Origin of the sequence: Microbacterium sp. CFH 31415 (assembly GCF_022538185.1) — a bacterium.
Lineage (GTDB): Bacteria > Actinomycetota > Actinomycetes > Actinomycetales > Microbacteriaceae > Microbacterium.
The window spans coordinates 401,133-457,875 of sequence record NZ_JAKYXC010000002.1 but is presented as its reverse complement, the minus strand read 5'-3'; the positions used below and the strand labels follow the sequence as shown (position 1 = coordinate 457,875).

The following is a 56,743-nucleotide window of genomic DNA, read 5'->3' as shown; positions in this document are numbered from 1 at the left end:
GTTCACGGCATGCGATCCATGCGACGGGAAGTCCACGCCACGGTACTTCTCCTTGGTCGACGTCTGTGCGACCGCCGGTGTCCAGTTCGCCATCTCGGCTTTCGCGAACCGCACGGGCAGAAAGGTACCCTCGGAGCGCCTGAGATCGGATTCCCGGGCAAACGCATCGGTCACTGTACGGCGTGCGTCGGTGTTGCCGGTGCAGTCAAAGTCGTAGATATCAATCTCCGCTCGAACGAAGACCATCATTGTCTGGATCCGCTCACTGAACCGAATGCGACTCCAGAATGGCGATTCTCCCCACTCGCCGATCTCGGGGTCTATCCCGACACGAGGGTTGTAAGTCACGCCCTCCGCGGCGGCCTTGTCGGGAAAGGTGACTCGTGCGAAGTCACATCGTCCATCGACGAACACGCGCCGCCCGAACTCGAGAATCGGCTGGACTCCACTCGGGATCGCGAGTACCGGGTTTGCCTCAGCGACGCGCGCCGTGAACGTCGTGAGCCGCCGATGTCTATCGATTCTCGCCAAGCGGTTGATCCATCCGAGATAGTTGGCGTCAGCATCCGAGCGGAAGGGCTGCATGGTCTCGAGCATCGCGAGATGGTGCGGAGCGAGTGGCTTCAGCCGCCAGCGATTCCGCTCCCATGCTGGCTCGTCGTCGTAGATCGGATACTGCAGCCCGCCCTCATTTGGTGGAGGCACCGACCCCGAGGCGTGAGCTGCCGCCGCCCAAACTGTGTAATCCAGCGCGGAGCGCAGGTTGTACAGCCACTCGCCGAACAGCGCAGACAGAAGTCCCGGGAGTGGCGTGTGCTGCTCGCATCTCAGCAGGTAAGCGGTGTCGGACTCGCGTACCAAGTCGAAGCCGAACGGATGCGGCTCGAGGAACTCATTCCATGCTGCGGTCATCTCAGACGCATGAATACTGGCTCGCTCAACGCGCAACCGAGCTGACTCGAAAAGATCCATAGCGCGACCCTATTCGCGAACTCCGAATCGCGTCCGCGCGGCGCTCGTATAGACATCGACCGCGCAACCTGGAGGTCGACGCGGGGGATGGAGTGCCGATAATCCATGGCGGTAGCCTGCGAGTGATGGAAGCAGCCCTGATCGCCTTCGCGACTACTGCCGCGACCCTTAGTGTCACCGTCGTCCTGGCGCTCCTGGAGTTCCGGCGCCGCCGCCGCGAAGCTGTCCAGGCTCGCCGCGAGCAGATTGTTGGACGAGTGCTGGACACGCTCGAGCGAGCGACGCGAGCAGCTTCGCGAGCACCGATCGTAGGCTGGTGGGCGCCGAACGAGCTGGAGTACGCGCTGCTTCTTCCTCGGCTCCTTGCCGAGCTGCCCGAGCAGGACAATGCTGTCGCGACTTGGGTGGCGCGCCGGATTCAGCACCTTCAAGCCGCGACGAGCCGCAGGGAGCAAGTCGCAATCGGGGCGGACGTGGCGGCGAAAGTCGTCCAGTGGGGACGGTAGGACATCGACGCTGCCTGGTTCACCGAGCAACTGCGGGGCGACCCTTGGGTGCGAGGTCAACGACCCCCGCTCGCGGCGAGATGGCTCCGCAGCTTGCGCGACGGTCTCCACCTCATTCCAGCCGCGCTACTCCTCGCGCTTGGCGCGGTCGCCTTTCAGGCACTGGTGAGCGCATGCGCTCCATCAGTCGCCGCTGAGGCACACCGCACTACCTGCACGAAACGGCGCGCCGTTCGTTGCTGCCCACATGGGGATGCGAATCCACCGCCCTCGGGGGTTCCCGATAGGAGCGGTGCCCGCTTAGGGATCGCGTACCAAGACCGAATCAGCGGAGCCAGGGGGACGGCGAGATCGAGATGGTGCAGTCAGCGGGAGCGACGTCGGCGACGCCGCGGCGCGAGCTGCAGGTAGAGGCCGCCGACAACGATGAATCCGAACACCAGAAACAGCCATGGGTGCGCGACCATTGCCCGCCACAGGCTTTCCGCCATCAGCACGAAGCCTTGCCAGAAGCTTGGCCAGAATGCATCCCAGGTGTCCCCCATGCCTGAACAGTAGCGTTGCGCGCTGACATCAGCGGCCGACCGTGCCGGCCCTTGCGTGTGATGCTCCTCCTCACGGATGGCTCTTGTGCGCTCGCGCGTGCGGATGGGTTAATTCACGGATCGCGGGTTTGCTGAGCCGGGGGGTCGCGTGGATAAGCCTTCGAGCAAATACGACTCCGTCGGCGAGGTAGTGCCAGGTGCGCCGGCTGGCGACGATGTGTCCGCGGCGGCCGCTCTCCCAGCCCCGAGGTTGATACTCTCGCTATCGGGCGGAGGGTACCGCGCGATGCTGTTCGCCGCTGGTGCGCTGCTCGCCGTGGCGGACTCGGACATGAGAACGCGCGTCGCTTCGATCAGCTCAGTTTCTGGCGGCAGCATCGCCTCCGCGGGCACCCTGGGAGGTTTTGCTGATCCAACATCGGATGACTCTGACCCGATGGGTGACCGGGTAGCGAGGCTTGCCTCGCTCGGCATGAGTCACACCATCGCCACAGAGACGGTGCTGCGGCGCGGCCTGTTCGCACTCGCCACGCTTGCGCTGCCTTTCCTGCTCTTGATGATCAATCCACTGGGAACTGCACCGGTTGCGGCGCAGAATAGCCCCAATCCGCCTCGAGCTGCCGAGGACTTTCTCGAGTGGCTGCGAAATTCCGAGGCCCTCCTCGCGCAACTTAACTATCTGGCAATTGCCGTTCCACTCCTCTTAGCAATCGCAGTGCCTGTCATTGCGATCGTCTATTTCTTCACCGCGCTTGTGCAAAGTTGGTATTCGGTTCAGGCGGCCGTGGAGCAACTATCAGCAGCGAGTCTTGCGCGAGACGACCGGCCGGAGGGCGAAACACTTTCGACCGGGCAGGGGCCCGCGCCGGAGCCGACGCGTATCTACTGCGCAACCGACCTGCGCACCGGATCACACGTCTACCTGTCCGCCAGTCGCGTGCTAGCGCCAGGCGTCGTGGGGACGTCTCCCAATGTCTATCTAGCCGACGCCGTCGCTGCATCTGCGTGCTTTCCCGGCTTTCGCCCGCTGGCCTTCGATGCTCGCGAGCTTGGACTGGCCGGCACCGCAGATGCTGGCCCCACGCGCACACGCCGCCATCTCGGCAGGCTCGGAGTGGGTCTGCTTGGCGCCTCCGGCGCTGCGATAGCTGTGGCTGCCGTCGCTATGCGCATCTCGGGCATCCTGTCCGGTCGAGATGGCCTGGTTCTAGCTTTGGCCGGGATCGCCACAGGAGCGATCGTGGCCTGGGGGTGCGCACGGCTACTTCGCAGCACCGACACACTGACTCTCGTGGATGGCGGGGTTTGCGACAACCTAGGAGCGGCATTCTCGCTGCTGGCAAGAGACGATCGGTACGCGGGGCTCCCGGCGCTCGCCGGTTCTGATGAACCCGGGCTGATGCTTGTAGTCGACGCGTCGAAGCCGTTCTCCACCGGCAAGGGCTCCGACTTGGAGGAGTTGGTTCCGCTGCGCTTGAGGGGAGCGCAGCGCTCGATGCTGGCACTCCTGAATAGCGCCAACGCATCCGCTCGTCGACACGTCATCCAGACGTCCCTTGCCGCGAATGGACCACTGCGGGGAGCGTTCGTGTCAATCGGTCAGGCTCCCACCGTCGCACCTGATGATTTCGCTCAGGCGGGCTCTCTCGCGCAGGAGAACTCGGCCGTACCGACGACCTTGAGCGCCCGCACGCCCGATGTTGTTTTCCGATTGATCGTGCAGGGTTACCGTTTGACGCAAGCTGAGCTCGTGCGCGCCGGGCGGCGGCTTGAACGCACTCGGTCGGATGCGGATATCGCCCAGGACTTGTTCTTGCGAGAACGAGCGACCGAGAAGCAATCGAGGTCGTGGCAGAAGTGGTTGGCGGAGCCGGGCGCGCCGATCCCACTGATCCCCCGCCGAATGAGGGTGCATGGATCTGGCCCTTACGCGCGAAGAGCGCGATTACTGCGCGTTCTTGGCTGGCTCGCTCAACTGGCGTCCTTCGCGCTGGCGATCTGGGCCGTCGTGCTCACCTATCAGCTGTTCGTGGGGTGAGTGGCGCCGACCGCCACGCCCACCAGCTCGTTGGCAACCGGCGCTCGCAGCGGGTATGTGCGACGAAAGCACCGCCTTCGGGCGCCGCGACTGACAATCGAGCGTCGAGCCCTTGGCTTCCGGTGATAATCAATCGAGCGGTGTTGAACCACGCCTGTGTCGAGTGCGCGAAGGCGGTCCCGTACGGTGCCCATGCGCGCTGGAGGATCCTCGCTGTGTCAGTTGTCAAGCGATTGGGTCCGTGGCCAGATCCGACTGTTGGACTGGAAATTCGAACCCGTACCGGCGGGTGACGTTGTCTACGACGCTCATGATCCATTCGGGTGCGTCGGGCGCGACGTAGACGCGCTCGACAAGTCCGACCAGGTCGACCTCCACCGGGATGACTGGCGGCTCGGGACCGAGGCTGATTGTGGTGTTCTCTTCGGTCGGATGCGGGGCGGATAGTTCGGTCATCATCGCGAGTTTTACCTCGCGCTCGTGACTGAAGCTCTCCCGCTTATGCATGAACGCATCAAACATGTTGCGCTCAGAAATAAAGGATGACCGGTAGTCGACATAGTTGACCTCCGCGCCGTTGATCCAGCGCTCGGGCTTGATGCTCCGCTTCAACCGCCCCCAAGTTGACCGAATGGCCACGCCACGCCCCTGGTAGATATCCCACATTGCTGCCGATTCGAACTCGGACAGGTGCCAGCAATTGAGACGAATGCCTTGGAGGGAGAACTGCCGCCGCTGGTCGGCATGTGCGAACATCTGCTCGAAGTGCTCACCGTAGAGTTCGGGTCGCAGCTGGCGGTTCAGCTCGCCGTACGATCCCTCCCACCTGTCGCTCATCTGGTCGGCGCGCGCGAGGTGCAGGGCTGAGGTCTGTAGCAGGGATAGGAACCGTGCGAGATCCATGTAGCGCCAAACCGACTCCTGGTCGGCGGGCCGATTCTGGAAGCTCTCGTGATCGTCGTCTGCAAACACACTTCGACGGTACTTGTTGTCTCCGACGAGTGACCGCGAAGGCTCCGGCAGTCAAGCCCGAGGAGGCGCAACAGAGCTGAAGTGAGTGCAGGGATCGATGCGAGCGAACGCCAAGGCGCCGCTAGTGTGCTTGGCGCAGTTGGGGGATGCGGCGGAGGATTCCGTCTCCGGCGGCAATCGGCGCTCGTCGAGGGTCAGGATCCGGCGGAATGCGCGTTGGCGGCACCGCTATCGCCCCTCGCCCGCATGGGGATCCTCCTCGTGACGGCGCTGCGGCCACGGTTCGCCCTCCACCGTTCCCCACTCAGTGCGTGGGGTGCTTTGGCGCCTTGGGCTTCATGACGTTCATCATCGCGAGTACGATCCCAACGACTCCTGACTCAGCAACCGGGATTCCGCCCATGCCGTGGTCTGGAGATCCAGTGCACCGGGCCGCTGCAGGTCAACACACCGCCTGCGCCATTCGCCCCGAGCGCCACACATGACGGGTTCTCGATGTACGAGCGCTCAGCTCTGCGCTGCAGCGTGCTCTCTCGTCGGGCTCTTCTCCACGGGGCGCGGCTTCATCGAGATCTTCCGCAAGTAGGTCAGACCGGGCCGCGCAGCGGCGAGAAACCCAGCGAGACGTACTCAGCCGCATCGTCTTCATCAACTGTGTCAATGCCGGTGCCGTCGCAATCGGGGCAATCCAACGTAGTGCCGTCGCCACGATCCACCGTGCCAGTACCACGGCACGGGATGCACGCGAATTCGTACTCCCCAGGTTCGAGTCCCATGACTCCGACCCTAGCGCCACATGCGTGGTGCGCCGCGGGAGGGATGACGGCACCGCTGGACTCGGGCTGAGTCGCCATGGGTTGCGCGACACAACGTCCAGAATCACCCACGGCCCGCCCCGGCGCTAACCATGACGCGGACGTCGCCATCTCCGAGATGCTCATTGACAGTGCGTTCGCGGCTCAGTAATCCTGGCGTCGGAAAGGGGCGTCAGATGGGTTTCAGGGTGGTCTGGGAAGACGGCGACGAGGAAGATGAGGTCTTCGACACCTACCAAGAGGCGGAGGCAGCAGCGCAGGAGGGCCAGAGCAACTATGCCGCGGGTGGCGAGGTTCTGCACCTGTCGAACCCCGGCGACTATCCCGCACCCGATGACGACGATGAGTACGAGTACGAAATCGTTGAAGTGGATGACTGAATAGCCGGTCTCTCCAGGGCAGGCACATGCTCCGCCCCATCTTTGTGGCGTACATAGGACGGACCGGCTTGCGCGCGGTCAAGCGCGCGCAAGCCATTACGCCGAGTGCACTGCCATCGTCGATGCCCAGAAGACGCGGGTCTGGTGCTACTACGACGGACAGTGGACTCACGGCATCGGCGACGTGGGCACGTGACCTCGCCCGCCTCCTCCCGCCACGCAGTAACAACTCGACGGAGTCGCGAAATGCGCGCAGACGTTCCTTCACCGAGTACCACCCGCATGGGGATCGCGCGAGTCATGCTCCCGACTTGTCGAGGAGCTGCTGTCTGAGCCACTCGTGCTTGAGCTCGATGCTCTCCCTGTGCAGATCGTGAACTCGCGTCGCTCGCTCTATGAGTTCTGGGTCGCCGGTGCGGTGTGCCTTCATCAGCGCCTTGAACGACGAGAGAAGAAGTTCAGTATCGGTGAGACGCCGCTTCTTCGTATGCGTCTTCTTCTTCGACATGACGGTCAGACTAATCCTGTCCTGTTGTGGCCCTCCCATCCATAACATTGGCTGGGGCACGGCGGACGGCCAAATGCCCGCGAGGGTTCCTCGTCCGCGCACGGCTCGTTTGGGGATCGTTGCGACCGGAAGCCCTTGTTATCGCGTGGCGGTCGTTCCGTAGCGGTGAGCGAGGGTTGCGAAGGCTTCGCGCAGCGCAGGCGGGCCGAGTACTTCCATGGGGGCTTCGAATCGGCCGAAGGAAGCGGCGAGTGATCCCCATGACCAGGATCCGGATTCCAGGATTGTGCTGTTCGGCCCAGCCTCGCGTGCGGTGCCGTCACCGACGAACGGCATCACGGCTTCGATGGGCAGGTCGATGATCACCGAACCGCGGCAGGCCCACTCGTTGACCTCGGAGCCTTTGAATCGGGCGGACACGAACTCCTCGACATCACCACCGGGAACGTCACGTTGCTGGAAGCGTGGCCCGTGGGGGATGCGAGGGCTGATCCGCTCGACGCTGAAGAGCCGCCAATCATCGCGTTCGAGGTCCCACGCGAGGAGGTACCAGCGGCCCTGCGCGTTGACGAGGCGGTGCGGCTCGACGCGTCGCGGAGGCAGGGGTGCGTCAGCGGCGGGCTGGCCCCTTGGTGCGTAGTCGAACCGCAGCACCGCATGGTCGCGGACCGCGCCGGCGAGCTCGACGAGCAGGTCGACGGGCACGACGGTCGGTGCGGCGCCTCCGGGCCGTTGCGCGACGGAGACGATCTCGAGGGCATCGAGGCGATGGCGCAGTCGCGACGGCATGACCTGACGGATGGTCGCCAGCGCACGAGCGGCTGGCTCGTCCAGGTCGGCCCCGACGACTGTCGCGGTCTGCAGCGCGATGGCGATGGCCACCACCTGCATGTCGTCGAACAGAAGAGGCGGCAACTCTGTGCCCGCGGCCAGCCGGTACCCACCGTCGGGGCCCATCGTGGCCTCGATCCGATAGCCCATCTGCCGCAGGCGCTCGATGTCGCGTCGCACCGTCCGGTCGCTGATCTCGAGCCTCTTCGCGAGCAATGAGCCCGGCCAGTCGCGGCGGGTCTGCAGCAGAGACAGCAGATTCAGCAGCCGGGCGGAGGTGGACATGCTCGAAAGGCTAACGAAGGTCTAGGACGAAACCAGACCTACTCATGGTGGATCGTCGACGCCACGGCGCCGGAAGGCCCGCATCCACGAAGAGGAGCACTCATGACCATCCAGACGACCACCCACCTGAACTTCCAGGGCGATGCCCGGGCTGCGCTCGAGTTCTACCAGTCGGTATTCGGCGGCCACCTCGTCATCACAACGTACGCCGAGTTCGGCATGCCAGCCGAGCTGCCCGGCGCCGAGAACGTTGTGTTCGGTCTCGTCGCCGGCGAGAACGGGTTCCGGGTCATGGGCTACGACGTCCCCGGCACCACGTGTGGCGGCCTGGTCGGCGGCGGTGCTACCCGCCGTGAGAACCACACCACCATCACCGAACAGGCACTGCTCGTCTCGGTCAGCTCCGACAGCCTCGCGGAACTGCAGAGATACTGGGACGCCCTCGCGCTCGGCGCCGTGGTCATCGAGCCGCTCGCCGCTTCCGCCTGGAGCGCCGGCTTCGGCATGCTCACCGACCGTTTCGGCGTCACCTGGAGCGTCACCGCCACGTCCTGACGAATCACCCGCGGCGCGAGCACCGCGCTCGCGCCGCGGCTGGGCGTGGTCGCGTATCCACCGAGAACGCGCAACGGTCCCTGATCCGCGCATCGGCCGGCGTCGGCCACCAATGGCGCGGCGGTCCGCGTCGACGGCGGTGTGCTCACCGCGATGCTGTGACCGACCGCGAACGCCCGGCCGCGGCGTCCGCCCGGAACGACCACGACGCCCGCGGCTCGACGATCGCCGCCAACGCCGCCACGACGGCCGTGCGATGGTGGGCGACGCGCTCCGGATCGTCGGGATCGGCGCCGTCGGCACCCAGGAGTCCGCGCGGGATGACGGTCCAGGCTTGCGCGATCGCGTTAACGATCACGAGCGCGGCCTTGGCGGTGTCAGAAGATGTGTGTTTCGCAGGTTGCTAGGAATGCCACGCGCCGGCGCTGGAGTCGCGGTAGACGGTGGCGCGCGAGGGCATCGCCTTCCCGGACAGCGGCGAGGGCCTCTCGACGTGCGGGCCTCGCGCGGTGGGCGTGGCTTCCTTGCGCCACCGGCTCCTCCACGGCAGGCCGGGGCGACGACGTCTCCCCAGCTGCCACTCGGGTGAGGCCCCGCTGATCGGTGCGCTCCTAGCGTGGGCGGGTGACCGCCTCTGACGACTCGTCCTCGGCTTCGCCGAGACGGCGACTCGGGCTGGGCGCGGCCGTCGTACTGGTCATCGCGGCTCTCGCGGTGACGGTGGCGATCGGCATCCTGCGGGGCGCGTCGGCGCCCGTCGAGCACGTCGTCATCGATGAGGGCGGATCGGATGCCGCGACCCCGGCCTCGCAGTATGTGCACGTGTCGGGGGCGGTCACGGCTCCCGGGCTCTACGTGCTCGCGGCGGGCGCGCGCGTCGTCGATGCGGTGGCAGCTGCCGGCGGGTTCGCGGCCGACGCCGACCAGAGCGCGGTGAACCTCGCCCGGCCAGTGGCCGACGGGGAGCAGCTGCATGTCCCCGCGCAAGGTGAGACTCCGGATGCCGGCGGCCCCGCGGCGCCGGCGGGCGACGGTCGGGTGAACCTCAACACGGCCGACGTCGCGGCGCTCGACACGCTTCCGCGGATCGGTGAGGCGATGGCGAAGCGCATCATCGACTGGCGGGAGCAGAACGGGCGCTTCACGTCCGTCGAAGACCTGCTCGCCGTGCCCGGCATCGGCGACAAGATGCTCGAGGCGCTGCGCGACCTCGTGGTGGTCTGACGTGCCGCTTCGGCTGACGCTCCGGCTCCTCCCTGTAGCCGCGGCGGCCTGGATAACGGCATCCGTCTGCGTGTTCCTTCCTATGGTCGCCGGAGTTCTGGCCATCGCGTGCTGGGCAGCTGCGCTCGGCGCGATCGCGTGGGGCGTGGTCCGGCGACCTGCCGACGCGCGGCTCCGACAGGCGATCGCGGTCGCCGCTTGCGCGCTCGCGCTCGCGGCGGCCACCGCGTCGCACGTGGCGCTCGCGCAACCCGCGCGGGCGGGTGCGACCGAGCTCGCCGTAGACGGCGGGCGTGCGATCGAGGTCCGCGCGACCGTCGTGGGCAAGGTCGAGCGCCGGGTCGACGGCAGCCTCGCCTTCGACGCGCTTGCGACGCGGATCGCCGTCGGCGATGTCCGTCACGCCGCACGGGTCGATGTCGTCGTACGAGTCAGCCCGGGCGACGTGCATCCGCGCTCCCAGCTCGACGTCGGCTCCGAAGTCGAGGTGCGGGGCACCGCGCGCGGCGGCAGACCGGGCGATCGTGCGGTGCTGGAACTGCGCGCTTCGCGCGGTGTCGACGTGATCCGCCCACCGCAGCAGACGGCGGCTGTGACGGCCGGGCTCCGTCGAGGGCTGGTGGCGGCGGTCGACGACCTGCCAGGCGACGGGGCGGGGCTCGTCCCCGGTCTGGCGGTCGGCGATACGTCGATGGTCTCGGCCGAGCTCGACACGGCCATGAAGGAGTCCTCCCTGTCGCACCTCACCGCGGTCTCAGGTGCGAACTGCGCACTCGTCGTCGGGCTCGCGTTCTTCGGCGCAGCGGCCGCCGGTGCGGCCCGCGCGCTGCGGGTGGTCGCCGGACTCGCCGCGCTGGCCGGCTTCGTCGTGCTCGTGACGCCTGAGCCGAGCGTCGTGCGCGCGGGCGTGATGGCGGCGATCGCCATGTCGGCGGTGCTGCTGGGGCGGCCGGGTGCGGGCATGTCGATCCTGTCGCTCGCGGTGGCTGTGCTGCTCGTGGCCGACCCGTGGCTGGCCGGCTCCCTCGGGTTCGCGCTCTCCGCCGCGGCCACCGGCTCGCTGCTGCTGTCCGCGCGGCCTCTCGCGCGGGGTCTGGAGCGGGTGCTGCCGCGGGCACTGGCTCTGGCGCTCGCCGTGCCGCTGGCGGCCCAGCTCGCGTGCGGTCCGCTGCTCGTGCTGATCGCGCCGCAGGTTCCCCTCTATGGCGTCCTCGCGAACCTCCTCGCCGCACCGGCCGCGCCCGTCGCCACCGTCGTCGGACTCGCCGCCTGCCTGACGGCGCCGGTGCCGTGGCTGCAGGACGGTCTCGCCGCACTCGCCTGGGTGCCGGCTGCGTGGATCGCCGGTACGGCGACGACGTTCAGCGACCTGCCGGGCGACCTGCTCCCGTGGATCGAGGGGGTGCCCGGTGCGGTCGCCCTGGCACTCGTGGGGCTCGCCGCAGGAGTCGTGATCGCGGTGCGGCGCTCCAGCCGCCGCGCGCGAGTCGCCGTCGCTCTGTCGGCCGTCGTCCTGTCGACCGTGACCGGCGTCGTCGCCGGCTCCGGACTGCTCACATCGGTGGGTGGCCGATGGACGCTCCCGCAGGACTGGACGGTCCTCGCGTGTGACGTCGGGCAGGGCGACGCGATCCTGCTGCGCTCGGGTGACGCGGTGGCGCTGGTCGACACCGGCCCCGCACCCGATTCGCTCACCGCCTGCCTCGACCGCGCGGGGCTGGGGCGCATCGACCTCCTGGCGCTGACGCACTTCGACCTCGATCACGCCGGAGGTGTCGACGCGGTGGTCGGACGCGTCGACACGGTGCTCCACGGCCCCACAGCGTCCGGCGATGACGGGCGCGTGCTGGAGGAGTTCGCGCGAGGCGGTGCGCAGCTGATCGCGTCACGCTCCGGGCTGAGCGGCGCCTTCGGGGATGCGCGGTGGCGCGTTCTCTGGCCGACCGCCCGGAGTCGCGCCTTCCCATCGGGCAACGACGCCAGCATCGTTCTCGACGTGCGTGGGGGAGGGATCCCGCCGACGCTGCTGCTGGGCGACCTTTCCGCGTCGCCGCAGCGCGCGCTCGAGGCATCCGGAGCACTGCAACCGCCCTATGCCGTCGTCAAGGTCGCCCACCACGGCAGCGCGGATCAGGATGCCGCACTCTACGCAGCGGCGCAGCCAGGCCTCGCCCTTGTCACGGTCGGCGCGGACAACGACTACGGTCATCCGCGCGCCGAGATCCTCGATGCGCTCACGGGGCTCGGCGCGCTGATCGCACGCACGGACGTCGACGGCATCGTCGCGATCTGGGGGAGTGGCGACGCCGTCTCGATCTGGCGCGAACGCGGCGGCTGAGTCGGGGGTGCTCGGTAGGCTGAAGACATGGCATCGACTGCGCGACGCGCCCCCTCGAAGGCAGCGCGCAGCGCGATCCCGCAGCTCTCATGGCGGGCACCCCAGCCAGCACCCATCGTGCTCGTCTCCGGCCCCGAAGACGTCTGCGCCGAGCGGGCGATCGCCGGGGTCCGGGACTACCTCCGCGCCGAAGATCCGAGTCTCGAGGTCTCCGACCTGCGCGCCGACGACTACGCCGCGGGCTCGCTCCTCGGTGTCACCTCGCCGTCGTTGTTCGGCGAGCCGCGCCTGGTCCGCGTCACCGGCGTCGAGAAGTGCTCCGACACGTTCCTGGCCGAGGCGATCTCGTACCTCGCGGCGCCGCAGGACGGTGCGACGGTGGTGCTGCGTCACACCGGCGCGAGCGTGCGCGGGAAGAAGCTGCTCGACGCCATCCGCGCCGGCCAGGGCGGCGGAGTCGAGGTCGCCTGCCCGGCCATCAAGCGCGACTCCGATCGCTTCGACTTCGCGGCGGGCGAGTTCCAGGCGGCGAAGAAGCGCATCGCGCCTCCCGCACTCCGAGCGCTCGTGTCGGCGTTCGCCGACGACGTCACCGAGCTCGCCGCCGCGTGCCAGCAGCTCATCGCCGACGTGCCCGGTGACATCACCGAGCAGGTCGTCGAGCGCTACTACGGCGGCCGCGTCGAGACCTCGGCGTTCACCGTCGCCGACACCGCGATCGCCGGCCGCTACGGCGACGCGTTGATCGCCCTGCGCCACGCTCTCGCCTCCGGGGCCGACCCCGTGCCGCTCGTCGCGGCCATCGCGCTGAAGCTGCGCACCATGGCCAGGGTCGCCGGCAGTCGTGAGCCCGCCGCCGCCCTCGCCGGCCGGCTCGGGCTCAAGGACTGGCAGGTCGACCGCGCCCGTCGCGACCTGTCGGGCTGGAACGAGGCGTCGCTCGGCGGCGCCATCCAGGCGGCCGCGCGCGCTGACGCCGAGGTGAAGGGCGGCTCTCGCGACGCGGTCTTCGCGCTGGAGCGCCTCATCACGGTCATCGCGACGCGCGCCCCGTACGGCGCGTAAGCCGCATCAGGCCGCGGCCGCAACGCCGCGCGTAAGCCGCCACGCCGCGCCCGTAACGCCGCGCGTAAGCCGCACCAGGCTGCGCGACGGCACCGCACGACCGCGGCCCCGCCGGCGCCACCCCGACAACGCCGAAGGCCCGCCCCCAGAGGGACGGGCCTTCGATCGAATCCGGTGCGGATCAGAGCGCGGCGACCTGCTTCGCGATGGCCGACTTGCGGTTCGCGGCCTGGTTCTCGTGGATGACGCCCTTGCTCACGGCCTTGTCGAGCTTCTTGGTCGCCTTCTGCAGTGCCTTCTCGGCAGCGGCCTTGTCGCCGGCGGCGACAGCCTCGCGGGTGCGACGCACCTCGGTCTTCAGCTCGCTCTTGACGGCCTTGTTGCGCTCGCGCGCCTTCTCGTTGGTCTTGTTGCGCTTGATCTGCGACTTGATGTTCGCCACGGTGAAGTGTCTTTCGTGTCTGATGGATGGGATGTGCCGCGTTACGGGTAGAGGGGCCGCTCGCGGCGTCGTGCGGAGGTGGGACCCCGCACGCAAGCCAATCACCGAGTTTATCAGGTCTGCTCGAGCGTCGTGATCGCCACGTTCAGGAGCGCGTTGAAGACCTGCGGGCGCATCACCGTGACGTGGTGGGTCGTGCGCGGCACGACGATCAGCTCGGCATGGGGCGCGAGCTCGAGGAACAGCCGCTCGTTGACCCGCAGCTGGTCGTACTGTCCATTGACGAACCAGAGCGGCACCTCGATGCGCCGCACCGCGGCGAGCAGGTCGAGCACCGACAGGCTGCGCAGCGCGACGTCCTGGGCGTCCAGCGCGTAGCCGCCTGCGCCGAAGTCGTGGCGCGTCTCGGGCGGCAGGATGCGGTCGAGCATGCGGTTGGTGAGCCACATTCCGCGGCCGGGGAGGGAGTCGAACCCGCGTGCGAGCATGCGGTAGGCAGCGAGGCCTACTCCGCGGGGGATCGCGGTGCACGACGCGGCGATGAAGCCCGCGACGGGCGGCGTGTCCTCCTGGCCGACGTACTCGATCGAGATGAGGCCTCCCATCGAGTGGCCTGCCAGCAGCACCGGCCCGCGGGCCGCGGCATCCCGCACCGCATCGTCTATCGTCGCGAGCGCACTGTCGAGAGTGAACTCCTCCGACATCCGCGACCCGTGGCCGGGCAGATCGACCGGGGTCACGGGGTTGCCGCGCTCCGCGAGGTACTCGACCTGCGAGCGCCACATGGTCGCGGACGTGCGGATGCCGTGCACCAGCACCACCTGCACGACCATCGCCCCAGGCTAGCGATCGCGCCGGCGCGTCGCCGCGCGAATCCTCGGCCGGCTGTCCGCCCGCACGGATCCAGCGACTGCGCAGAGTGGAGGCATCCCTCACCCGTAGAATCGACGGGATATGTCACCGCGCGCCCTGAAGCCTCTCGAGCCGTCCGCGACCCCGCCCGAGCTGATCCGCAACTTCTGCATCATCGCCCACATCGACCACGGAAAGTCGACGCTGGCCGATCGGATGCTGCAGATCACCGGCGTCGTCGCCGACCGCGACATGCGCGCGCAGTACCTCGACCGCATGGACATCGAGCGCGAGCGCGGCATCACGATCAAGTCGCAGGCGGTGCGGATGCCCTGGCAGACGGCCGAGGGCACGTTCGCGCTCAACATGATCGACACGCCAGGCCACGTCGACTTCACGTACGAGGTGAGCCGTTCGCTCGCGGCCTGCGAGGGCGCGATCCTGCTCGTCGACGCCGCTCAGGGCATCGAGGCCCAGACGCTCGCCAACCTCTACCTGGCGCTCGACAACGACCTGCACATCATCCCCGTCCTCAACAAGATCGACCTCCCCGCAGCCGATCCCGACCGCTTCGCCAAGGAGCTCGCGAACCTCATCGGCGGCTCGCCCGACGACGTGCTGCGCGTGAGTGGCAAGACCGGTCAGGGCGTCGAGGAGCTGCTGGATCGCCTGGTCGGCGAGATCCCGGCCCCGAAGGGCGACGCGGATGCCCCGGCCCGGGCCATGATCTTCGACTCGGTGTACGACTCCTACCGCGGCGTCGTGACCTACGTCCGCATGGTCGACGGCAGTCTCTCCCCGCGCGAGCGCATCCAGATGATGTCGACGACGGCGACCCACGACCTGCTCGAGATCGGCGTCTCGAGCCCCGAGCCCGTGCCCACCAAGGGCCTCGGCGTGGGCGAGGTGGGCTACCTCATCACCGGTGTGAAGGATGTGCGCCAATCGAAGGTCGGCGACACGATCACGACCCACCGCAAGCCGGCGACCGACGCGCTGCCGGGCTACACCGACCCGAAGCCGATGGTCTTCTCGGGCATCTACCCGATCGACGGCAGCGACTACGGCGACCTTCGTGAGGCACTTGACAAGCTGAAGCTCTCGGATGCCTCACTCCAGTACGAGCCCGAGACCTCGGTGGCGCTCGGCTTCGGCTTCCGCTGCGGGTTCCTGGGCCTGCTGCACCTCGAGATCATCACCGAGCGCCTCTCGCGCGAGTTCGGCCTCGACCTCATCACGACGGCGCCCAGCGTCGTCTACGAGGTGCTCACCGACACCGGCGAGACCGTGGTGGTCACCAACCCCAGCGAGTACCCCGACGGCCGCGTCGCCTCGGTGAGCGAGCCGATGGTGAAGGCGGCCATCCTGCTGCCCAAGGACTTCGTCGGCACGGTGATGGAGCTCTGCCAGGGCCGGCGCGGCCAGCTGCTGGGCATGGAGTACTTCTCGGAGGAGCGCGTCGAGCTGCGCTACAACATGCCGCTCGGCGAGATCGTCTTCGACTTCTTCGACCAGCTGAAGAGCCGTACCCAGGGCTACGCGAGCCTCGACTACGAGCCTGCGGGCAGCCAGGAGGCCGACCTCGTCAAGGTCGACATCCTGCTGCAGGGAGACAAGGTCGACGCATTCAGCTCGATCGTGCACCGCGAGAAGGCGTACGCCTACGGCACGATGATGACCGAGCGGCTGCGCAAGCTCATTCCGCGGCAGCAGTTCGAGGTGCCCATCCAGGCCGCCATCGGCGCCCGCATCATCGCCCGTGAGAACATCCGGGCCATGCGCAAGGACGTGCTCGCCAAATGCTACGGCGGCGACATCACGCGCAAGCGCAAGCTTCTCGAGAAGCAGAAAGAGGGCAAGAAGCGCATGAAGATGGTCGGTCGCGTCGAGGTCCCCCAGGAGGCGTTCATCGCCGCGCTCTCGGGCGACGTCGAGGGGAAGTCGGCGAAGTAGGCTGGTCGTCATGCGTCGAGGGAACTTCCGGGACGACACCGTCGACTACGCCGCCGTCGGGGCGACGCAGGCGCCCGACCTCATGCACTTCCCACCGGAGCGAAGCATTCCGGCAGAGGAGTCATGGCGCATCGGCAGCGGCGAGGCGCGGTTCCAGGGCGCCGGCGAGGCGCTGATGTCGTGGACCGCGCAGCGCGGTGCCGGCCTCACCGTGAAGGACGTGCGGCCGGCCTCCGGGCCGATGTACTCAGGCGTGAGCTTCGACGGCGAGGGCAACCCCATCGCACCCAGTCGCTCCGAGTCCGACCTCCGCTACGACGCCGACGGCACGCCGTACGTCGGCGCGGGCACGACGATCCGCGTCGAGGGTCGCGTGCGCGGGTTGCGCGCCGATGCCGAGCTGCGCGTGATCTTCGCCATCGAAGAGCCGCGGCGCATCGGCTTCGCCCTCGGCACGGTGAGCGACTCTGTCGTGAGCGGCGAGGAGTCGTTCATGCTCGAGTGGCACGACAACGACGAGGTGTGGTTCACCGTGCGCGCCTTCGATGCGCCGTCGTCGTTCGTCTACCGTCTGCTTCCCGGTCTGATCCGCCGTCGGCGGCGCGAGCTCTTCACGCGGTACCTGCGGGCGATCTCGCCGCTGTACACGACGCCCGCGTGAGCTGCTGATGGGCTCCGCGCTTCCCCTGGGTGAGCCGGTCCCCGCCGACGGCTCGTTCCCTCCGGGCACGACCATCGACGCGGCGACGCCGTTCGGTGTGTACCTGCACGTGCCGTTCTGCCGCGTGCGCTGCGGCTACTGCGATTTCAACACCTACACGTCCGATGAGCTGCGCGGCGCGCGTCAGGACCAGTACGCCGACACCCTGCTGCGCGAGGTCGCGCTCGCGCGCGGCGTGCTGGAGCGCACCGCACCGCTGCGGCCCGCCTCGACGGTCTTCTTCGGCGGCGGCACCCCGACGCTGCTCCCGCCCGGCGACCTCGGCCGCATGCTCGAGGGCGTGCGCGAGGCGTTCGGCATCGCGGAGGGCGCCGAGGTGACGGTCGAGGCCAACCCCGACACCGTCACCGACGCGGTCGCGGCCGAGCTCGCGGCATCCGGGGTCACCCGTCTGTCCATCGGCATGCAGTCGGCCGTTCCCCACGTGCTCGCGGCGCTCGACCGCACGCATGATCCGGCGAACGTGCGCACCGCGGTCGCCGCAGCGCGCGCGGCCGGCCTCGATGTGAGCGTCGACCTCATCTACGGCGCGCCGGGGGAATCGCTCGACGACTGGCGTGCGTCGCTCGACACCGCGATCAGCCTCGCGCCCGACCACGTGTCGGCGTACGCGCTGATCATCGAGGACGGCACGAAGCTCGCCCGGCAGATCCGCCGTGGCGAAGTGCCTGCGCCCGACGACGACCTGCAGGCGGACATGTACGAGCTCGCCGACGAGCTGCTCGCGGCGGCCGGCTTCGACTGGTACGAGGTGTCGAACTGGTCGCGCGGCCTCGATCAGCGCTCGCAGCACAACCTGGCGTACTGGCAGGGCACCGACTGGTGGGGTTTCGGCCCCGGCGCACACAGTCACATCGCCGGCGTCCGGTTCTGGAACGTCAAGCACCCCGCCGCATACGCGCAGCGCCTCGCGGTGGGGGAGTCCCCGGCCGCCGCGCGCGAGGTGCCCGACGTGGAGGCGCGCACGCTGGAGAACGTGCTGCTGCGCACCCGCATCCGCGAGGGCCTGCCCGTCTCGGAGCTGCTCGGCGAAGGGCGCCGGGCGGTCGCGGCCCTCATCGCGGACGGGCTCGTCGACGGGCCCACGGCGCTCCACGGCCGGATCGTGCTCACATTGCGCGGCCGCCTGCTCGCCGACGCCGTCGTGCGCGCCCTCACCGAGTAGGCGAATACGCCCGTCACCCTCCCGGCCGCGGGTCGGGGCATCCGGTAGAATTGGCACTCCAGTCATGCGAGTGCCAGCAGCGGCGTGAGGAGGCGGGATGGTCAGCGAGCGAGGGCTCCAAGTGCTGCGCGCGATCGTCGAAGACTACGTCGACACGCGCGAGCCGGTCGGCAGCAAGGCGATCGTCGAGCGGCACGCGTTCGGCGTGTCGGCGGCGACCATCCGCAACGACATGGCCCTGCTCGAAGACGAAGAGCTCATCGCGGCCCCGCACACGTCGTCGGGTCGCGTGCCCACCGACAAGGGCTACCGCGTCTTCGTCGACCATCTCGCCGACGTGCGCCCGCTGTCCGCGGCGCAGCGCACGGCGATCGCTTCCTTCCTCGAGGGGCCGGGCGACCTCGACGATGTGCTGGCGCGCACCGTCCGCGCGCTCACCCAGCTGACCGGTCAGGTGGCGATCGTGCAGTATCCGTCGTTCGCGCGCGCGAACGTGACCCACGTCGAACTCGTGCAGCTCGGCGCCGGGCGGATGCTCGTGATCGTGGTCACCGATACCGGGCGCGTCTCGCAGCGGATGGCGTTCGTGCGCGACGACTTCGACGAGGCCGACCTCGCGCGGATCCGCGCCGAGCTGGGCACCTTGCTGGTCGGCCGGTCGGTGCGCGACGGACTCACCCGGATCGCCGAGCGGCTCGGCAACGCCGCGGCCATGACCGCGCCCCACGAGGCTGCGACGGCAGAAATCGTGCGCGTGGTCGCCGAAGAGCTCGAGGACTTCCGCCAGGACCGCCTCGTCATGGCCGGCAGCGCGACGCTGGCCCGTCGTGAAGCCGACTTCCGCGGGAGCATCTACCCGCTCCTCGAGGCGATCGAGGAGCAGGTCACGATCCTGCGGCTGATGGGCGAGATGGTCGCCGACGAGAAGGGCCTCGCCGCCAGCATCGGCCGCGAGAACGAGCCCTTCGGCCTGTCGGAGGCGTCGGTCGTCGCCAGCGACTACGACGCGACCGGATCGCGCGCCCGGGTCGGCATCATGGGCCCGACCCGCATGGACTACCCCACCAACCTCGCGGCGGTCCGAGCCGTCGCGCGCTACCTCACGCGGATGCTCGAGGAAGACGAGAGCAGCCGCTGACGCGGACGCGCACACGAACGATCCCCGCGGGCTTCCGCGGGCAGGAAGGCGAATGTGGCTGACCACTACGAGGTCCTCGGCGTCTCGAAGGACGCATCCCTCGACGAGATCAAGAAGGCGTACCGGCGCCTGGCGCGGGAGCTGCACCCCGACGTCAACCCGGGCGAAGAGGCGTCCGAGCGGTTCAAGCTCGTCACGCACGCGTACGACGTGCTGAGCGACCCCGATCAGCGCGCCCGCTACGACATGGGCGGCAGCGACAGCCCGTTCGGCGGTGCCGGCGGGTTCGGCGGCTTCAACGACATATTCGAGACGTTCTTCGGCGCGGCGAGCGGCGGCGGCGGGCGTGCGGGTCGTCCGCGGTCACGGCGCGAGCGCGGCCAGGACGCCCTCGTGCGCGTGACCCTCGAGCTCGGCGACGTCGTCTTCGGCGTTCACCGCGACATCGAGGTCGACACGGCCGTGCTGTGCGACACGTGTCAGGGCTCGTGCTGCCAGCCCGGCACGACGCCGGTGACCTGCGACATCTGCCACGGCACCGGCCACGTCCAGCGCCAGGTGCGCAGTCTGCTCGGCAACGTGCTCACCAACCAGCCGTGCAACGTCTGCCAGGGCTACGGCACGACCATTCCGTACCCGTGCGCGACGTGCCAGGGCCAGGGCCGCGTGCGCGCGCGCCGCACCGTGTCGCTCGACATCCCCGCCGGCGTCGAGACCGGCCTGCGGCTGCAGCTTCCCGGATCCGGCGAGGTCGGCCCCGCCGGTGGCCCCAACGGCGACCTCTACATCGAGGTGAACGTCACGCCGCACGAGGTCTTCAGTCGCGACGGCGATGACCTGCTGGCGACGCTCGAGGTGTCGATGCCCGACGCGATCCTCGGCACGACCACCACCATCCAGTCGCTCGACGGACCGGTCGAGCTCGAGCTCCGCCCGGGCGTGCAGGCCGGCGACGTGCTCACGATCAAGGGCCGCGGCATCACGCCGCTGCGCGGCACCCAGCGCGGCGACCTGCGCGTCGGCGTGCACGTGGTCACCCCGACGCGCCTCGACGGCAAGGAGCGCGCACTCATCGAGGACTTCGCCAAGCGCACCAAGGCCCCGGCGCCGCGCCTCTCCGAGTTCCACCAGGGTCTGTTCGCCAAGCTGCGCGACCGGTTCCGGGGCTGACGGGTGGCACTGCACTTCGTGCTCGATGAGCCGACCGGCGCCGGTCCCGGCGACACCGTCGTGCTCACGGGTTCGGAGGCGCACCACGCCGCGTCGGTCCGGCGCGTGCGCGTCGGCGAGGAGGTCACGGTTGGCGACGGCCGCGGCGCGTGGCTGACGGGCCGGTGCGAGTCCGTCGCGCCACGCGAGGTCGTGGTGAGGGTCGAATCGCGAACGGATGCCGCGGCCCCACGTCCGCGCGTCGTGCTCGTTCAGGCGCTGGCCAAGGGCGACCGCGACGAACTCGCCGTCCAGGCGGCGACCGAACTCGGGATCGACGAGATCGTGCCCTGGCAGGCGTCCCGCAGTGTGTCGCGGTGGGACGCCGCGAAGGCCGAGAAGGGCCGCGCCCGCTGGGCGACGATCGTGCGCGAGGCGGCCAAGCAGGCGCATCGCGCGTGGATCCCCGAGGTCTCCCCGCTCGTCACGACCCGCGAGCTGCTGCGCCGGGTCGCGGCATCCCGCACCCTCGTCCTCGAACCGACCGGCTCCGCGCGCCTCACCGGCGTCGACCTCACCGGCGAGGAATCGGACGTGCTGCTCGTGGTCGGCCCCGAGGGCGGCATCGCGCCGGACGAGCTCGCCGAGCTCGAAACCTCGGGGGCCGTGCTCGTCCGCCTCGGCGAGAGCGTGCTGCGCACGTCGACGGCCGGGCCGGCGGCGCTGGCTGTCGTCAGCGCGTCGCTCGGCCGGTGGTGAGCGGGCTTCGCGCCGCCACGACCAGCCCGACCTGCCCGGACCCGTCCGACCCGCGCCGGACCCTCGTCGGTAGACTTGCGGGATGAGCGAGTCATCGATCTTCACGCGCATCCGCAACGGGGAGATCCCGTCCGAGATCATCGCCGAGACCGAGAACACGTTCGCCATTCGCGACATCGCGCCCAAGGCGCCGGTGCATCTGCTGGTGATCCCCAAGACACAGGAGTACCGCAACGTCGTCGAGCTCGCCGCGGGCAACCCCGAGCTGATGGCCGAGATGATCGGCCTCGCCAACAGCCTGGCGGCGGAGCACGCCGACGGCGACTTCCGTCTGATCTTCAACACCGGTCCGAACGCGGGCCAGACCGTCTTCCACGTGCACGCCCACGTGCTCGCCGGAGGACTCGAGGAAGCGAGCCTTGGTGCCTGACGAACAACCCCATGATCCGGTGATCGACCGGGTGTACGCCGACGGCGTCGCCATGGTGCAGCTCCTGGGACCGCAGGACCGCCTGCTGCGCGTGGTGGAGAAGGAGCATCCCGGCGTCGACGTGCACGTGCGCGGCAACGAGATCACGCTGACGGGGGAGGCGGATGCGGTGGCCGCCGCACGCTCCCTCGTCGACGAGCTGCTCGAGATGACGAAGGCCGGGCATGGTCTCGACCCGGCCGACGTTTCGTCGTCGAGCCGCATCCTGCGCACCGAGGGTGGACCGCGTCCCTCCGAGGTGCTCGGCGAGGCGATCCTGTCATCGCGTGGCAAGGTGATCCGCCCGAAGACGCTCGGCCAGAAGGCCTACGTCGACGCGATCGAGGAGAACACGATCGTCTTCGGCATCGGCCCCGCGGGCACGGGCAAGACGTACCTCGCCATGGCCAAGGCCGTCCAGGCGCTGCAGCGCAAGGAGGTCAACCGCATCATCCTGACGCGTCCGGCCGTCGAAGCCGGCGAGCGCCTCGGGTTCCTCCCGGGCACGCTCACCGACAAGATCGACCCGTACCTGCGTCCGCTGTACGACGCGCTGAACGAGATGATGGACCCCGAGCTCGTGCCCAAGCTCATGGCCACCGGCACGATCGAGGTCGCCCCGCTGGCGTACATGCGCGGTCGCACGCTGAACGACTCGTTCGTCGTGCTCGACGAGGCGCAGAACACGACCCCCGAGCAGATGAAGATGTTCCTGACGCGCCTCGGCTTCGGTACACGCATGGTGGTCACCGGCGACATCACGCAGATCGACCTGCCCCAGGGCGCATCGGGGCTGCGACTCGTCACGCGGGTGCTGGGCGAGATCGACGACATCCACTTCTCGTACCTCACCAGCGACGACGTCGTCCGTCACACCCTGGTCGGCCGCATCGTCGACGCCTACAGCGAGTACGACGAGCGCCGCATCGCCGCCCGCCGCGAGCGGGACGAGGCATCCGAGTTCGCCAACCGCGCCGAGCGGCGCGCCGGTATGCGGCCGCAGAACCCGCGCGACCATCTTCCCAAGCGAGGACGCTCATGACGATCGAGATCAGCAACGAGTCGGGCATCGCAGTCGACGAGACCGTGCTGCTGCGCTTGATGGAGAACAACTTCTCCGAGCTGCACGTGAGCCCCGAGGCCGACGTCGCCATCCTCCTCGTGGACGAGGGTGCGATGGAGGCGCTGCACGTGCAGTGGATGGACGAGCCCGGACCCACCGACGTGCTGAGCTTCCCGATGGATGAGCTGCGCCCCGGCACCGAGGACATGCCGACTCCGGCGGGTCTGCTCGGCGACATCGTGCTCTGCCCGCAGGTGGCCGAGACCCAGGCCGTCGCTGCGAAACACTCCACGATGGACGAGCTCGTCATGCTGACGACGCACGGGCTGCTGCACCTGCTCGGCTTCGACCACGCCGAGCCCGAGGATGAGCGCGAGATGTTCGGACTCCAGCGCGAGCTCATCACGGCGTTCCAGGCTGTGGAACGCCGCCGAAATCGCGCATGACCGCTGCACTTCTCCTCATCGCGGCCGCTCTGCTGCTGGCGTTCGGCGCCCTGATGGTCGCCATCGATGCCGCGCTGAGCGTGACGTCCCGGGCCGACCTCGCCGAGCTCGGTGCCTCCGGTCGCAACGCGTCCTCACTGCGGCGGATCGCCGCCGACCCCGAGGCGCACACGAACGCCGTCATCTTCATCCGCGTCCTCGCCGAGACCACGGCCGCTGTGCTCGTCACCGTCGCGTTCACCATCCTGTTCGACAGCATCTGGTGGGCGATGCTGGCGGCTGCGGTGCTGATGACCGGCATCTCGTACGTCGTCGTGGGGGCGAGTCCCCGCAACGTCGGCCGACAGCACGCCAAGGGGCTGCTGCGGGGTGCCGCTCCGGTCATCCGCGGCGTCCGCATCATCCTCGGGCCCCTGGCGCACGGTCTCGTCGCGCTCGGCACGCGCATCACCCCCGGGGCATCGCGCGGGGCATCCTTCGCCTCGGAGGAGCAGCTGCTCAGCATCATCGACGAGGCCGCCGAGAACGAGCTGATCGAACAGGACGACCGCGAACTGATCCACTCGGTCTTCGACTTCACCGACACGTTCGTGCGGGCGGTCATGGTGCCCAGAACAGACATGGTGACCGTGGATGCCACGGCCTCGACGCGCGAGGCGATGTCGATCTTCCTCGACAAGGGCATCTCGCGCATCCCGATCGTCGACGACGAGGCGGACGACGTGGTCGGCGTGCTGTACCTCAAGGATCTCGTGCAGTTCGGCTTCCGCGACGAGTCCGGCTGGCGCGACGCGCCCGTGACGCGGATCGCGCGACCGGCGCTCTTCGTGCCGGAGTCGATGAAGGCCGAGACGCTCCTTCAGCAGATGAAGCGCGACGCCGTGCACGTGTGCCTCGTCATCGACGAGTACGGGGGCGTGTCGGGCCTCGTGACGCTCGAGGACCTGATCGAGGAACTGGTCGGCGAGATCGCCGACGAGTACGACCCGCGCTCCGACGAGGTGACCGAGATCGAGCCCGGGCACTACCGCGTCAGCGCGCGGCTCGGCCTCGACGAGGTGGGCGACCTGTTCGGCATCGACCTCGAGGACGAGGACGTCGACTCCATCGGGGGACTGCTCGGCAAGGCGCTCGGTCGCGTGCCGCAGCCGGGTGCGACCGCCGAGTACGGCGGGCTGGTCATGACCGGCGGCGCCTCGCGCGGTCGCGGACGCGGCATCTCGACCGTCTTCGTCGAGCGCGGGGAGTCCGCGGACGCGGACGAGCAGAACGGTCGCGCCCCCCGCACCGCCGAGATCCACATCGTGTCGACCCGCACCGGCGAGGTGCGGGTCCAGAGGAGAGGCGACCGCCCATGACCGAGACGACCCGCTCCGGCTTCGTCACCTTCGTCGGACGGCCGAACGTCGGCAAGTCGACGCTGACCAACGCCCTCGTCGGCGAGAAGGTCGCCATCACCAGCGATAAGCCGCAGACGACCCGCCGCGCGATCCGCGGCATCGTCAACCGGCCGGCCGGCCAGCTCGTGATCGTCGACACCCCCGGCATCCACAAGCCGCGCACGCTGCTCGGCGAGCGGCTGAACAGCCTCGTGGAACAGGTGCTCGGCGACGTCGACGTCATCGGGTTCTGCGTGCCCGCGACTGAGAAGGTCGGGCCCGGTGACCGTCGTATCGCGGAGTCGCTCGACGGCTACCCCCGGGCGAAGAAAGTCGCGATCGTGACCAAGAGCGACGCCGCCACCCGTGACCAGATCACCGAGCGCCTCATGGAGGTCGACTCCCTGCGGGAGGACTGGGCCGCGGTCATCCCGCTGTCGGCGCTCACCCGGGAGCAGCTCGACGTCCTCACCGACGAGCTGCTCGTCCTCATGCCCGAGGGGCCGGCGCTCTACGAGGCCGACGTGGTGACCGATGAGTCGATGGAGGATCGCGTCGCCGAGATCATCCGCGAAGCTGCGCTCGAAGGCGTGCGCGACGAGCTGCCGCACTCGATCGCCGTCACCATCGAAGACATGGCGCCGCGCGAGGACTCCGACCTCACCGACATCTACGCGAACATCGTCGTCGAGCGCGACAGCCAGAAGGCCATCATCATCGGCCGCAAGGGGTCGCGTCTGGCCGATGTGGGCAAGCGCGCCCGCGCCGGCATCGAACCGCTCGTCGGCACCCGCGTGTTCCTCTCGCTCCGCGTGCGCGTCGCCAAGGAGTGGCAGCGCGACCCGAAGCAGCTGGGCCGGCTCGGCTTCTGAGGATTCGGACGCGTCTGACGACTCTGACGGTTCTGACGCCGGATCAGCCGTCGACCGGACGCATCGCCGACCGGACGATGACGGTGTCGTCGCCGTAGTCGTCGTCCGCGGCCTTCTGCCACGTGCCGTCGTCCCACACGACGTCGACGAAGAGCCAGCCGTTCTCGACCGACGACCCGAGGTACGCCTCGTGGAGGATCTCGGGGAGCTCGTCCTGGATCTCGGCGAGCGTGGCCTCGTCGCCCTGCCCCGGCTCACCGCCGGTCGGGTCGTCCGGCATCATGGGGTCGTACAGCGCCAGCATGACGGGCGGCTGCGTGACGGTGAACTCCTCGCCGTCGTATGTGCCCTGCACCGCGTACGCGCCCCAGGTGGTGTCGCCCGAGGTCTCCGAGCCTTCGACCCCCTCCCACGTCCAGTCGGGGATCGGGATGCCGCTGCACTGCGGGGGGTAGGACTCCGCGACCGGGCCGAGGCACAGCTCGGCCTCGCCGCCGACGTCCATCACCGTGCCCTGCGCGATCACGTCGCCCTCCGGGGGAGCGGGCCACAGCGAGCCGAGCGAGGCGCCCGCGGGCGCGTCGCTCGCCGACGAGGGCGCGGTCGAGCCGGCGGGGGTCGCGCACCCGGCGAGGGCGAGGGCGGATACCGCGCCCAGTGTGACGAGGAAAGGTCGACGGTGACGTGTCATATCCGTCGAGTGTCGCGGACGGCGGGATCGTCTCACGTGATTGTGACACCGGGTTCGCACGCCCGTCGGGGACGGGTGTAGCCTGGGGTCATGCGTGCAGGCTCGCTTCTCCTTAGCTGCCGCGACGAGGCCTCGATCTAGGGCCCCCCTCGTCGCGGAGCTTGTCGTCGGCCCGCCATTCGACGAGAGAACGAAAGCGACGATCATGCAGAACACTCAGAAGCCCTCGGGCATGCCGGTGCACAAGTACCGTCCGTACCACGAGCAGATCGCGGTCGACCTGCCCGACCGCACCTGGCCCGCGCAGCGCATCACGACGGCACCGCGGTGGTGCGCGGTCGACCTGCGCGACGGCAACCAGGCGCTCATCGACCCGATGAGCCCCGAGCGCAAGCGCATCATGTTCGACCTCCTGGTGCGGATGGGCTACAAGGAGATCGAGGTCGGCTTCCCGTCGGCCAGCCAGACGGACTTCGACTTCGTCCGGCAGCTCATCGAAGAAGATCTGATCCCCGACGACGTCACGATCCAGGTGCTGACGCAGGCGCGTGAGCACCTGATCGAGCGAACGTACGAGTCGATCGCCGGAGCCAAGCAGGCGATCGTCCATCTGTACAACTCGACGAGCGTCCTGCAGCGGGAGGTCGTGTTCCGCACCGACCGCCAGGGCATCATCGACATCGCCCTCGACGGCGCGCGGCTGTGCCGCGAGTTCGAGAAGCGGATCCCCGAGACGAAGGTCTTCTACGAGTACTCGCCCGAGAGCTACACCGGCACCGAGCTCGAGTTCGCGTTGGATGTCTGCAACCAGGTCATCGAGATCTTCGAGCCGACCTCCGAGCGCAAGGTCATCATCAACCTGCCGGCCACCGTCGAGATGGCCACGCCCAACGTGTACGCCGACTCGATCGAGTGGATGAGCCGTCGGCTGGCCCACCGCGAGAACGTGATCCTCTCGCTGCACCCGCACAACGACCGCGGCACGGCGGTCGCGGCCGCCGAGCTGGGCTACATGGCCGGAGCGGACCGCATCGAGGGATGCCTGTTCGGCAACGGCGAGCGCACCGGCAACGTCGACCTGGTCGCGCTGGGCATCAACCTCTTCACCCAGGGCATCGACCCGCAGATCGACTTCAGCGACATCGACCAGATCAAGCGCACGGTCGAATACTGCAACCAGCTCCCCGTCCCCGAGCGCAGCCCGTGGGCCGGCGACCTCGTCTTCACCGCGTTCAGCGGCTCGCACCAGGACGCCATCAAGAAGGGCTTCGAGGCGATGGAGGCGCGCGCCGCAGCCACGGGCGTCACGGTCGACGAGATCGAATGGGCCGTGCCCTACCTGCCGATCGATCCGAAGGACCTGGGTCGCTCGTACGAGGCCGTCATCCGCGTGAACTCGCAGTCGGGCAAGGGCGGCGTCGCCTACCTGCTGAAGACGGATCACGCGATCGACCTGCCGCGCCGCCTGCAGATCGAGTTCTCGGGGGTCGTCCAGGCCAAGACCGACGCCGAGGGCGGCGAGGTGACCAGCGACCAGATCTGGGCGATCTTCACCGACGAGTACCTGCCCTCGCAGGTCAGCGACGACCGCTGGGGCCGCTTCGAACTGCTGGCCACGAGCACCCGCAGCGACATGACGGGCGACGTCTCGCTCGACGTCACCCTGCGCGACGGCGACGAGCGCTACGACGCGACCGGGCACGGCAACGGACCGGTCGCGGCGTTCCTCGAGATCGTGCGTGCGCAGGGCTTCGACGTGACGCTGTACGACTACGTCGAGCATGCGCTGAGCGCGGGCGGTGACGCTCAGGCCGCGGCGTACGTCGAGCTGCAGGTCGACGGCGAGCGTCTGTGGGGAGTGGGCATCGACGGCGACATCTCGACCGCCTCGCTCAAGGCGATCGTGTCGGGCGTCAACCGTGCGATCCGCACCCGGGAGCGCTCCGGGGCACTGGCCGGCGTCTGACAGGACGGTCGGCGGGATGCCGCGACGTCAGGACTTGACGATCGGGATCGTCGACGTCTCGACGGCGACCTTCCGGCGGTAGAGCGCGCGCTGCTCGGGCAGCGAGATGTCGAAGATCACGGCCAGCAGCCGGATGATCGTGGTCACCGCGATGCCGATCGCGGCCGCGATGACGAGGTCGAGTCCGAGCGTGTGGGCGACGGCCAGGACGAGGCATCCCGCTCCCGCAGCGACCGCGTACAGCGAGCCGACGTGCATGATCGCCACCGGCAGTCCCATGATCATGTCGCGAAGGATGCCGCCGCCCACCGCTGCGCACACGCCGACGAAGACGGCGGGGACGAGGGGAAGTCCGAGTGCCAGCGCCTTGCTCGTGCCGAAGGCGCCGAAGAGCCCGATCACCAGCGCGTCGAGGCCGACGATGACGGCATTGAGGCGCTGGAAGACACCGGCGAGCAGCATCCCGAACAGCGCGGCACCCGTGGCGGTCAGGAGGTACCAGTTGCTCTGCAGGGTCACCGGCGTGACGTTGAGCAGCAGGTCGCGGATGAGACCGCCGCCCATGCCGACGACGATCCCGATGATCGCGACGCCGAGCAGGTCGAGCCTGCGCTGGCCGCGGAACCCCGACGCGAACAGCGCGCCCTGGATGCCGCCCAGTCCGACGGCGATGAGGTCCGCCCACAGCGGTATAACGAAGATCGGCTCGTCCACCCCTCCATTGTCGGGTCGGCTCAGGGGATGTGCGTGCGCACCGCCGTCATGAAGCCCTCCAGATCGTCCACCCACAGCCGCACGGCCTCGACCTGCGACACCTGGTCGCCCAGTCGCACGGTGACAGGGCGCTCGAGGACCACGAGGACGTTCGTCTCGTCCTGCATGCGCAGCGCGAGGGTGCGCCCGTGCGGCTCGTCGGCGAACTTGGGCGCCTTCTCGCGCACATCGCGGGACTTCTCGACGCTCGCGACGGCCTCCCACGGCAGATCGAGGTCGAGGTCGGCCCCGGATCGCGCGCGGATCCCCTCAGGTCCGACGGCGTGCGGGCGGGTGACGAAGCCGAGCATCAGGCCGATCATCCACGTCACACCCCAGATGCCGAGGGCGAGAAGCGGGATGCGCACCGCCGGCCAGTCGTGGACGATCAGGTCGTACACGATACCGCTCAGGCAGTTGACCCGCCCCTGCGGTGCTGGGATCCTGTGCAGGGGCTCCACCGGCACTGGGGAAGGTGATGGCGATGACGATGTCCGATCGCGCAGCGCGGGCCAAGGCGTCGGTCGACGTCGTGACCGCGTTCTTCGCGCAGATCCAGGCGGCGGCCGACGATCCTGACGCGCTCGACTTCACCTTCGGCAATCCGCACGAGCTCGCCCTGCCCGGACTGACGAGCGCCATGCAGGCGCAGATCGAGCCGCGATCGGTCGAGTGGTTCGCGTACAAGACCAGCGAGCGCCTGGCGCAGGAGACAGTGGCGGCAGGGCTTCGCACCGAGCTCGGACTGGACTTCGAGCCCGACGACATCGCGATGACGCAGGGGGCCTTCGGCGCGCTGTCGCTGGCGTTCGCGCTGCTCGCCGATGCGGGCGACGAGGTCGTCATCCCGGTCCCCGGCTGGTTCTGCTACGAGCCGATGCTCTGCGCGGCGAACCTCGTACCGGTTCGCGCGGCCCTCGACTCCGAGACGTTCGACCTCGACGTCGACGCGATCGCGCGGGCGATCTCGCCGCGCACGCGTCTGGTAGTCGTCAACTCCCCGGCCAACCCGACGGGCCGGGTCTATTCCGAGGCCACGTGGAGGGCCCTCGCGAAGGTGCTGGAGAACGCGTCGCGTACGAACGGACGCCGCATCTGGCTGGTGTCCGACGAGCCGTACCGTCGCATCCGCTTCGACGGCATCGACTTCGTCAGCCCGGCCGGCGTGTACCCGTGGACGGTGATCGACTACAGCTACGGCAAGGTGCTCCTGGCTCCCGGCCAGCGGCTCGGCTACCTCGCGCTGTCGCCGCTCATCCCGATCGCCGAGCGGGACGAGCTGCGCGAAGCGCTCTTCCCGATCGGCCTCGCGATCGGCTGGGGCTTCCCGGACGCCGTCATGCAGTATTCGGTCCCCGCGCTTGAGAGCGTCTCCCTCGACCTCGACGAGCTCGCCCGAAAACGCGACCGGCTGTTCGGCGCGCTCGACGCAGCGGGCGTGCGTCTCACCCGCCCGGAGGGCACGTTCTACCTGTGGGGCGAGGCTCCCGGCGGCGACGCGGCCGCGTTCTGCGCCGCCCTCGCCGAGCGCGGCGTGCACGTGATGCCCGGCACGCTGTTCGATCAGCCGCATCACTTCCGGATGTCGCTCACGGCGACGATGGACATGATCGATCGCGCGCTGCCGCACCTCACGGAGGTCGCGGCGTCAATGGGAACGACGGTGCGCTGATCGGCGGCCCGTCGAGGCCCGCGGGCCGGGGGCGGCATCCATAATTGACGGGTGCCCACCTACCGCGATGAAGTCGTGGTCCTGCGCACCCACAAGCTGGGTGAGGCCGACAGGATCGTGACGATGCTCAGCCGCCGTCACGGCAAGCTGCGCGCCGTCGCCAAGGGGGTGCGTCGCACCTCGTCCCGGTTCGGCGCGCGGCTCGAGCCGTTCATGGTGGCCGACGTGCAGCTCTACCAGGGTCGCTCGCTCGACATCGTGCAGCAGGCCGAGACCCTGGGGTCGTACGGCGCCGACATCGCCGCGCACTACGACCGGTACACGTCCGCCCACGCGATGGTGGAGGCGGCCGACCGGCTCAACGAGGCCGAGGCGACGCCGCAGCAGTACCTGCTCCTGGTCGGCGGCCTCCGGGCGCTCGCTCGGGGCGAGCACGCGTCGCGCAGCGTGCTGGACTCGTACCTCCTGCGCGCGATGGCGCTGTCGGGCTGGGCGCCCGGACTGAGCGAGTGCGCCCGCTGCGGCCGCCCCGGGCCGCATGACACCTTCGTCGCCCAGCTCGGCGGCATGGTGTGCAGCGACTGCGCCCCGACCGGCGCGGCGCGCGTGCATCCAGAGACGGCCACGCTGCTCGAGTCCCTCATGGCCGGCGAGTGGGAGCGGGTGGATGCCGCGTCCCCCGGCTCCGGCGCGGCGGCGTCGGGCCTGATCGCCGCCTACGCCCAGTGGCACCTCGAGCGCGGCATCCGCTCGCTCTCGCATGTCGCCGCCGAACCCGGAGGCGATCGATGACCCCGAAGCCGTTCACGCACCGTGACGCCGTCCCCTATCGCCCCGTGGACTGGACCGGCCTGTACCCGCCGGCGTTCCCCGCCGGGTCGGTCCCAGCCCATGTGGCGATCGTCATGGACGGCAACGGACGCTGGGCGAACCGGCGCGGGCTCACCCGCGTCGAAGGTCACAAGGCGGGGGAGGCCGCGCTGCTCGACGTCGTGGCCGGTGCGATCCAGGCGGGTGTCACCCACCTTTCGGTGTACGCGTTCTCCACCGAGAACTGGTCGCGGTCGCCCGACGAGGTGCGCTTCCTGATGGGCTTCAACCGCGATGTGCTGCACCGCCGTCGTGACCAGCTCAACGAGTGGGGCGTGCGCGTGCGCTGGGCCGGCCGCAAGCCCCGCCTGTGGTCGAGCGTCATCAAGGAGCTGCAGTTCGCCGAGCGCCTGACTGCGGGCAACGACACACTGACCCTCACGATGTGCGTCAACTACGGCGGCCGGGTCGAGCTCGTCGACGCGATGCGCTCGATCGGCGACGACATCGCGGCGGGGCGGCTGCGTCCGTCCGCGGTGACGGAGAAGCTCATCCAGAAGCGGCTCTACCTGCCCGACATGCCCGACGTCGACCTGTTCATCCGCTCGAGCGGCGAGCAGCGCACGTCGAACTTCCTCCTGTGGGAGTCGGCGTATGCCGAGTTCGTCTTCCTCGATACGCTGTGGCCCGACTTCTCGCGCACCGATCTGTGGCGCGCGATCGGCCTGTACCTCGACCGCGACCGCCGGTTCGGAGGCGCAGTCGACTCACCGGACGGGCGGATGACGCATCCGCCGGAATAGATGTCCGGGTGGCGGCGGTTGTGGGTCAGTATGACGGACGCCATAAAGATCGACGTGTGGAGCGACATCGCCTGCCCCTGGTGCTACATCGGAAAGCGCAACCTCGAGAAGGGGCTGGCGGCGGCATCCGCCGACGACGACAGCCCCGAGGTGGAGGTCCTCTACCACTCGTTCGAGCTGTCGCCCGACACCCCGACCGACTTCGAGGGCGGCGAAGCCGACTACCTCGCGCAGCACAAGGGCATCTCGCCGACCCAGGCCCAGCAGATGCTCGACCGCGTCACCGGTGTGGCCTCCGAGGCGGGGCTGGAGTACCGCTTCGACCTGCTCAAGCACACCAACACCGTCAAGGCGCACGAACTGCTCCACTTCGCGAAGGAGCAGGGGCGGCAGCACGAGATGGCCGAGCGCCTCATGTCGGCCTACTTCACCGAAGGCCGACACCTCGGCCAGGAGGACGAGCTCGTCGCGCTCGCCGCCGACGCCGGCCTCGATGCCACCGCGGCGCGCGACGCGCTGCAGTCCGGCCGCTTCGTCGACGCCGTCCGGGCCGACCAGGCGCAGGCGAGCGCGTACGGCATCAACGGCGTGCCGTTCTTCGTGATCGACGGCAAGTACGGCGTCTCGGGAGCGCAGCCCGCCGAGGCCTTCACCGACATCGTCCGCCAGGTGTGGGCCGAGCACCGCGAGGATGCCCCGGTCGGAGCCTGAACGGCCCCACGCCCCAGCGACGAGACCCGCCGTGCGATCGCGCGGCGGGTCTCGTGAGGTCTGCGGGTGGGACTGGCTCAGCGCGGCAGGTTCGCCTCGATCACGCTGACGACAGCCGGGTCGTCGGGCTTCACGTTCGGGCGGAAGCGGTGCACCTCGCCGCCGGGCGTGAGCACGAACTTCTCGAAGTTCCACTGGATGCGCCCGCTGTTGCCCTGCGCGTCGTCCGCGTCCTTCAGCGCCTTGTAGATCGGGGCCGCCTTGCCGCCGTTCACCTTGACCTTGTCGAACACCGGGAACGAGACACCCCACGTCGTCGAGCAGTACTCGAGGATCTCGTCCATCGAGCCCGGCTCCTGGCCCATGAACTGGTTGCACGGGAAGCCGAGCACGGTGAAGCCGCGATCGGCATACGCGCGCTGCAGCGCCTCGAGCTGCTCGTACTGCGGGGTGAGACCGCACTTCGACGCGACGTTGACGACGAGGAGGACCTGATCGCCGTAGTCAGCAAGCGTGGCGGTGCCGCCATCGGCGGTCTGGAACGGGATGCTGCGGAGATCGGTCGCGGTAGCCTCAGTCATGCTCCCAGGCTAAGGCCTGGATATCAGCGAAGGCCCGGATTCCTCTGGGAGAATGGACGATGTGACGACTGCCTACGCTCCCGCGCGCACGCTGCGCATCGGGCCCATCGAACTCGATGCGCCCGTCGTGCTCGCGCCCATGGCGGGAATCACCAACACGGCGTTCCGGCGCCTGTGCCGCGAGTACGGCGCCGGCCTGTACGTCAGTGAGATGATCACGACGCGTGCGCTCGTCGAGCGCAATGCCACGACGATGCGTCTCATCACGCACCACGAGTCCGAGAAACCGCGCTCGATCCAGCTCTACGGCGTCGACCCGGCCACCACCGAGGCCGCCGTGCGCCTGCTCGTGGAAGAGGATCGCGCCGACCACATCGACCTCAACTTCGGCTGCCCCGTGCCCAAGGTGACCCGCAAGGGCGGCGGCGCCGCCCTGCCGTGGAAGCTCGGTCTGTTCCGCGACATCGTCACGCGCGCCGCCCGCGCCGCCGGAGACGTCCCCCTCACGGTCAAGATGCGCAAGGGAATCGACTCGGATCACCTGACCTACCTCGACGCCGGTCGCATCGCCGAGGACGCAGGCGTCGCCGCCGTCGCCCTCCACGCGCGCACCGCCGCCGAGTTCTACTCGGGCGAGGCGGACTGGTCCGCGATCGCCACGCTGAAGGAGGCGGTGACGAGCATCCCGGTGCTCGGCAACGGCGACATCTGGTCGGCCGACGACGCGGTGCGCATGCTGGACGAGACCGGCTGCGACGGGGTGGTGGTGGGGCGCGGATGCCTCGGCCGCCCATGGCTGTTCGGAGACCTCGCCCGCGCCCTGGGTGGCCCGGACGCGGCATCCGGTGATCCCGTCGACGCCACCTTGGGCTTCGTCGCGCACGCGTTCCGCCGCCACGCGGAGCTGCTGGTGGACTTCTTCGAGGACGAGGGGCGCGGCTGCCGAGACATCCGCAAGCACGTCGCGTGGTACTTCAAGGGCTACCCGGTCGGCGGCGACACGCGCGCCCGGCTCGCGACCGTGTCGAGCCTCGCCGAGATCGACGAGCTCCTCGCGACGCTCGAGCTGGACGCGCCGTATCCCGGAGCAGCCGCCGAGGGTCAGCGCGGACGGGCCGGCACCCCCAAGCGCCCGGCGCTGCCCGAGTTCTGGCTCGACTCCCGTGACCTGGGTGCCGAGGCATCCTGCGCCCTCGCCGACGCGGAGCTCGACCACAGTGGTGGCTGAGCGCGACGGCGGGGCGGCACTCGCGTCGGAGCGTCCGCCGGGCTATGACGACGCCGACGCCGAGCGCTTCCACTCAGAGCGCCACCGCTCCCTCCGCGACGACTTCGCGCGCGACCGCGCGCGCGTGCTGCACTCCGCGGCGCTGCGCCGGCTCGCGGCGAAGACCCAGGTGCTGAGCCCCGCAAGCCCGGCCGACTTCGCGCGAAACCGCCTCACGCACTCCCTCGAGGTCGCCCAGGTCGGCCGCGAGCTGGCCACGGCGCTGCGCCTCGCCGCCGACGTGGTCGACACCGCCTGCCTGAGCCACGACCTCGGCCACCCGCCGTTCGGTCACAACGGCGAGCGTGCGATGAACGAGTGGGCCGAAGACATCGGCGGGTTCGAGGGCAACGCCCAGACCCTCCGCATCATCAGCCGCCTCGAGCCCAAGGTCGTCGACGAGGACGGGCGCACCTTCGGTCTGAACCTCACGCGCGCGAGCCTCGACGCCACATGCAAGTACCCGTGGACGGCCGAGCACCCGCTGCCCGATCCCGGCGGCCGGCTGAAGTTCGGTGTCTATCCCGACGACGAGCCGGTGTTCCGGTGGATGCGCGAGGGCGCACCCGGCCGTGTGCGCTGCATCGAGGCCGAGGTGATGGACCTCTCCGACGACATCGCCTACTCCGTGCACGACTTCGAGGACGCGGTCGTGAACGGCTATCTCGATCCCGCGCGCCTCGCGGACGCCTCGGAGCATGCGGCCCTGCTCTCCGCGATACAGAGCTGGGTCGGGTTCGACTTCGCGCGGGACGAGCTCGAGGATGCCCTGTACCGACTCATGCGGATGCCGGAATGGATCACGTCCTTCGACGGCACGCGCGCCTCGCTCGCAGGTCTCAAGAACTTGACCTCCGACCTCATCGGGCGGTTCGCGCGGGCGGCGACCACCGCCACGCGTGAGGCCTACGGCATGTCGGCGCTCACCCGCTATCGTGCCCACGTGGTCGTTCCGCGCGTGGTGGAAGCCGAGATGGCGGTGCTCAAGGGCATCATCGGCGCCGTCGTGGTCTCGATCGAAGGCCGCAAAGACCTGTACAAGGAACAGCGGCGCGTGCTCAAGCGGCTGGCGACGGCGCTCTGGGAGCGTCCGGAAGAGCTCGACGCCCTCCACGCCGAGGACTTCGCCGCCGCCGGCACCGAGGCCGCCCGACGGCGCGTGGTCGTCGACCAGGTCGCGAGCCTGACGGACCAGCACGCCATCGCGTGGCACGGCCGCCTGGTCGGTGAGCTGGATCCCGCGACCATCGGCGTGTGGTCGCCCGCCGCGCGCGCGCCCAGGACGCGCTGATGGCGGGGCGCATCCGTCAGAGCGACGTCGAAGAGGTCAAGTCCCGAACGAACATCGCCGACATCATCGGTGAGCGGGTGGCGCTCAAGAACGCCGGTGTCGGCGCCATGAAGGGTCTCTGCCCGTTCCACGACGAGCGCAGCCCCAGCTTCAACGTGCGCCCGCAGGCGGGCTTCTACCACTGCTTCGGCTGCGGCGAGTCGGGCGACGTCTACTCGTTCCTGACGAAGATGGACCACGTCTCGTTCACCGAGGCCGTCGAGCGGCTCGCGGGGCGGATCGGCTACACCCTGCACTATGAGGACGGCGGAGCGGCACCCGAGCACACGGGACGCACGCGCCTGTACGCCGCCAACGCCGCGGCAGCCGAGTTCTTCCGCAGGCAGCTCCTCACCCCCGAAGCGGACACCGCGCGTCGCTTCCTCGGCGAGCGCGGCTTCGATGCGGGCGCCGCCGCCCACTTCGGGGTCGGCTACGCACCGAAGGGCTGGGAGGGCATGCGCGACGCGCTGCGCTCCGCCGGGTTCACCGACGAGGAGCTCACCAACGCCGGTCTCGTCTCGCAGGGTCAGCGCGGGGTCTACGACCGGTTCCGCGGTCGCGTCGTCTGGCCCATCCGCGACGTCACGGGCCAGGTCATCGGCTTCGGCGCCCGACGGCTCTACGACGACGACAAGGGCCCGAAGTACCTCAACACCCCCGAGACGACGATCTACAAGAAGGCACAGGTGCTCTACGGCCTCGACCTCGCGAAGCGCGACATCTCGCGCGATCACCGCGTCGTGGTCGTCGAGGGCTACACCGACGTCATGGCGTGCCATCTCGCCGGCATCACCACCGCGATCGCGACCTGTGGCACCGCGTTCGGCTCCGACCACATCACGGTGCTCCGGCGTGTGATGGGTGACGACTCGACGGCCGGCGAGGTCGTCTTCACGTTCGATCCGGATGCCGCGGGCCAGAAGGCGGCGCTGCGCGCCTTCGCCGATGCGAAGCGGTTCAATGCCCAGACGTACGTCGCGACGGGGCCGGAGGGGCTCGACCCCTGCGATCTGCGGCTGAAGCGAGGCGACGGCGCGGTGCGAGGGTTGATGGACACCAAGGTTCCCATGGTGGAGTTCGTGCTCGATCAGCGGATCGCGGGCTACGACCTGTCCAGCGTCGAGGGGCGCGTCGGCGCACTGCGGACCTCGGCCCCCGTCGTGGCCGAACTCCGCGACGCGCTGCTGCAGCCGGAGTACATCCGCGTGCTCGCGCGCCGCCTCGGCATGGACACCGAAGACGTCCGGCGCGAGGTCGAGCGCGCCGGCCGCAGCGGGGCACGGCGCGACAGCGCGCCCGCGACGACACAGGCCGACGACGCGCCCGGCGAGCCGCTCGTGCGCGTGACGGTATCGTCGCTGCCGCGCACGGCCGACGTCACCCTCGAGCGCGACGCGCTGATGGGGTTCCTCCAGTTCGGACACCGCATGGATGCCGCGCTGGTCGCACGCGCGGTGAGCCTGCCGTTCCGGCATCCCGCCCTCGATGCCGTCCGGCAGGCGGTGCAGCAGCACGCCGAGTCGATGCAGCGCCCCGGCTGGGCGGTCGAGGCCCTCTCCACGGTGCGCGAGCCGTTTCGCTCGCTCGGCGCCGAACTGCTCGCGTCCGACTTCCCGGCTCTCGACGACGCGGCGGCGCTGTCGTCGGCCTCCGACCTCGCCCGTCGGCTCGTGATCCGCTCACTGGACGCGCAGAAGAACGAGCTGCTGGGGGCCATCCAGCGCGTGCCCGCCGCGTCGGAGGACGGCCGGGCGATCCGGCTGCAGCTGCGCGAACTCGATGCAGAGCGCCAGCGGCTCGTCAACGAGTCCTGACACGTGGTGCGGCTGGCGCGCGCGAGCCGCACAGGGCAGGATGAGGGCATGCCTCGACGACGAGCCGCCGACGCCGCCATTCACGCGGTCGACCTCTCGATCGCTCGCGTCGGACGCGGCGGAGCCGCCCAGCGGGTCATCGACGGCGCAACCTTCACGATCGCGCACGGCGGCACGCTCGCTGTCATGGGCCCGACTGGTGCGGGCAAGTCGAGTCTCGCGGCGGTGCTCGCCGGCTCCGACGACACGAGCCTCGCCGTCATCGGCGGCGATGCCGAGGTCGAGGGCATCGGCGTGCGCCGGCCCGGGCGTGCGCACCGGCTGCACACGTACCTGACGGGCTACCTGCCGCAGGCCGCCGGAGCGGCCCTTCCTGCCCGGCTCACGGTGGGCGAGGTCATCTCGGAGCCGATCACGAGCCGCGACCGGCGCGTGAATCAGCGGGCGCTGCAGATCCGGGTCGCGACACTCCTCGACGAGATGATGCTGCCGCTCGGCACTGCTGCGAAGTACCCGTACGAGTTGAGCGCCGGGATGCGGCAGCGCGTGGCCTTCGCCCGCGCACTGGTCCTGCAGCCCAAGGTGCTCGTCGCCGACGAGCCGTTCTCCAACATGGACGTCGAGGTGCGCAGGGCCGCGCGCGACGCGATCCTGCGACGCCGTGCCGAGTACGCGATGTCGACGCTCGTCGTGACGAATCAGGCCGACGTGGTCCGCGAACTCGATGCGGACGTGCTCGTGCTCCGCGGCGGCCACACCGTCGCGTACGGCCACGGCACGGACGACCTGCTGTGGACGCCGGATGGCGACGCCGACCACCGGCTGGTCGCCTCCTGACGTCACGAGCACCCCTCAGCGTTTGCTAACATAGTGGGGTTGCCTGCGTGAGCGGGTGACTCTTCCTCCATAGCTCAATTGGCAGAGCAATCGGCTGTTAACCGATAGGTTCTTGGTTCGAGTCCAAGTGGGGGAGCGAAAGCCTCGAGGCTCCACCCTCGGGGCTTTCTTGATGCCTGCGATCGACGGCGTTCAGGCGTCGATGTCGTCGACGCCCGGCGTCCAGGAGTGGCCGGGCCGGCCCCAGCCGCGCTTGCGCGCGATCTTCTGCGCGGTCTTCCAGTCGCCGTCGCCGAGGCGGTCGACGTACAGGATGCCGTCGAGATGATCGAACTCGTGCTGCATGATGCGCGCGCGCCAGCCGTCGACCTGGATGCGCACGGGACCGCCGTCGAGGTCGGTGCCGGTGACCAGCACCTCGTCGGAGCGACGGAGCGGGAACCGCTCGCCGGGGAACGACAGGCAGCCCTCGGACTCCTCGTCGGGGTCGGGGTCGCCGGGTTCGAGCGGGCGCATCCACAGCTCGGGATTGATGATCACGCCGCGCCACGGGGCGCCGTCGTCATCGGTGTACGAATACGTGTACACGCGCAGCGCCGCGCCGACCTGCGGACCTGCAAGACCGACGCCGGGCGCGGCATCCATCGTCTCGAACATGTCCGACACCAGCGTGCGGATCTCGTCCGTGATCTCGTCGATCGCCACGGCGGGAGCGTGGAGAACGGGGTCACCCATGATGCGAATCGGCAGAACGGCCACGCCTTGAGCCTACCGAGAGGCGACCGCGGCTAGTGTCGATGTGTGGTGTGGATGGCGGACGAGCTGCAGGACGTGGGCGACCAGCTGGTCGGCGCGTTCCAGAACCCGGCTCTCCTGGTCGGCATCCCGCTCGCCCTCCTCGGCGCCGTCTTCATGTCGTTCGGCGCGCAGTACCAGCACCGCGGCGTCACGAAGGTCGAGAAGCTGACCGGCTCGGCGGGCACCGGTGGACTGAACTTCCAGCACCTCCTCAAGCTCCTCTCGCGGCCCTCGTGGGTGGTCGGCACGCTCATGCTCGGGCTGGCGATCGCGTGCCAGCTGTCGGCGCTGGCCGTCGCGCCTCTCATCGTCGTGCAGCCGCTCGGGGCGATCGCGCTGGTGATCACGACTCTCCTGAACGCGCAGATCAGCGGGCATCGACCGACGAAGCGCTCGCTGATCGCGATCGGCGCGTGCGTGGGCGGCATCTTCGTCTTCGTCACGATCGCCGCACTGTTCGCGACTGAGAAGCCGGTCACGAACCAGCAGCTCATCACCATCCTCGTCCTGTTCGGCGTCGTGACCCTGGCGCTGGGCGCCCTCTGGCTGTGGCGGCGGCAGAAGCTCGGCGCGCTGTTCTACATCTCCGCCGCCGGCGTCATGTACGGCTTCGTCGCCACGCTCGCGAAGGTCATCATCGAGCGGATCAAGACCGGCGACTTCGAGTGGCTCACGCTGACGTGTCTCGTGGCGCTCGTCCTGGGCGCGGTCATCGGTGCGTATTTTGTGCAGACCGCCTACTCGTCGGGTCCGCCCGACCTCGTCATCGCCGGGCTCACGGTGATCGACCCGATCGTCGCCATCATCATCGGCCTGGCCATCCTCGGCGAAGCCAGCGGAGCTCCTGTATGGGTCTACCTCGCGTTCGCGGTCGTCGGCGGAATCGCGGTGTGGGGCGTCTTCCAGCTCGCGCGCTACCACCCGCAGATCCTGAGCGACAGCCAGGAGCTGCCGATCCGGCGGGGGAGCGAGCCGGGTGCCGACTCGACGCAGCCGATGACCGGATCGATCCGCGTGACCGAGGCGGTCGCCAAGGTCTGGCCCGATCCGCCGGTCAAAGACAAAGACGACCGGCGCTGATCACGCCGGGTCGTCGACCCGGATGACGAGTCTGCCGTCCTCGACCCGGCCTCTGTCGCTCGGGGTCGGGGCGGGAGCGGGCATCTCGACCGCCGTCTCCCACGCGGCGTGGGCATCTTCCGCGGACGGACGCCACACGGCATCGAAACCGGAGCCGACGCCCGCGAGCGAGCCGCCGGCCGAGCCGTCGAGCTGCTTGCGGAGCTGATCGCGCTTCATCCGGGGTGCCAGGGCCACGAGCACGGCGGTGGCGACGACGACGGCTCCGATCACCGCCCAGCCGATCGCATCCACGATGAGATCCTCCCACAGGCGCCGCGCGTGGGAATCGGAAAGGGCCGCCAGTCGGCGGCCCTTTCGCTTCGTAGGGCGGGTGGGACTTGAACCCACGATCGTCGGGTTATGAGCCCGCTGCCTTGACCAGCTTGGCCACCGCCCCCTGCGGACCGAGCCTAACGCCCGGACACCCTGTTCATCGCCGTGCCGATGTAGGAGTACTTCACGAAGACCTCCGCCGCGATGCCCGCCTCTTCGAGGAGGCCCTGCACCGCGCTGAGCATGTAGCTCGAGTCCCACCCCATGTAGAGCCAGGTGTCGTCGTCGAGGCGATCCCACTGGCCGTTCCACGACTGCGCGGTGTAGACGGGCCCGCCGCGTCGACCACTGTAGGCCACGACGGCGGGGCGAGCATCCGCCCACAGGCGCTTGAACACGCGGTTGAAGAGGTACTTCACGTCGGGCACCTCCCAGTGCTCGCCGCGGTACTCGACGTAGTCCCACTCGCGCTCCCAGCCGCGCGGCCATCCGCGCCGGTGCACGGCGTCCAGGATCGGCGTGAGGCCGTCGTCGTCGATGAGCGTGGTGCCCGGTCGTGCCCAGATCTCGACGAAGCGCTGCCCCAGGATCGCGGACCGCTCGGCGATCGCGGCGGTGCCCCAGGTCTCGCGCCGTGCGAGATCCGACGTGAGGCCCACGCCGCTGCGACCGTAGACCGCCCGCTTCTCGGGGAACGACGCGTCGAACGCCCGGAGGGACAGCTCCTCTTCGAGGAGGGTCAGGTTGCCGAGCGTCGAGGCGAGCGCGCGGTGGCTGTTCTGCTCGTCCTCGCTGTACTCGGACCAGGGGCGAACGCCGTCTCCCGACCACGACTCCGACGGCGACAGCGGGACGATGTGCTCGACGTCGAGTGGCGCGCCGCCGTCGACTCCCGCGAGACGCCCCAGCACGTAGGCAGGGTGGGGGAGCTCGGAGTACTTGAGGGCGGCGCGGATGCGCTCGTCGGACGGGGTGATGCGCGAGATGCCGGTGACGAGAGCGGCCTCACCCCCTTCGCGCGCGCGGATCAGGCGCGCGACGAGCCGGTCGTTGTCGAGGCCGGCCACGGTACGGCGCAGGAGCAGCGCCTGAAGGTGCTCCAGCGTGCGGATCAGATCCGCCTGCTCGATCGCGCCGTCGCGCCAGTCGCGGTAGACGCGCATGACGAGTGGGCGGACCGCCGGTCCGAAGACCGCGAGGTGACCGAGATGGCGCGAGACCGCGGCATCCGTCTCCCTCTCCGGCTCGAGCAGCACGCGATAGATCTCGGAGTACTCGCGCCACTCTGCGGCATGGCGGCGCAGATCGCCGATCTCGAGCCGCGGGAAGACCTGACGGAAGGTGTCGTACACACCCCGCCCTCGCGCGACGACGACCTCGCGCCCCGTCGTCATGATCAGGTACTGCCGCCAGAACTCGGCGATCGAGTCGCCCGTGTTCCGCTCGATCGGGAGCCAGCAATCCGACTCGATCTCGCGCTGCTCATCGTGCGAGAGCCCCATCAGGACGTAGTTGTGGATGAGCTCGTGGTCGCGCAGCGGCTCGCCCGTCGAGTTCAGGCTCTCGAAGATCTGCTGCGCGTTCGCACCGGCCCGCAGGGTGATGGCGACGTGCTCCAGCTTCTGCAGGCCCCGCCAGATGTGCGGGGCCTCGTCGGCGCTGACCTGGCTGCGGAAGAATGCGTAGTTGTCGTCGAAGCGTGAATCGCGCACGCCGTCGCCCTCGCCGCGGCGGTCGAGGACGACCTCTTCGTACACCTCCGCCCACGCGCGATGCGGCCGCAGCTTCGTCGCGTCCGCGTCCTGCGGATGCACCAGCACGCGGGCGAGCTCGGCGGCCATCTCCGGGTCGCTCTCGCGGACCGCGTGCTGCAGGGCGGCGACGAGGAGCATGATCGTCGTGACCCGCTGCTGCCCGTCGATGAGGACGAGCTCGGGGCGCTCTCCGGCGGTGGTCGAGGACAGGATCGACCCGATGAAGTGCATGTGGCGGTCGTCGAGATCCGCCACCGCGCGGATGTCGGACAGCAGCTGCTCGCACGCGCCGATGTCCCAGCGGTACTGCCGCTGATAGACCGGAACGACGATGGTCCAGTCGCCTGCCGAGAGCCAGCGGAGCGTGTTGACCGCGGTCGCGTCGACATTGGTGGCCCTGACCATCGCCCGGATACGCTCCTTCGAAGCTGTCGTGGCGCGGGGGCCGATCGGCCGCGGACACGCCGATCTCGAGTCTAATCGGCCGTGCCGAGGCATCCGTTATTCACGGTCCTGTCCAAGGGCGGCCGTGAGCCTCCAAGGTAGGCTTGCCTTAGTTGGGCCTGTTAAAACGTGCTGGCCCGCTGACCGAAAGGCAATCCGTCATGGGTTACATCAAGTCCGCTGCGCTCGAGGAGACCGGCTACGTCGTCCTCGACCGCTACAACCAGGAGCTCGACCCCAAGGAGTGGCTCGATATCGAGTACAACGACTGGAAGTCGTCGGGCGACACGCGCTTCGCGCCGCTCGCCAGCGCATTCGGCGACATCGAGTGCAACGGGTTCTGGAACCACAAGCCGCCGCGCACCGACAAGGACGGCGTGTGGATCGACTCGCAGGTCGAGAAGGCCCCGAACCTCACGCGCCGCGCACAGGAGCCGGGCGCGAACGTCGGTCGCTGCCGTGTCATCGAACTGCAGCCGACTCCCTACGGTGAGACCCTCTACAACCTCCACCAGGACGACAACAACCGTCTCAACCCCGACGGCACGGGCTGGGTGGTCCGCGGATTCTTCAACCTGACCGACGACAAGGACAGCTTCTTCGTCCTTCGCGAGAACCGCACCGACCCCGAGGGTGAGGTGCGCATCGCCCTCCCCGCCGGCGCGCAGCTCATCATCGACACGCAGCGCCTGTGGCACGCCGCGACGCACATCGGCACCGAGCCCCGCTACTGCCTGATCACGTCCTGGACGTCCGGCCCCGAGCTTGACGCGTACATCGAGAAGTACCACGGCGTCAACCACGTCGAGAGCGTCCACGTCCCGCAGGACGTCCTCGAGGCAGGCTATGCGGAGCAGGCCCGCAAGGACGCCGCTCGCGCCGCCTACTACGCCGCCAAGGGCCAGGCCGCGGTGAATGTCATGAGCGAGGCCTGATCGGCTTCACCCGCTCGCGAAGGCCCCGGCTCATCCGCCGGGGCCTTCGTCGTGGAGGGATGCCGCGACACGGCCGAATCACATCCTTGTGATTCCCCCTGCCCCTGGGCGATAATGGCGAGAGCACAACCGAATACACCGCCGGACATCCGTGCACAGGTCGTTGGGGAAGACGCACCTGATGAAACGGAGAGATCATGGCGACACCACAGGCGCGTGGAGTGATCTTCATTCACTCCGCGCCACGAGCATTGTGCCCCCACCTCGAGTGGGCGGTGGGTCGTGCCCTGGGCCGAGCGGTCAGCTTCGACTGGGCCGACCAGCCGGTGCTGCACGGTGCACGCCGCGCGGAGTTCTACTGGGAGGGCACCGCCGGCACCGGCGCGGCACTCGCCACCGCGATCCGCGGATGGGAGCACCTGCGCTTCGAAGTGACGGAAGACCCCACCCCGCGCAGTGACGGCGGTCGCTGGCTGCACACGCCGGGACTCGGCATCCACTACGCGCAGACCGACACCGCGGGCAACGTCGTGATCGGCGAGGACCGCATCCGCTACGCCATGGAGGTCTCAGGCGGCAGCGCCGTCGAGCTGCACCGTGAACTGCAGGTCGCGCTCGGCTCAGCCTGGGACGAAGAGCTCGAGCCCTTCCGTCACGCGAGCGACGACGCACCTGTCGTCTGGCTGCACAAGGTCGGCTGAGGCGCGGTGCGCCGGGCGACCCCCGGACGCGGCATCCACAACTTCACAGACTCAGGCGGCTCGAGGCGCCGCCACCGAGGCTCGGAGAGAAGTGACCTGGGCAGCGGGAAGGCGAATCGCCGCCTGACACGACAGACGCCCCCGGAGGCTTCCCGGGGGCGTCTTCGCGTATCGCGGTGAGGCGGCGCGTCGGATCCGACGTCAGACCGACCGGAACGCGACGACCGCGTTGTGCCCGCCGAAGCCGAACGAGTTGCTGATGGCGAGCTGCGGGCCGTCGCCCAGCGGCTGCGCCTCGCCCGACACCTTGAGCGGGATCTCGGGATCCTGCGTCGAGATGTTGATGGTCGGGGGAGCGACGCGGTCGCGCAGCGCGAGGATCGTGAAGATCGCCTCGAGCGCTCCCGTGCCGCCGAGGAGGTGGCCGGTCGAGGCCTTGGTGGCCGACACCGGGATGTCGTGCACGCGATCGCCGAACACGCTCAGGAGCGCCTTGTACTCGGCGATGTCGCCCGTGGGGGTCGACGTCGCATGCGCATTGATGTGGGTGACGTCGTCGGGCGTCGCGCCCGCGGCCTCTAGCGCGAGACGCACGGCGCGCGAGGCGCCGAGACCCTCCGGTTCGGGAGCGGTGATGTGGTACGAGTCGGCCGTGACGCCGCCGCCGGCGATCTCGGCGTAGATCTTGGCTCCGCGGGCCTTCGCGTGCTCCTCGGTCTCGAGCACGAGGCACGCCGCGCCCTCGCCCATGACGAACCCGTCACGGTCGACGCTGTACGGGCGCGAGGCGGTCTCGGGGGAGTCGTTGCGCTTGGACAGCGCCTGCATGGCCGCGAACGCCGCGAGCGTGAGGCCGTGGATCACGGCCTCCGAACCGCCCGCGATGATCACGTCGGCGTGGCCGGCCCGCAGCGCGTCGACGGCGTTCACGATCGACTCGGTGCTCGACGCGCAGGCGGAGGCGACGGTGCGCGCATAGGCGCGTGCCCCGAGGTGCATCGACACCGCGGCCGCGGGGGCGTTCGGCATCAGCATCGGGACGCTCATCGGCATGACGCGCCGCGGTCCCTTGCTCTTGAGCACGTCCCACGCGGCGAGCGTCGTCTGCAGCCCGCCGATGCCCGTGGCGAAGTCGACCCCGAAGCGCTCCGGCTCGACCTCGGGCTTGCCGGCATCCGCCCACGCCTCCTGTGCCGCCACCAGCGCGAACTGCGCGGACGGGTCCAGACGGTTGGCGACCGGGCGCTCGAGGACGGTGTCGGGACGCACCGTGGCCTCGGCGGCGAAGGTCACCGGGATCTGGTATTCCTCCACCCAGTCGTACTCGAGCGTGTGGGTGCCGGACGCCCCGCCGAGGAGGGCCGACCAGCTCTCGGGCGCGGTGCCGCCCAGCGGGGTGGAGGCGCCGATGCCGGTGACGACGATTCGGGGTGTGCTCATGGGCATGAAGTCCTCGTAGATGGCCGGTGGGGGCTGAGCGCCCCCACCGTGGCGTGCATCAGCAAGCCGGGGGTATGGGGCGGCGCCCCACAGGAATGGTGCTTACGCCTGGTTCGACGTGATGTAGGTGACGGCGTCGCCGACGGTCTTGAGGTTCTTGACCTCGTCGTCGGGGATGGTGACGCCGAACTTCTCCTCGGCGTTCACGACGATCGTCATCATCGAGATGGAGTCGATGTCGAGGTCGTCCGTGAACGACTTCTCGAGCGCAACCTCGTCGGCCGAGATGCCCGTCTCGTCGGTGATGAGCTCGGCAAGTCCGGCAAGGACCTCGTCGCTGCTGAATGCCATGGGTTTCTCCTGTTTCTTCGGGGTTCGCGAACCGGGTGGTCCGGCTCAAGTCTAGGGTCGGGGCGCAGAGGGCTCAGGGGAGCACGACGACCTGGGCGCCGAACACGAGTCCGGCGCCGAAGCCGATCTGCAGGGCGAGACCGCCACTCAGCTCGGGGTGCTCCTCGAGCAGGCGGTGCGTGGCCAGCGGGATCGAGGCGGCCGACGTGTTGCCCGTCGTCTCGATGTCGCGACCGACGACCACAGTGTCGGGCAGGCCCAGCTGCTTGGCGAATTCGTCGATGATGCGCATGTTCGCCTGGTGGGGCACGAAGGCCGCCAGATCGGATGCCTGCACCCCGGCGGCCTCGAGGGCCTGGCGTGCGACCTTGACCATCTCCCAGACGGCCCAGCGGAACACGGTCGGGCCCTCCTGTCGCAGGGTCGGCCACGGCGCGGTGCCGTCGCGGAACTCGGTGAGCGTGTGGTTCATGCCCACTGCTTCGGCCTTCGAGCCGTCGGAGCCCCACACGGTCGGGCCGATGCCGGGCGTGTCGCTGGGGCCGATGACGACCGCTCCCGCGCCGTCGCCGAGCAGGAACGAGATGCTGCGGTCGGCAGGGTCGACTACGTCGCTGAGCTTCTCGGTTCCGATCACGAGCGCGTAGTGCGCGGCGCCGGCGCGGATCAGGGCGTCGGCCTGCGCGACGCCGTAGGCGAAGCCGGCGCAGGCGGCGTTGACGTCGTAAGCGGCGGCGGGGTTCGATCCCACACGGTCGGCCACGATGGCCGACACCGAGGGCGTCTGCTTGGGGTTGCTGATCGTCGCGACGATCACGGCGTCGATCTTCGCGGGATCCACGCCCGAGCGCTCGATCGCCTCGCGGCCGGCATCCGTCGCCAAATCGATCGCGGTGGTCCCGGCGACCGCGCGCGTGCGCGTGATGATGCCGGTGCGCTGGCGGATCCACTCGTCGCTGGAGTCGATCGGCCCGACGAGGTCGTCGTTGGGCACGGCGATCTCACCGCGCGCGGCGCCGTAGGAGTAGATGCGCGTGTGGGCGGGCCCGGTGGGCTGGACGAGTGTGGGGGTCATGCGGATTCTCCGGTCATGCGTCGGCCGAGGCGCTCAGCAGAGCGGCTGCAGCCTGGAGGTCGTCGGGTGTCTTGACGGCGACGGCGGGAGTGCCGCGCAGAGCCCGCTTGGCGAGCCCCGTGAGCGTACCCGCGGGCGACAACTCCACGATGCCCGACACACCCGCGTCTGCGAAAGACGCCATGCACAGATCCCAGCGCACCGGCGAGGCCACCTGGTCGACGAGCAGGTCGGCGAATGTCGAGCCGGAGTCGACGGCCGCGCCATCGCGGTTGCTCCAGATCGTGATGCGAGGATCGGATGTCTCGACCTCTGCCGCGGCGCTGCGCCGCGCCTCGACCGCCGGAGCCATGTAGCGGGTATGGAAGGCGCCGGCGACCTGGAGCGGGATGACGCGGGCGCCTGAGGGCGGCTCGGCGGTGAGCGAGGCGAGGGCGTCGAGCGCACCGGCCGCGACGAGCTGGCCGCCGCCGTTGTAGTTGGCGGGGGTGAGGCCGAGCTCTTCGAGTCGGGAGACGATGGATGCCTCGTCCCCGCCGATGACCGCGCTCATGCCGGTCTGCTCTGCTGCAGCGGCCTCGGCCATGGCGCGTCCGCGGATGCCGACGAGGCGCAGGGCGTCCTCTTCGGACAGGATGCCCGCGGCCGCGGCTGCCGCGAACTCGCCGACGGAGTGGCCGGCGACACCGGAGACCGCGTCATGATCGGGGAGCGCGTTCCACGACAGGAGGCTGGCCGCCACGATGAGCGGCTGGGCCACCTGGGTGTCGCGGATCTGGTCGGCATCCCATTCGGTGCCGGCGGCGACGAGGTCGACACCAGACCACTCGGAGTAGGCGGCGAGCCGTTCGGCGGTGCCGTCGACGGAGAGCCAAGGGGACAGGAAGCCCGGGGACTGGGAGCCCTGTCCGGGGAAGACGGCGATTCTCACTCGTCCATCCTGTCAAGGATCATCCGGCGCCCTCTGGCGATCCCCGCACAGAAATGCCGGAGTGCTTTGTAAGACCTGTACAGATCAGGGGGCGCTTCGGCGCGAAACAGGGGCGCGTCGGCGGGTCGCGTCGGTGCCGATCGAGCCCAGAATGAGCGCCGTCTGCAGGATCAGCGCCTCACGCGGGCCGGTGGCATCCCAGCCGATCACCTCCGAGACGCGCTTGAGCCGGTAGCGCACCGTGTTCGGATGCACGAACAGCTCGCGGGCGGTCGCCTCGAGCGATCGTCCATTGTCGAGGTAGCTCCACAGCGTGGCGACGAGATCGGCGCTGTGCGACTGCAACGGGCGGTAGATGCGGTCGACCAGCGTCAGCTTGGCGAGCGGGTCGCCCGCGAGCGCGCGCTCGGGAAGCAGATCGTCGGCCTCGACCGGACGCGGGGCGTGTCGCCACGCGCGGGCGACGGCGAATCCGGCCAGCGCCGCGCGGGCGCTCTGGCCCGCGTCGACCAGAGCGGGAACCGTCGGACCCAGCACGAGGAAGCCAGGGCCGAAGCCGGGCTCGAGCCGCCGCGCGATCTCGGTGAAGGGCAGATCGGCGGCGACGTCATCGGGCCGTGCCGCCGACTCGGAGCGTCCCACGACGAGAACGAGCCGCGAGCCCTGCACACCGATGAGCACGTCGACGCCGAGCTTGCGGGCGGTGCGCCGAAGCTGGTCGATGTCGAACTGCGGCGGGGTGGTGCCCACGAGCACGGCGACCTCGCCATGGCCGTGCCACCCCAGCGCGGCGATGCGGCTGGGCAGCTCCTCATCGGCCTCGCCGGTGAGGATCGAGTCGACGACGAGCGCCTCGAGACGCGCATCCCACAGTCCTCGCGCCTCGGCGGCGCGTGCATACACGTCGGCGGCCGCGAAGGCGACATCGCGCGAGTAGAGCAGGATCGCCTCGCGGAGGTGCTCGCCCTTTCCGGCCACCCGCTCCTCGGTGATCTCGACCGTGACGCGGATGAGCTGCAGCGTCTGCTGCAGGCTCACACTGCGCAGCAGCTCCCGCGGCGCGGCCGCGAAGATGTCGGCCGCGATCCAGGGCGTCGAGGTCGGATCCTCGTACCACGAGATGAACGACGTGATGCCCGCCTGCGCGACCAGGCCGACGGCCGACCGGCGCGCCGGCGGCATGTCGGCGTACCAGGGGAGGGTCTCCTCCAGCCGCTTGATGGTCGCCGTCGCGAGGTCGCCCGAGATGCGCCGCAGCCAGGCGAGCGTATCGGTCTTGTCCATCGACGCGGGGGCGGGCATCGCGCCGGTCAGCTCTCGCCGCCGGCGTTTCCGCTCGTGCCCGCCGTCACATCGTGCAGGCGGTACTTCTCGATGGCCTGCGCCGCGAGTCCGCGGTCGACGGTGCCGTCCGCCGCGAGCGCCTGGAGCGTGCGCACCACGATCGACGGACCGTCGATCTTGAAGTAGCGACGCGCCGCGGCGCGGGTGTCGGAGAAGCCGAAGCCGTCGGCGCCGAGTGTGACGAAGCGGTGCTCCACCCACGGACGGATCTGGTCCTGGACCGCGTGCATGAAGTCGCTGACGGCCACCACCGGACCGGGGGTGTCGCGCAGCTTCTCGGTGATGTACGCGGTGCGGGGCTCTTCGTCCGGGTGGAGGAAATTGTGCTCGTCGGCGGCGAGGCCGTCACGGCGCAGCTCGGTCCACGAGGTGACCGACCACACGTCGGCCTGCACGCCCCAATCGTCGCGCAGCAGCTGCTGCGCCTCGAGCGCCCACGGCACGCCGACGCCCGACGCGAGCAGCTGGGCACGCGGGCCGTCGCCCTCGGGTGACGAGATGCGGTGGATGCCGCGCACGATGCCGTCGACGTCCACGCCCTCCGGCTCGGCCGGCTGCACGAGCGGCTCGTTGTACACCGTCAGGTAGTACATGACATTCGGGTCGGGGTGGTTGCCGCCGTACATGCGCTCGATGCCCGAACGCACGATGTGCGCGATCTCGTAGCCGTAGGCGGGGTCGTACGACACCGTCGCGGGGTTCGTCGACGCGAGCAGCTGCGAGTGGCCGTCGGCGTGCTGGAGACCCTCACCGGTGAGCGTCGTGCGTCCGGCGGTCGCTCCGATGATGAAGCCGCGCGCCATCTGGTCGCCCGCCGCCCACTGGGCGTCACCCGTGCGCTGGAAGCCGAACATCGAGTAGAAGACGTACACCGGGATCAGCGGCTCGCCGTGCGTCGAGTACGACGTGCCTGCCGCGGTGAACGCCGCGAGGGCTCCCGCCTCGTTGATGCCGACGTGGACGATCTGGCCCTGCGGGCTCTCCTTGTAGGCGAGGAGCAGCTCGCGGTCGACCGAGGTGTAGTTCTGGCCGTGCGGGTTGTAGATCTTCGCCGTCGGGAAGTACGCGTCCATGCCGAACGTGCGCGCCTCGTCGGGGATGATCGGGACGATGCGGTGACCGAAGTCCTTCGCCCGCAGGAGGTCCTTGAGCAGCCGGACGAACGCCATCGTCGTGGCGATCTCCTGGGTGCCCGAGCCCTTCTTCGGGAGCGCGTACGCCTCGTCGCCGGGCAGCTGCAGGCCGACGTGGTGCGTGCGGCGCTCCGGCAGGAAGCCGCCCAGCTCGCGGCGACGCTCCAGCATGTACTGGATCGTCTCGTCCTGCGGACCGGGGTTGTAGTACGGCGGCAGGTAGGGGTTCTCGTCGAGCTGCTCGTCGGTGATCGGGATGCGCATCGAGTCCCGGAAGTACTTGAGGTCCTGGAGCGTCATCTTCTTCATCTGGTGGGTCGCGTTGCGGCCCTCGAAGTGGTGACCCAGGCCGTAGCCCTTGATCGTCTTCGCCAGGATGACGGTGGGCTGACCCTTGTGCTCGGTGGCTGCCTTGTAGGCCGCGTAGACCTTGCGGTAGTCGAGACCGCCGCGACGCAGGTTGCCCCAGATGTCCTCGTCGGACCAGTCCTTCACGAGCGCCGCCGTGCGCTCGTCGCGCCCGAAGAAGTGCTCGCGGATGAAGGCGCCGTCCTCGGCGCGGTACGTCTGGAAGTCGCCGTCGGGCGTGGTGTTCATGAGGTGGACGAGCGCGCCGTCGGTGTCCTTCGAGAGAAGCTCGTCCCAGCCGCTGCCCCAGACCACCTTGATGACGTTCCACCCGGCGCCGCGGAAGAAGCTCTCGAGCTCCTGGATGATCTTGCCGTTGCCGCGGACCGGGCCGTCGAGGCGCTGCAGGTTGCAGTTGACGACGAAGGTCAGGTTGTCGAGGCCTTCGTTCGCCGCGACCTGGAGCTGGCCGCGGCTCTCGACCTCGTCCATCTCACCGTCGCCGAGGAAGGCCCACACGCGCGAGTTCGACAGATCCTTGATCCCGCGGTTGGTGAGGTACTTGTTCGTCATCGCCTGGTAAATGGCGTTGATCGGACCGAGGCCCATGGAGACCGTCGGGAACTGCCAGTATTCCGGCATGAGTCGAGGGTGCGGATACGAGGGGATTCCGTCGGGTGCCTTCGACTTCTCCTGGCGGAACCCGTCGAGCTGCGCCTCGGAGAGACGCCCCTCGAGGAACGAGCGCGCGTAGATGCCGGGGGAGGCGTGTCCCTGGATGAAGATCTGGTCCCCACCGGTCGGGTCGTCGAGGCCGCGGAAGAAGTGGTTGAAGCCGACCTCGTAGAGCGAGGCCGACGACGCGTACGTCGAGATGTGCCCGCCCACGCCGATTCCGGGTCGCTGCGCCCGGTGAACGGTGATCGCCGCGTTCCAGCGGAGCCAGCGCCGGTACCGGCGCTCGAGCTCCTCGTCGCCCGGGAACTCGGGCTCGTTGTCGGGCGCGATGGTGTTGATGTAGTCCGTGGTGGGAACCTGCGGCACGTTCAGCTGCAGCTCGTGCGAGGTCTGCAGGAGGCTGAGCATGATCTCGCGGCCACGTCCGTGGCCCTTCGCCTGAACGAGCTGCTGCAGGGACTCCTGCCACTCGGAGGTCTCGTCGGGATCGCTGTCGAGGGGTTCCTGCGAGTACGGATCCTGATCGTTGACAGTCACAGATGACCTTTCGTCGTCTGGCAGATCGTGCCAGGTAATCGCTACCGGAGCGGACAGGCGTTTGTCGGCCCTGTACAACGCACCATCCTCCAGCCTAGCGAGTCGCGGGTCCACCGGACTCCCTTTGTGAGCACCCGGCGACGAGGACGTGCGCGTGCGCGAGGCGCCGACCGTAGACTGAACGCCGAGGGCCTTTAGCTCAGCTGGTAGAGCGCCACGTTTACACCGTGGATGTCGTCGGTTCGATCCCGGCAAGGCCCACCGTCTTCACGACCGAGCGTCGTCGTCGCTGTCGTCTCTCTGGTGCGAAACGACGTGCGGCAGTGCGAAATCCTGGTAGCCGGGCTGGCCGATCCGCGAGTGCCGGCGGGAGTAGACGAAGTAGATGATGAATCCGGCGGCCAGCCACACCAGGAAGCGCAGCCATGTCTCGACCGACAGGTTCAGCATCAGGTAGACGCAGATCAGCGCCGACAGACCGGGGAGCCATGGGCTGAACGGCACCCGGAAGGCGCGTGTGAGGTCGGGCCGCTTGCGGCGGAGCACGATGACACCGACGGCGACGAGCACGAACGCCGACAGGGTGCCGATGTTGACCATCTGCTCCAGCACCCCGATCGGCGTGAACCCCGCGACCACGGCCACGATGACCGTCACGACGATCGAGACCACCCACGGAGTGCGGAAGCGAGGGTGCACCTTGGCGAGAACGGGGGGCAGCAGTGCGTCGCGCGACATTGCGAAGATGATGCGCGTCGCCCCGATCAGCAGCGTGAGCACGACCGTCGTCAGGCCCGCGACGGCTCCCGCCGAGATGAGCGTGGCCATCCATCCGGCGCCGTGGAAGGCGAACGCCTGGGCGAGGGCGGCGGTCGGGTCGAGCTCTTCGTAGGGGACCATGCCCGTCACGACGAGCGCCACTGCGCAGTAAAGCAGGGTGCAGATCACGAGAGAGGCGATGATGCCGATCGGCAGGTCGCGCTGCGGGTTCTTCGTCTCCTCGGCCGTCGTCGCAACGACGTCGAAGCCGATATACGCGAAGAACACGAGTGCGGCGCCGGCGAAGATCCCGCCGACACCGAACGCGGTCGGCTCGATGCCCGACAGGAACTGCAGGAGCGGCTGCGTGAGTCCGGACGGGGAGTCCGCCGGGACGGCGTCGGGCACGAACGGCGACCAGTTGGCGGGGTTGATGAACAACAGCCCGGCGACGATCACGAACAGCACGATGAAGAGCTTCACGGCGACGAGCACGAGGTTGACCCGCAGCGACTCCTTTATGCCGAAGGTCATGAGCGTGCCGAGCACGAGGACGAGCAGGATCGCCATGAGATCGACGGTGCCGCCGTACCCGATCACCTCGGGAATGGGCGCGCCCAGCTGCTCCATGAGCGTGCCGAGGTACGCGCTCCACCCCTGCGCGACGACGCTCGCTCCGAGGAACATCTCGAGGATGAGATCCCAGCCGATGATCCACGCGAACAGCTCACCCAGCGAGGAGTACGAGAACGTGTACGCAGACCCGGCCACGGGAACGGTCGAAGCGAATTCGGCGTAGCAGATCGCTGCGAGCGCGCACGCTATCGCGGCCACGACGAAGCTGATCACCACGGCGGGACCGGCGACGTCGTGCGCCGCGCGGCCGGTGAGGGTGAAGATTCCGGCGCCGATCACCACGCCGATGCCGAAGACGGTCAGGTCGAGAGCGCTGAGCGATTTCTTGAGCCGGAATTCCGGCTCGTCGGTATCCGCGATGGACTGCTCGACGGACTTGGTGCGGAGAAGGCTCATGGGACGCGCCCTTTCGACGGGGATCGACCGTTGAATGCTATGCCTCACCGGTCGTGGCGTCGATGCCCGGGGTAGGTTGGAGGGCGTGAACGCCAGCCCCGCCGACCAGCGCCGCCTCGTCGAGGTCGCCGAGCTCGATGCCCGTATCCGCCACGCCGAGCACGCCCGCAAGAACCCGCCGCAGGCGGCGAAGGTGCAAGAGCTCCTCGCGCACCGTCAGACGCTCGCGCAGGAGCTCTCCGTCCGTCTCGGCGCGCGCGACGACCTGCGCACCGAGCTGTCGCGCATCGAATCCGACGTCGCGGTCGTCGACGCGCGCAGCGCGCGCGACACCGAGCGCCTCGCGACCTCGAGCAACTCCAAGGAGGCACAGGGGCTCGAGAGCGAGCTCGCGTCGCTGGCCCGGCGCAAGAGCGACCTCGAAGACGCCGAGCTCGAGGTGATGGAGCGGCTCGAAGAGGCCGAGGCCGCGGTCGCCGAGCAGGAAGCCCTCATCGCCGAGACGAACGCTCAGGGCGCCGAGCTTAGCGCCGAGGGCAAACGCGTCGTGGCCGAGGCGACCGCGGCGTTCGAGGCGGCTTCCCGCGACCGCGCCGCCCTGGCCGGCGAGGTGCCGGCCGACCTGCTCGCCCTGTACGACAAGCTCGCCACACGCAGCCCCGGGGCCGCCTTCCTGAGGGCGCGCACGTGCGAGGGCTGCCACATGGTGCTGTCAGGCACCGACCTCAACGTCGTGCGGCAGACCCCCGAAGACACCGTCGTGACGTGCCCGGAGTGCGGCTGCATCCTTGTGCGGACGAACGAATCCGGCATATGACGCTCCGCCTCGTCGTCGATGCCGACGGGGGATCGTGTGGCGAAGCGGATGCCTCGGCCTGACGCGCCCGCCTGGATCGTCCTCGGTCACGCCGACGGCGGCGCGGTGGCCGCGCTGCTCGACGCAGGCGGCGCCGAGACCGGCCGTCGCGCGCTGACGTCGTCCGAGCTGCCCGGGTGGGTCGCGGAGCGCGAGGCGGCGGACGCACCGCGCTGGGTCTGGAACGACGCCCCTCAGTGGTATGGGCCGCTGTTGCGCGCCGGCGTGCGCGTGGGTCGCTGCCACGATCTGCGGCTGTGTCACGCGATCCTCCGCTCGTCGAGCCTCGTCGTCCGGGGTGCGATGCGCGGACCGGGTGGGTGGGATGCCGCGCCCTTCGTCGCCGTCGCCGACTCGGCGCCCGCGCTGTTCGATCTCGAGCGCGCCGAGCGGCCTGCCGGCCCGCCCGACGCTCTCGACGAGGCGCTCGCCGAGTTCGCGCGCCAGCGCGACGCGGTCGCGAGCTCCGCCGACCCCTCGCGGCTGCGGCTGCTCCTCGCCGCGGAGTCGGCAGGTGCGCTGATCGCCGAGGAGTTGCGGGCAGCGGGACTGCCGTGGGACGCCGCGGCCCACGACGGCATCCTGATCGATCTCCTCGGCGAGCGGCCGGCGGGTGGCGGGCAGCCTGCGAAGCTCGCCGCTGCGGCCGCGAGGGTGCGCGATGCTCTCGGCGATCCTGCGGCGAGCCTCGACTCGCAACCGAAGCTCCTGAGGTCGCTGCACCGAGCCGGCGTGCTGGTCGAGTCCACAAGCCGGTGGGAGCTCGCCGAGCACCAGCATCCCGTCATCGCTCCTCTGCTCGAGTACAAGAAGCTCGCGCGGCTGCTGTCGGCCAACGGCTGGGCATGGCTCGACGAGTGGGTCGCCGACGGACGCTTCCGTCCGGTGTTCGTCCCGGGCGGCGTCGTCACCGGCCGCTGGGCATCGTCGGGCGGCGGTGCGCTGCAGCTGCCGCGCCAGCTCCGCGAGGCGGTGCGCGCCGATCCCGGGTGGAAGCTCGTCGTCGCCGATGTGGCGCAGCTCGAGCCGCGCGTACTCGCCGCTATGTCGAGCGACGCCGCCCTCGCGGCAGCCGCACGCGGGCGCGACCTCTACGCCGGCATCGTGGAGAGCGGCGCGGTGCCGTCGCGCCAGCAGGCCAAGATCGCGCTCCTCGGCGCGATGTACGGCGCGACGACGGGGGAGTCGGGCCGGCTCATGCCGCGCCTGCGCCGGGCATACCCGCGGGCGATGGGTCTCGTCGACGATGCGGCTCGCACGGGGGAGGACGGCGGCGTGGTCTCGACCTGGCTCGGGCGGTCGTCGCCGTCGCCGTCCGAGGCCTGGGCGGCCGCGCAGTCCCAAGCGACCGAGGCCGAGGCATCCGGCGCCGACGAGACCCGCGCCCGACGGTGGGCGCGGGACCGCGGTCGCTTCACCCGCAACTTCGTCGTGCAGGGCACCGCCGCAGAGTGGGCGCTGGCCTGGATGGCCGACCTGCGGTCGCGCCTGCACGCGATGCCCCCGGTCGACGCGGACCTGGCTGCGCCGCGGTCGGGCCCGGTGTTCGCCC

The 56,743-nt window shown here is 69.4% G+C and carries 55 protein-coding genes and 3 tRNA genes (2 of these 58 only partly in view); 34 read left to right on the top strand and 24 right to left on the bottom strand.

What is annotated here, in order from left to right; translation table 11 throughout:
* Window positions 1-972: the 5' portion of a hypothetical protein gene (locus tag MK786_RS03105; RefSeq protein WP_241110767.1), read on the bottom strand. 9 nt of this gene lie to the left of the window's left edge; 972 of the gene's 981 nt are visible here — the first part of the coding sequence; the start codon lies at window positions 970-972; its stop codon lies off the left edge, out of view.
* Between the two features lie 125 nt (window positions 973-1,097).
* On the opposite strand from MK786_RS03105, the gene MK786_RS03100 reads away from it, so the two are divergent.
* Entirely contained in the window at window positions 1,098-1,478 is a 381-nt protein-coding gene (locus tag MK786_RS03100) for a hypothetical protein (protein ID WP_241110766.1), read from the top strand.
* A 365-nt stretch (window positions 1,479-1,843) separates the two neighbouring features.
* On the opposite strand, the gene MK786_RS03095 is transcribed toward MK786_RS03100, so the two are convergent.
* Window positions 1,844-2,023, bottom strand: coding sequence for a hypothetical protein (locus tag MK786_RS03095; protein WP_241110765.1), 180 nt, complete (start codon window positions 2,021-2,023; stop codon window positions 1,844-1,846).
* A gap of 286 nt (window positions 2,024-2,309) precedes the next feature.
* Here MK786_RS03095 and MK786_RS03090 point away from each other — a divergent pair, with 286 nt between their 5' ends.
* Complete coding sequence (locus MK786_RS03090; RefSeq protein ID WP_241110764.1) at window positions 2,310-4,061, top strand: hypothetical protein; 1,752 nt, start codon at window positions 2,310-2,312, stop codon at window positions 4,059-4,061.
* 225 nt (window positions 4,062-4,286) lie between these two features.
* Here MK786_RS03090 and MK786_RS03085 read toward each other — a convergent pair whose 3' ends face one another.
* Both MK786_RS03085 and MK786_RS03080 read right to left on the bottom strand, forming a co-directional pair.
* Entirely contained in the window at window positions 4,287-5,033 is a 747-nt protein-coding gene (locus MK786_RS03085) for a hypothetical protein (protein WP_241110763.1), read from the bottom strand.
* A 587-nt stretch (window positions 5,034-5,620) separates the two neighbouring features.
* Window positions 5,621-5,809: a hypothetical protein gene (locus MK786_RS03080; protein ID WP_241110762.1), complete on the bottom strand. Its 189-nt coding sequence runs from the start codon at window positions 5,807-5,809 to the stop codon at window positions 5,621-5,623.
* Between the two features lie 215 nt (window positions 5,810-6,024).
* Here MK786_RS03080 and MK786_RS03075 point away from each other — a divergent pair, with 215 nt between their 5' ends.
* A complete protein-coding gene (locus MK786_RS03075) occupies window positions 6,025-6,228 on the top strand; it encodes a hypothetical protein (protein ID WP_241110761.1) in 204 nt (67 codons plus the stop codon).
* Between the two features lie 298 nt (window positions 6,229-6,526).
* Here the strand turns inward: MK786_RS03075 and MK786_RS03070 are convergent, their stop codons facing one another.
* Together MK786_RS03070 and MK786_RS03065 are read right to left on the bottom strand one after the other, a co-directional pair.
* The gene (locus MK786_RS03070; protein ID WP_241110760.1) at window positions 6,527-6,736 is read right to left on the bottom strand and encodes a hypothetical protein; all 210 of its coding nucleotides are present in this window, start codon (window positions 6,734-6,736) and stop codon (window positions 6,527-6,529) included.
* Window positions 6,737-6,874: 138 nt separating this feature from the next.
* A complete protein-coding gene (locus tag MK786_RS03065) occupies window positions 6,875-7,852 on the bottom strand; it encodes a YafY family protein (RefSeq protein ID WP_241110759.1) in 978 nt (325 codons plus the stop codon).
* Window positions 7,853-7,954: 102 nt separating this feature from the next.
* Here MK786_RS03065 and MK786_RS03060 point away from each other — a divergent pair, with 102 nt between their 5' ends.
* Window positions 7,955-8,407, top strand: coding sequence for a VOC family protein (locus MK786_RS03060; protein WP_241110758.1), 453 nt, complete (start codon window positions 7,955-7,957; stop codon window positions 8,405-8,407).
* Between the two features lie 145 nt (window positions 8,408-8,552).
* On the opposite strand, the gene MK786_RS03055 is transcribed toward MK786_RS03060, so the two are convergent.
* Complete coding sequence (locus MK786_RS03055; protein WP_241110757.1) at window positions 8,553-8,765, bottom strand: hypothetical protein; 213 nt, start codon at window positions 8,763-8,765, stop codon at window positions 8,553-8,555.
* A gap of 266 nt (window positions 8,766-9,031) precedes the next feature.
* On the opposite strand from MK786_RS03055, the gene MK786_RS03050 reads away from it, so the two are divergent.
* From MK786_RS03050 to holA, 3 genes are read left to right on the top strand one after another with little or no spacing between them, the layout of a single operon-like run.
* On the top strand, window positions 9,032-9,631 hold the full coding sequence (locus MK786_RS03050) for a ComEA family DNA-binding protein (protein ID WP_241110756.1): 600 nt from the start codon (window positions 9,032-9,034) through the stop codon (window positions 9,629-9,631).
* 1 nt (window position 9,632) lies between these two features.
* On the top strand, window positions 9,633-11,969 hold the full coding sequence (locus MK786_RS03045; protein ID WP_241110755.1) for a ComEC/Rec2 family competence protein: 2,337 nt from the start codon (window positions 9,633-9,635) through the stop codon (window positions 11,967-11,969).
* 27 nt (window positions 11,970-11,996) lie between these two features.
* Window positions 11,997-13,034, top strand: coding sequence for a DNA polymerase III subunit delta (gene holA, locus MK786_RS03040; RefSeq protein ID WP_241110754.1), 1,038 nt, complete (start codon window positions 11,997-11,999; stop codon window positions 13,032-13,034).
* A gap of 181 nt (window positions 13,035-13,215) precedes the next feature.
* Here the strand turns inward: holA and rpsT are convergent, their stop codons facing one another.
* Both rpsT and MK786_RS03030 read right to left on the bottom strand, forming a co-directional pair.
* Window positions 13,216-13,476, bottom strand: coding sequence for a 30S ribosomal protein S20 (gene rpsT, locus MK786_RS03035; RefSeq protein ID WP_191766341.1), 261 nt, complete (start codon window positions 13,474-13,476; stop codon window positions 13,216-13,218).
* A 113-nt stretch (window positions 13,477-13,589) separates the two neighbouring features.
* The gene (locus tag MK786_RS03030; RefSeq protein WP_241110753.1) at window positions 13,590-14,309 is read right to left on the bottom strand and encodes an alpha/beta fold hydrolase; all 720 of its coding nucleotides are present in this window, start codon (window positions 14,307-14,309) and stop codon (window positions 13,590-13,592) included.
* Window positions 14,310-14,430: 121 nt separating this feature from the next.
* On the opposite strand from MK786_RS03030, the gene lepA reads away from it, so the two are divergent.
* From lepA to era, 11 genes are all read left to right on the top strand, one after another.
* On the top strand, window positions 14,431-16,281 hold the full coding sequence (gene lepA / locus MK786_RS03025; RefSeq protein ID WP_241110752.1) for a translation elongation factor 4: 1,851 nt from the start codon (window positions 14,431-14,433) through the stop codon (window positions 16,279-16,281).
* A gap of 10 nt (window positions 16,282-16,291) precedes the next feature.
* The gene (locus MK786_RS03020; RefSeq protein ID WP_241110751.1) at window positions 16,292-16,942 is read left to right on the top strand and encodes a DUF1990 family protein; all 651 of its coding nucleotides are present in this window, start codon (window positions 16,292-16,294) and stop codon (window positions 16,940-16,942) included.
* A gap of 7 nt (window positions 16,943-16,949) precedes the next feature.
* On the top strand, window positions 16,950-18,167 hold the full coding sequence (gene hemW / locus MK786_RS03015; RefSeq protein WP_241110750.1) for a radical SAM family heme chaperone HemW: 1,218 nt from the start codon (window positions 16,950-16,952) through the stop codon (window positions 18,165-18,167).
* Between the two features lie 97 nt (window positions 18,168-18,264).
* On the top strand, window positions 18,265-19,305 hold the full coding sequence (gene hrcA, locus MK786_RS03010; protein WP_241110749.1) for a heat-inducible transcriptional repressor HrcA: 1,041 nt from the start codon (window positions 18,265-18,267) through the stop codon (window positions 19,303-19,305).
* 54 nt (window positions 19,306-19,359) lie between these two features.
* The gene (gene dnaJ / locus MK786_RS03005) at window positions 19,360-20,475 is read left to right on the top strand and encodes a molecular chaperone DnaJ (protein WP_241110748.1); all 1,116 of its coding nucleotides are present in this window, start codon (window positions 19,360-19,362) and stop codon (window positions 20,473-20,475) included.
* Window positions 20,476-20,478: 3 nt separating this feature from the next.
* Window positions 20,479-21,213: a 16S rRNA (uracil(1498)-N(3))-methyltransferase gene (locus MK786_RS03000; RefSeq protein WP_241110747.1), complete on the top strand. Its 735-nt coding sequence runs from the start codon at window positions 20,479-20,481 to the stop codon at window positions 21,211-21,213.
* Between the two features lie 82 nt (window positions 21,214-21,295).
* Window positions 21,296-21,643 (top strand): HIT domain-containing protein, encoded by a 348-nt coding sequence (locus MK786_RS02995; protein WP_241110746.1) that lies wholly within the window; start codon window positions 21,296-21,298, stop codon window positions 21,641-21,643.
* Window positions 21,644-21,695: 52 nt separating this feature from the next.
* The gene (locus MK786_RS02990) at window positions 21,696-22,724 is read left to right on the top strand and encodes a PhoH family protein (protein ID WP_241110949.1); all 1,029 of its coding nucleotides are present in this window, start codon (window positions 21,696-21,698) and stop codon (window positions 22,722-22,724) included.
* Complete coding sequence (gene ybeY, locus MK786_RS02985; RefSeq protein WP_241110745.1) at window positions 22,721-23,191, top strand: rRNA maturation RNase YbeY; 471 nt, start codon at window positions 22,721-22,723, stop codon at window positions 23,189-23,191. The genes MK786_RS02990 and ybeY overlap by 4 nt, the downstream gene beginning before the upstream one ends.
* A complete protein-coding gene (locus MK786_RS02980) occupies window positions 23,188-24,549 on the top strand; it encodes a hemolysin family protein (protein WP_241110744.1) in 1,362 nt (453 codons plus the stop codon). Before ybeY ends, MK786_RS02980 begins: the two co-directional genes overlap by 4 nt.
* Window positions 24,546-25,442, top strand: coding sequence for a GTPase Era (gene era, locus MK786_RS02975; protein WP_241110743.1), 897 nt, complete (start codon window positions 24,546-24,548; stop codon window positions 25,440-25,442). The genes MK786_RS02980 and era overlap by 4 nt, the downstream gene beginning before the upstream one ends.
* Before the next feature lie 43 nt (window positions 25,443-25,485).
* Here era and MK786_RS02970 read toward each other — a convergent pair whose 3' ends face one another.
* Entirely contained in the window at window positions 25,486-26,133 is a 648-nt protein-coding gene (locus MK786_RS02970) for a hypothetical protein (protein WP_241110742.1), read from the bottom strand.
* Between the two features lie 205 nt (window positions 26,134-26,338).
* On the opposite strand from MK786_RS02970, the gene leuA reads away from it, so the two are divergent.
* Window positions 26,339-28,099: a 2-isopropylmalate synthase gene (leuA, locus tag MK786_RS02965; protein ID WP_241110741.1), complete on the top strand. Its 1,761-nt coding sequence runs from the start codon at window positions 26,339-26,341 to the stop codon at window positions 28,097-28,099.
* 27 nt (window positions 28,100-28,126) lie between these two features.
* Here leuA and MK786_RS02960 read toward each other — a convergent pair whose 3' ends face one another.
* Window positions 28,127-28,813 carry a trimeric intracellular cation channel family protein gene (locus MK786_RS02960; RefSeq protein WP_241110740.1) on the bottom strand — a complete coding sequence of 229 codons (687 nt, stop codon included), beginning with the start codon at window positions 28,811-28,813 and terminating at the stop codon, window positions 28,127-28,129.
* 20 nt (window positions 28,814-28,833) lie between these two features.
* Window positions 28,834-29,319, bottom strand: coding sequence for a hypothetical protein (locus MK786_RS02955; protein ID WP_241110739.1), 486 nt, complete (start codon window positions 29,317-29,319; stop codon window positions 28,834-28,836).
* 17 nt (window positions 29,320-29,336) lie between these two features.
* Between MK786_RS02955 and MK786_RS02950 the strand changes: the two genes are divergently transcribed.
* From MK786_RS02950 to MK786_RS02935, 4 genes are read left to right on the top strand one after another with little or no spacing between them, the layout of a single operon-like run.
* The gene (locus tag MK786_RS02950) at window positions 29,337-30,524 is read left to right on the top strand and encodes an aminotransferase class I/II-fold pyridoxal phosphate-dependent enzyme (protein ID WP_241110738.1); all 1,188 of its coding nucleotides are present in this window, start codon (window positions 29,337-29,339) and stop codon (window positions 30,522-30,524) included.
* Between the two features lie 51 nt (window positions 30,525-30,575).
* Window positions 30,576-31,316 carry a DNA repair protein RecO gene (recO, locus tag MK786_RS02945; RefSeq protein ID WP_241110737.1) on the top strand — a complete coding sequence of 247 codons (741 nt, stop codon included), beginning with the start codon at window positions 30,576-30,578 and terminating at the stop codon, window positions 31,314-31,316.
* Window positions 31,313-32,137, top strand: coding sequence for an isoprenyl transferase (locus MK786_RS02940; RefSeq protein WP_241110736.1), 825 nt, complete (start codon window positions 31,313-31,315; stop codon window positions 32,135-32,137). Before recO ends, MK786_RS02940 begins: the two co-directional genes overlap by 4 nt.
* A 30-nt stretch (window positions 32,138-32,167) precedes the next feature.
* On the top strand, window positions 32,168-32,848 hold the full coding sequence (locus MK786_RS02935; RefSeq protein WP_241110735.1) for a DsbA family protein: 681 nt from the start codon (window positions 32,168-32,170) through the stop codon (window positions 32,846-32,848).
* Window positions 32,849-32,925: 77 nt separating this feature from the next.
* Here the strand turns inward: MK786_RS02935 and MK786_RS02930 are convergent, their stop codons facing one another.
* Window positions 32,926-33,429, bottom strand: coding sequence for a glutathione peroxidase (locus tag MK786_RS02930; protein WP_241110734.1), 504 nt, complete (start codon window positions 33,427-33,429; stop codon window positions 32,926-32,928).
* A gap of 52 nt (window positions 33,430-33,481) precedes the next feature.
* On the opposite strand from MK786_RS02930, the gene dusB reads away from it, so the two are divergent.
* From dusB to MK786_RS02905, 5 genes are all read left to right on the top strand, one after another.
* Window positions 33,482-34,657: a tRNA dihydrouridine synthase DusB gene (gene dusB / locus MK786_RS02925; RefSeq protein WP_374200404.1), complete on the top strand. Its 1,176-nt coding sequence runs from the start codon at window positions 33,482-33,484 to the stop codon at window positions 34,655-34,657.
* Window positions 34,650-35,987 carry a deoxyguanosinetriphosphate triphosphohydrolase gene (locus MK786_RS02920; RefSeq protein ID WP_241110732.1) on the top strand — a complete coding sequence of 446 codons (1,338 nt, stop codon included), beginning with the start codon at window positions 34,650-34,652 and terminating at the stop codon, window positions 35,985-35,987. The genes dusB and MK786_RS02920 overlap by 8 nt, the downstream gene beginning before the upstream one ends.
* Window positions 35,987-37,843, top strand: coding sequence for a DNA primase (dnaG, locus tag MK786_RS02915; protein ID WP_241110948.1), 1,857 nt, complete (start codon window positions 35,987-35,989; stop codon window positions 37,841-37,843). The genes MK786_RS02920 and dnaG overlap by 1 nt, the downstream gene beginning before the upstream one ends.
* A gap of 48 nt (window positions 37,844-37,891) precedes the next feature.
* A complete protein-coding gene (locus MK786_RS02910; RefSeq protein ID WP_241110731.1) occupies window positions 37,892-38,680 on the top strand; it encodes an ATP-binding cassette domain-containing protein in 789 nt (262 codons plus the stop codon).
* A gap of 63 nt (window positions 38,681-38,743) precedes the next feature.
* Window positions 38,744-38,816, top strand: a tRNA-Asn gene (locus MK786_RS02905).
* 56 nt (window positions 38,817-38,872) lie between these two features.
* Here MK786_RS02905 and def read toward each other — a convergent pair.
* Window positions 38,873-39,439 (bottom strand): peptide deformylase, encoded by a 567-nt coding sequence (gene def / locus MK786_RS02900; RefSeq protein WP_241110730.1) that lies wholly within the window; start codon window positions 39,437-39,439, stop codon window positions 38,873-38,875.
* A gap of 51 nt (window positions 39,440-39,490) precedes the next feature.
* On the opposite strand from def, the gene MK786_RS02895 reads away from it, so the two are divergent.
* Window positions 39,491-40,558, top strand: a complete 1,068-nt coding sequence (locus MK786_RS02895; protein WP_241110947.1) for a DMT family transporter — start codon at window positions 39,491-39,493, stop codon at window positions 40,556-40,558.
* Here MK786_RS02895 and MK786_RS02890 read toward each other — a convergent pair whose 3' ends face one another.
* The 3 genes from MK786_RS02890 to MK786_RS02880 all read right to left on the bottom strand — a co-directional run bounded on the left by MK786_RS02890 (window position 40,559) and on the right by MK786_RS02880 (window position 43,032).
* Window positions 40,559-40,852, bottom strand: coding sequence for a hypothetical protein (locus MK786_RS02890; protein ID WP_241110729.1), 294 nt, complete (start codon window positions 40,850-40,852; stop codon window positions 40,559-40,561).
* Between the two features lie 71 nt (window positions 40,853-40,923).
* Window positions 40,924-40,997 (bottom strand) — tRNA-Ile (locus MK786_RS02885).
* A 13-nt stretch (window positions 40,998-41,010) separates the two neighbouring features.
* Window positions 41,011-43,032 (bottom strand): DUF262 domain-containing protein, encoded by a 2,022-nt coding sequence (locus MK786_RS02880; RefSeq protein WP_241110728.1) that lies wholly within the window; start codon window positions 43,030-43,032, stop codon window positions 41,011-41,013.
* A gap of 200 nt (window positions 43,033-43,232) precedes the next feature.
* On the opposite strand from MK786_RS02880, the gene MK786_RS02875 reads away from it, so the two are divergent.
* Both MK786_RS02875 and MK786_RS02870 read left to right on the top strand, forming a co-directional pair.
* Complete coding sequence (locus MK786_RS02875; RefSeq protein ID WP_191766369.1) at window positions 43,233-44,006, top strand: hypothetical protein; 774 nt, start codon at window positions 43,233-43,235, stop codon at window positions 44,004-44,006.
* 197 nt (window positions 44,007-44,203) lie between these two features.
* The gene (locus tag MK786_RS02870) at window positions 44,204-44,707 is read left to right on the top strand and encodes a DUF3145 domain-containing protein (protein WP_241110727.1); all 504 of its coding nucleotides are present in this window, start codon (window positions 44,204-44,206) and stop codon (window positions 44,705-44,707) included.
* Between the two features lie 201 nt (window positions 44,708-44,908).
* On the opposite strand, the gene MK786_RS02865 is transcribed toward MK786_RS02870, so the two are convergent.
* The 6 genes from MK786_RS02865 to aceE form a co-directional block, all read right to left on the bottom strand.
* A complete protein-coding gene (locus MK786_RS02865) occupies window positions 44,909-46,147 on the bottom strand; it encodes a beta-ketoacyl synthase (protein ID WP_241110726.1) in 1,239 nt (412 codons plus the stop codon).
* Between the two features lie 102 nt (window positions 46,148-46,249).
* A complete protein-coding gene (locus tag MK786_RS02860) occupies window positions 46,250-46,498 on the bottom strand; it encodes an acyl carrier protein (protein WP_191766372.1) in 249 nt (82 codons plus the stop codon).
* 73 nt (window positions 46,499-46,571) lie between these two features.
* Entirely contained in the window at window positions 46,572-47,573 is a 1,002-nt protein-coding gene (locus MK786_RS02855; RefSeq protein ID WP_241110725.1) for a beta-ketoacyl-ACP synthase III, read from the bottom strand.
* 13 nt (window positions 47,574-47,586) lie between these two features.
* Entirely contained in the window at window positions 47,587-48,504 is a 918-nt protein-coding gene (locus tag MK786_RS02850) for an ACP S-malonyltransferase (RefSeq protein ID WP_241110724.1), read from the bottom strand.
* Between the two features lie 84 nt (window positions 48,505-48,588).
* On the bottom strand, window positions 48,589-49,788 hold the full coding sequence (locus MK786_RS02845) for a CdaR family transcriptional regulator (protein ID WP_241110723.1): 1,200 nt from the start codon (window positions 49,786-49,788) through the stop codon (window positions 48,589-48,591).
* Between the two features lie 26 nt (window positions 49,789-49,814).
* A complete protein-coding gene (aceE, locus tag MK786_RS02840; RefSeq protein ID WP_241110722.1) occupies window positions 49,815-52,544 on the bottom strand; it encodes a pyruvate dehydrogenase (acetyl-transferring), homodimeric type in 2,730 nt (909 codons plus the stop codon).
* A gap of 188 nt (window positions 52,545-52,732) precedes the next feature.
* Here aceE and MK786_RS02835 point away from each other — a divergent pair.
* A tRNA-Val gene (locus MK786_RS02835) sits at window positions 52,733-52,805 on the top strand.
* Between the two features lie 6 nt (window positions 52,806-52,811).
* Here MK786_RS02835 and MK786_RS02830 read toward each other — a convergent pair.
* Window positions 52,812-54,335 carry an amino acid permease gene (locus MK786_RS02830; RefSeq protein ID WP_241110721.1) on the bottom strand — a complete coding sequence of 508 codons (1,524 nt, stop codon included), beginning with the start codon at window positions 54,333-54,335 and terminating at the stop codon, window positions 52,812-52,814.
* Window positions 54,336-54,420: 85 nt separating this feature from the next.
* Between MK786_RS02830 and MK786_RS02825 the strand changes: the two genes are divergently transcribed.
* Complete coding sequence (locus tag MK786_RS02825) at window positions 54,421-55,152, top strand: zinc ribbon domain-containing protein (RefSeq protein ID WP_241110720.1); 732 nt, start codon at window positions 54,421-54,423, stop codon at window positions 55,150-55,152.
* 48 nt (window positions 55,153-55,200) lie between these two features.
* Window positions 55,201-56,743 carry the 5' portion of a bifunctional 3'-5' exonuclease/DNA polymerase gene (locus MK786_RS02820; RefSeq protein ID WP_241110719.1) on the top strand. It continues 185 nt past the right edge of the window, so only the first 1,543 of its 1,728 coding nucleotides appear in the window; its start codon is at window positions 55,201-55,203; its stop codon lies off the right edge, out of view.

Coding starts and splice junctions, on each gene's coding strand:
- MK786_RS03100 (WP_241110766.1), top strand. CDS start 1,098: ATGGAAGCAGCCCTGATCGCCTTCGCGACTACTGCCGCGACCCTTAGT.
- MK786_RS03095 (WP_241110765.1), bottom strand. CDS start 2,023: ATGGGGGACACCTGGGATGCATTCTGGCCAAGCTTCTGGCAAGGCTTC.
- MK786_RS03090 (WP_241110764.1), top strand. CDS start 2,310: ATGCTGTTCGCCGCTGGTGCGCTGCTCGCCGTGGCGGACTCGGACATG.
- MK786_RS03080 (WP_241110762.1), bottom strand. CDS start 5,809: ATGGGACTCGAACCTGGGGAGTACGAATTCGCGTGCATCCCGTGCCGT.
- MK786_RS03075 (WP_241110761.1), top strand. CDS start 6,025: ATGGGTTTCAGGGTGGTCTGGGAAGACGGCGACGAGGAAGATGAGGTC.
- MK786_RS03070 (WP_241110760.1), bottom strand. CDS start 6,736: ATGTCGAAGAAGAAGACGCATACGAAGAAGCGGCGTCTCACCGATACT.
- MK786_RS03065 (WP_241110759.1), bottom strand. CDS start 7,852: ATGTCCACCTCCGCCCGGCTGCTGAATCTGCTGTCTCTGCTGCAGACC.
- MK786_RS03060 (WP_241110758.1), top strand. CDS start 7,955: ATGACCATCCAGACGACCACCCACCTGAACTTCCAGGGCGATGCCCGG.
- holA (WP_241110754.1), top strand. CDS start 11,997: ATGGCATCGACTGCGCGACGCGCCCCCTCGAAGGCAGCGCGCAGCGCG.
- MK786_RS03030 (WP_241110753.1), bottom strand. CDS start 14,309: ATGGTCGTGCAGGTGGTGCTGGTGCACGGCATCCGCACGTCCGCGACC.
- lepA (WP_241110752.1), top strand. CDS start 14,431: ATGTCACCGCGCGCCCTGAAGCCTCTCGAGCCGTCCGCGACCCCGCCC.
- MK786_RS03020 (WP_241110751.1), top strand. CDS start 16,292: ATGCGTCGAGGGAACTTCCGGGACGACACCGTCGACTACGCCGCCGTC.
- hemW (WP_241110750.1), top strand. CDS start 16,950: ATGGGCTCCGCGCTTCCCCTGGGTGAGCCGGTCCCCGCCGACGGCTCG.
- hrcA (WP_241110749.1), top strand. CDS start 18,265: ATGGTCAGCGAGCGAGGGCTCCAAGTGCTGCGCGCGATCGTCGAAGAC.
- MK786_RS02995 (WP_241110746.1), top strand. CDS start 21,296: ATGAGCGAGTCATCGATCTTCACGCGCATCCGCAACGGGGAGATCCCG.
- MK786_RS02990 (WP_241110949.1), top strand. CDS start 21,696: ATGGTGCAGCTCCTGGGACCGCAGGACCGCCTGCTGCGCGTGGTGGAG.
- ybeY (WP_241110745.1), top strand. CDS start 22,721: ATGACGATCGAGATCAGCAACGAGTCGGGCATCGCAGTCGACGAGACC.
- MK786_RS02980 (WP_241110744.1), top strand. CDS start 23,188: ATGACCGCTGCACTTCTCCTCATCGCGGCCGCTCTGCTGCTGGCGTTC.
- era (WP_241110743.1), top strand. CDS start 24,546: ATGACCGAGACGACCCGCTCCGGCTTCGTCACCTTCGTCGGACGGCCG.
- MK786_RS02970 (WP_241110742.1), bottom strand. CDS start 26,133: ATGACACGTCACCGTCGACCTTTCCTCGTCACACTGGGCGCGGTATCC.
- leuA (WP_241110741.1), top strand. CDS start 26,339: ATGCAGAACACTCAGAAGCCCTCGGGCATGCCGGTGCACAAGTACCGT.
- MK786_RS02950 (WP_241110738.1), top strand. CDS start 29,337: ATGACGATGTCCGATCGCGCAGCGCGGGCCAAGGCGTCGGTCGACGTC.
- MK786_RS02940 (WP_241110736.1), top strand. CDS start 31,313: ATGACCCCGAAGCCGTTCACGCACCGTGACGCCGTCCCCTATCGCCCC.
- MK786_RS02935 (WP_241110735.1), top strand. CDS start 32,168: ATGACGGACGCCATAAAGATCGACGTGTGGAGCGACATCGCCTGCCCC.
- MK786_RS02930 (WP_241110734.1), bottom strand. CDS start 33,429: ATGACTGAGGCTACCGCGACCGATCTCCGCAGCATCCCGTTCCAGACC.
- dusB (WP_374200404.1), top strand. CDS start 33,482: ATGGACGATGTGACGACTGCCTACGCTCCCGCGCGCACGCTGCGCATC.
- dnaG (WP_241110948.1), top strand. CDS start 35,987: ATGGCGGGGCGCATCCGTCAGAGCGACGTCGAAGAGGTCAAGTCCCGA.
- MK786_RS02910 (WP_241110731.1), top strand. CDS start 37,892: ATGCCTCGACGACGAGCCGCCGACGCCGCCATTCACGCGGTCGACCTC.
- MK786_RS02895 (WP_241110947.1), top strand. CDS start 39,491: ATGGCGGACGAGCTGCAGGACGTGGGCGACCAGCTGGTCGGCGCGTTC.
- MK786_RS02880 (WP_241110728.1), bottom strand. CDS start 43,032: ATGGTCAGGGCCACCAATGTCGACGCGACCGCGGTCAACACGCTCCGC.
- MK786_RS02875 (WP_191766369.1), top strand. CDS start 43,233: ATGGGTTACATCAAGTCCGCTGCGCTCGAGGAGACCGGCTACGTCGTC.
- MK786_RS02870 (WP_241110727.1), top strand. CDS start 44,204: ATGGCGACACCACAGGCGCGTGGAGTGATCTTCATTCACTCCGCGCCA.
- MK786_RS02865 (WP_241110726.1), bottom strand. CDS start 46,147: ATGAGCACACCCCGAATCGTCGTCACCGGCATCGGCGCCTCCACCCCG.
- MK786_RS02860 (WP_191766372.1), bottom strand. CDS start 46,498: ATGGCATTCAGCAGCGACGAGGTCCTTGCCGGACTTGCCGAGCTCATC.
- MK786_RS02855 (WP_241110725.1), bottom strand. CDS start 47,573: ATGACCCCCACACTCGTCCAGCCCACCGGGCCCGCCCACACGCGCATC.
- MK786_RS02845 (WP_241110723.1), bottom strand. CDS start 49,788: ATGGACAAGACCGATACGCTCGCCTGGCTGCGGCGCATCTCGGGCGAC.
- MK786_RS02830 (WP_241110721.1), bottom strand. CDS start 54,335: ATGAGCCTTCTCCGCACCAAGTCCGTCGAGCAGTCCATCGCGGATACC.